The sequence below is a fragment of the Dethiosulfatibacter aminovorans DSM 17477 genome, from assembly GCF_900142005.1.
In the GTDB taxonomy this organism is placed as follows: domain Bacteria; phylum Bacillota; class Clostridia; order Tissierellales; family Dethiosulfatibacteraceae; genus Dethiosulfatibacter; species Dethiosulfatibacter aminovorans.
The window spans coordinates 1-52,866 of the sequence record NZ_FQZL01000027.1; the positions used below are offsets into that span (position 1 = coordinate 1).

The window sequence follows — 52,866 nt, forward strand, 5'->3', positions numbered from 1 at the left end:
ATGGGCAAGGGACTGAGAATAAACGACAAAACCCCTTACAGGACCATGGGACCTGTAACCCCCGAGGAATACGAATCAAGGGCTGAAAGATACGACAAGCAGCTGAAGGAGACAGTGGGATACGATCCAACAGGAAAGACAGTTGAAGAAAAGATAGCGGCAATGAGAGCATACAGGGAAGACCAGTACGAGAAGCTTACGGATGCAGTCTACAAAAGAAGAGGATGGACAGAGAACGGAGTGCCTACTCCGGAGAAGCTCAAGGAAATAGGCATGGACTTTCCGGGACTTCTTGATGTTGTGGAGAAGCATATATAAAGCAAAACTCTGTGACTGATTCTTATGGAGAATAGTTACAGAGTTTTTACACTAAAATAGTATCAATTTTTTAACTGACTCTTTTCGTTGAAGGATGTCTTGTATCCCAGATGGACTGTCAAAAAAGGAAGTAAGTGACACATTTTCGATGATTTTATGTTGTGCAGTATAGGGTAGAGCGTGTTGATGAGGTTTTTATATTCCCGTATAACGGTAAATCCTAAGATCCACTTTTCCGGAACCTGTAAACTCCACACCTTCCTCCTCAAGGAGGTGTCTTTGCAACAGTCCTCCCTTGTCGGCGGGCAGGGATATCTCTCCCTTTGAGTTTATGACCCTGTGCCATGGCAGGTCATGGCTTCTGCTCTTGGAATGCAGTATCCTTACGACCTGTCTTGCCCCTCTCGGATTTCCTGCCCATTCCGCGACCTGTCCGTAGGTCATAACCTTTCCTGGCGGTATGGATTTTATTATTTCAATTACATCTTCTGTAAAGGGTGTCATAATACCTCCTGAATATGATATTTTGATACAATAAATTCTTTATATGACTATGTGTATTATGATATCATATATACATAGCAAAAATGAACATTATGTTGTGGATTTTTCACCGGCACATATTGTTGACAGGGAGGTATGATTATGATCAAGATTTCCATAGATATAGAAGACGGCGACGGTGTTGATGTACTTGCATGCCATCTGGAAAAGGTTTGCAACTTCGACGGCAAGGTGGACATAGTCTGCATAGGTACTGACAAGGTTATACCGGATTGCCTTGGCCCGATTGTGGGAACCATGCTTTCGGATATGAATCTTCCTGACGGTGTTAATATTACAGGTACCCTTGAAGAGCCCATACACGCCCTCAATCTGGCCGACAGGGTTGGAGCGGAAATAGATTCCGATTCCTTCATAATCGCAGTGGATGCCACCAGGGGAGCAAAAATGGGACAGATACAGATAATGAACAAGCCCATCTATCCCGGGAGAGGAGTCCACAAGAACCTATCCTATATAGGCAATGTGTCAATAATAGGTACCACATGGGAAAACGACGAAGGGACGGATATTCACAAGCACAAGATCAGGCTTGGAGAGGTTTACAGCATGTCAAAGGTGATAGCTGAAGCTTTGCAAAAGGCTATGGTATCGAAATGAATACAGACAAGAACCACAATAATCCTGTTAGCAGCCAGGTGCATTGTGGTTCTTTTACAGCTAAGGCATAGCTGTTTATTGTTAAATAAACTTCACAAATATAATGCATAATTCATGATATCATTATTAGTATGATGAATGATTAATAGAAATGTACTTGAAGATATGGAGGTAACAATATTATGGAAAATGTGATTGTTGAAAGATTGAGGAATCTTCGCGGGAAAATGAAGGAAGAGAAGATTGATGTGTACATAGTGCCAAGTTCGGATCCCCATTTGAGTGAGTATTATGCCGACCGGTTCAAGTGCAGGGAATACATAACGGGATTTACAGGATCTGCAGGAACTGCAGTAGTAACCCAGGATGAGGCAGGGTTGTTCACAGACGGAAGATATTTTATACAGGCTGAAAAGGAGCTGGATGGAAGTGGAATAGACCTTTACAAGATGAAGGAACCGGGCGTTCCTACCCTCAACAAGTGGCTTGAAAGCAAACTTTCTGACGGAATGACCCTTGGATATGACGGCAGGCTTTTCAGCCACAACCAGCTGAAGGAGATGAAGGAAGATCTTAAATATAATAAGATAGACTATGTAGATGACAAGGATCTTGTTGACCGTATTTGGGATGTAAGGCCTGGGATGCCTGACTCCAGAGTATTCATACATGATATCAAGTATACAGGCATCGATACGGGAGAAAAGATTGGAAAAGTTAGGGAAGAGATGAAGTCAAAAAAGGCTGACGTATATTTGATGAATTCTCTCGGAAGCATAGCATGGCTTTTCAATATAAGAAGCCATGATGTTAAATACACTCCTGTTGCCTATGCCTATGGATTTATTGACGACAATGGAGCCAGGCTGTATATCGACAAGGACAAACTGGATGTAAACGACCTTGTATATCTGAGGGAACAGGGCGTGGATATTAGGGATTACGACAGGTATTTTGATGATTTGAAATTGGTTGAAAACAGCAGGATATACTATGATCCCGATATGTCAAATGGTCTAATGACAGCATCGCTTGATGATTCAAATACGTTGATTGATGGAAAAGATATAGTTTTCATGATGAAGGGATGTCTGAGTGATGCTGAGGAAAAAAATCTGAAGAGTTGTCAGATAAGAGACGGAGTTGCAATGGTTAGCTTCCTTTGCTGGTTTGACAAGGCAGTTGCGGAAGGCGGTCTTTATGAAGGAGAAGCGGCTGAGAAGCTTGAAGACTTCAGAGCCGACCAGGAGTTGTTTATAGAACCTAGCTTCGAGACTATTTCCGCATATGGAGAAAATGCTGCTCTTATGCACTACAGCGTAGATGAGAAAAATCCTGTAGAAATTGGCAATAGAGGACTATATCTTCTTGATTCCGGTGGTCAGTATTACGATGGCACGACTGATATAACAAGGACGGTTGCTGTCGGTGAACTTACAGATGAAGAAAGAAAGGATTTTACATTGGTATTGAAGAGTCATATTGCAATGGCCAAGGCGGTATTTCTTCAAGGAAGCACAGGGTCCAATCTTGATGCAATAGCAAGACAGCCCATATGGAATGAATACATGGACTACAAGTGCGGCACCGGCCATGGAGTGGCCTATGTGGGAAGTGTTCACGAGGGTCCTGTGAGACTCAGCATGAATCATCAGTCTGTTGTTATAAAGCCAGGCATGGTTGTCACCAACGAACCTGGCATCTACAAGGAAGGCAAACACGGCATTAGGCTGGAAAATACACTTCTCGTGAAGGAGAAGGCCACAAACGACATGGGAACCTTCCTTGATTTTGAGACGATTTCCTTCTGCCCATTAGACTTGAGATGCATTGAAAGGGACATGCTTACAGATGATGAGGTTAAATGGCTTAACGATTACCATAAAAAGGTATATGACCTGCTGTCTCTAAGTCTTGGTGAAGATGAGAGAGCATGGCTTGAAAATGCGACGATGCAAATTTAGCTAGCAGAACAACAAGAATCATTAGCATGATCAGATGATGGATATAATCCACAGAACCCCTGATTTAAGAGGATTCTGTGGATTTTTTGTTGACACTTTGCATTTCATTAATATAGAATTGACTTATAACACAGCAATGAAAATCAAAGTCGTATATATAATCAGGAAGGACTGAAAGTCATGAAAAAAACAATAACCGTAATAGACTATGCTTCATCCATTGAAGTTATATGCAATCAGATAAGGGAAATTTTTGAAGACAGATTCAGTATAAACAAGGTTCTTGCAGAGGAAGTTTATGGATATGGGGAAATCTCAGGAGACATGGTGCTGCTTCCCTCGGACGGCATATTGAATGTTGTGAAGAACAGGATTGATACTAAATCCGAGATAGCCATAATGAGCAGGACCATATCCCTTGAGGGATTCGATAAACTGAAGAAACTGGAGTCCGATGAGAGCATATATCTGGTGGACAATACATATGAAAGGGCTTGTGAGATTTGTACGGTGGTATACAAGCTTGGTCTTAAGGATTTTGACATGGTGCCTCTCGGAAGGGACAAGCTTGAAAAAACAGCTTCCGGACCAAATGATATTTTTGTATTCCTGGACAATTCAAGCAAAATCAAGGAAGGCCAGACTGTAAATATTGGTGAAGCTCTACTTGATATAAACACCATAATCGACATATCGGTAGGTATGGATGCGCTCAATCTTCTTATGGACAAGGATCTCAACAAGGTATACAGGGAAATGGTCACATCAAGAGCCGGTCTGGCGAGGATTCTCAACAGGGCCAACCGCTACGACAGTCAGATAAATGTTCTCTTTGACAACTCCGATGAAGGGATAATCGAATTTGACCTTGACAGGAGGGCCGTCCATTTCAATGATAAGGCAATTGAGATATTGGGGAAGAATGATGAAGCCATTGCCGACGTCCATGCCTGCGACCTAATCAAGAATATTTCCTTCAACTCGGTATATTTCAGCAGGAATACCATCATTGACGAAGTAATCAATATCAACGAAAAAGACCTTATAGTGTCCGTATATCCACTTGTGAATTCGGGAAAATTCTATGGATCATTGGCCATTGTCAAGGAATTTCAGGAAGTGGAGAAGAAGCAGCACAAGATAAGGAAAAAGTTAATAGGCAAGGGGCACAGGGCCAAGTACACCTTTGACGACATAATAGGAGACAGTCTCGAAATAAGGAAAACAAAGGAAATAGCCATGAGGATGGCAAAGTCGGATTCTTCCGTTCTGATTCAAGGAGAGACTGGAACCGGAAAGGAACTTTTTGCCCAAGCCATACACAATGAATCAAAAAGAGGCGACTATCAGTTTGTGGCTGTCAATTGCGGTGCTCTTCCTGAAAATATACTGGAAAGTGAACTTTTCGGATATGAGGAGGGCGCTTTCACGGGAGCAAGGAAGGGCGGCAAGGTGGGGCTTTTTGAGCTTGCCCACAGGGGAACCATATTCCTTGACGAGATAGGCGAGATGCCTAAAAGTCTTCAGATAAAGTTTCTTAGGGTTCTGCAGGAAAAGGAAATCATGAGGCTTGGCAGTGATTCAGTCATATCTGTGGATATAAGGGTTATTGCAGCTTCCAACAAGAAGCTTGAGGATTTGGTGAAATCCGGAGAATTCAGGGAGGATCTCTTCTATAGACTGAAGATATTACCTTTAAATCTCCCTTCCCTTAGAGAAAGAAGGGATGACATACTTGATATATTCGATCATTTCAAGGATGTATATGAAGGAAGATTCACAATGACCAAGGAAGCCGAAGCAGCTCTCCTCAAGTATGGATGGAGTGGCAACATACGTGAACTCAGGAATGTGGCGGAATACCTTGCAAGCATGGATATGAAGACAATAGAAAAGTCGGATCTTCCCTTTGCATATGATGAAGATGTTCCAGAAGAACCATTGAAAGATGGAAACAATATAGTCACCGAAAAAGTCGAGAAATCAGAAAATATTGAGGACTCTACTTCAGTTCATGATTCCTATGAACGAATAGAAGAAATTTTTGGGGTAAGGGAGCCTGCCAAGTACATTTTTGTGTTAAAATCCTTGTATGAAGCCAGAAAAAACAGAGAGAGGATTGGACGGAGAAGTATCTGCAGCAAGGCTCTTGAAGAAGATTTTTATATAAGTGAGAAGGAGGTAAGGAATATCCTTGTAGATCTCGATAAAAAGGCTTATATTGTAATCCAAAAAGGCAGGGGTGGCAGTATCTTGACTGAAGAAGGTGTGGAATTGGTCGAGGAACTTTTGGATTGAATGTTTTGGAGAAATAGAGAATGAATGGGACGAAAGGCGAAGGGCCCGTAATCCCCAATGCGCGCCCATTAGGCCCTAAAATCCCTTAATAATTCGATAAAATATTTAAAGAGCAGCCTTTAATAAAAATGGGCTGCCTTTTTTAATTTGGGCAACTAAAGTTTTACAATCTCTTTAAGCATTGTAACTGTAAGGGTTGCGCAAATTCTTCTTGATATATGTGTAACGGATAGGAATTGATTATTGGGGTGGTAGTGAAATTGGCACGGAACTTGCTTTAATATCATGCATAAGACATTAACGGGCTAAATTTGTATTAAGCCCATTCAATAAAATTAAGGAGAATGATATGAGTAAACCAATTGCAGAAACTTTAGCTGCCGCTAAACCGGAACTTAAGAAGCAAAGCGAACCTAAAATGAAGAAACTGTTCACAGGTAACGAGGCCCTTGCCAGAGGAGCATATGAGGCAGGAGTGACTTACGCATCGGCTTATCCCGGAACACCCAGTACTGAAATCCTTGAAAACACAGCTCTATACAAGGGAGCAATCCTTGCTGAGTGGGCACCCAACGAGAAGGTTGCTCTGGAAAATTCAATAGGAGCATCAATAGCAGGTGGAAGGACATTTGCATCGATGAAGCATGTTGGACTCAATGTTGCAGCGGATCCTCTCTTCACATTTTCGTATACGGGAGTAAACGGCGGCATGGTCATCATCACTGCAGACGAGCCAGGACACCATTCTTCACAGAACGAGCAGGACAACAGAAACTATGCGAAATTTGCAAAGATACCTATGGTTGAGCCTTCAGACAGTCAGGAATGCAAGGACATGATGAAGACAGCCATGGAAATCAGTGAGGAATACGACACTCCCGTACTTCTGAGGATGACTACAAGAGTATGCCACTCAAAGGGTATTGTAGAATGTTATGACAGGGAAGAAGTTCCTTTCAAGGATTATATAAAGCAGACAAACAAGTACGTTGCTGCTCCTGCAAACACAAACAGAAACAGGTTGAAGGTTGAAGAAAGGACAATCAGTCTTAAGGAATTTTCAGAGACTACACCACTTAACTTTACGGAGATGAATGATGCAAAAATAGGTGTTATATCTTCAGGTGGATCTTTCTACTATGCAAAGGAAGTATTCGGAACCGATGCTTCATATCTTAAGCTTGGATTCACATATCCACTTCCTGAAAAAATGATACAGGAATTTGCATCACAGGTTGAAACCATATATGTAATTGAAGAGAACGATCCTTACATCGAAGAGCATGTCAAGCTTCTTGGAATCGAATGCCACGGATACGATACATTCCCTGTAACAGGTGAAATGACTCCTGACGTAATCAGAAAGGCTGTTTTTGGTGAAATGCTTGAAGCGAACAAGTATGACAGGGAAAAGGTAGTTGGAAGACCTCCTACACTATGTGCGGGATGTCCCCACAGAGGATTCTTCTACGAGCTTGGCAAAAGGAAGGATACATATATTTCCGGCGACATAGGTTGTTATACACTTGGATACCTTGAACCTTACAATGCAATGGACAGTTGTATTGTAATGGGTGGATCAATGAGTATCGGACACGGTGCCCAGCAGGTATTCAACATGAAGGATACAAACAAGAAAAGGGTTGTATCGGTACTTGGGGACTCTACCTTCTTCCATACCGGAATCAACTCTCTCACAAACGTAATATACAACAAGGGTAACAGCATAAATGTAATCCTTGACAACAGGATCACAGGAATGACGGGACACCAGGAGAATCCTGGATCGGGATTCAAGCTTCAGGGAGAAGCGACAAACATAATTGAAGTTGAGCCTCTGGTAAAAGCTCTTGGATTCAAGAATGTAAGGACAATAAATCCCAACGACCTCAAGGAAGTAAAGGAAACTCTAGACTGGGCTTACTCTCTTGACGAAGCATCTGTAATAATCACAAGATATCCATGTGTTCTCAAGAAGTTCTCTGATGCTGACAAGCAGGAATTCGAGGGTCTTTTCCAGACAAAGTGTACAGTTGAAGAGGATAAGTGCATCGGATGTTCAAAATGCATGAAGACAGGCTGTCCGGCACTTTCCTTCGACAAGGTTGCTAAGAAGGCTTCAATAGACAGAACACAGTGTGTAGGATGTGACGTATGTGCACAGGTTTGCCCTGTAGATGCAATAATCAAGGAGGTAAAATAATGACTAACAGCGTATTATTGGTAGGAGTAGGCGGACAGGGAACCATCCTTGCCAGCAAATTGTTGACAACAGGCTTGATGGAATCAGGATATGATGTGAAGATGAGTGAAATCCACGGAATGAGCCAGAGAGGCGGATCTGTTTCCTCTCAGGTAAGATATGGAAAGAAGGTTGACTCTCCGGTTATTGAACACGGCGGAGCGGACATACTTGTATCTTTCGAAAAGATGGAAGCCCTTAGATGGATGGATTACCTGAAAAAAGGCGGAAAGGCAGTAGTGAATGATTACTCCATAGAATCGATGCCGATTAAAAACGGATCATGCGTATATCCTGAAGGAATCAACGAAGAGCTCGAAAAGGTGGCTGATGCAAAGATATTCAATGCTGCAAAAATGGCAGAAGCTCTTGGCAATCCCAAGGTCATGAATATAATCCTTCTTGGCGCCCTCGTCAACAATATGGGAATCACAGATGTTGACTGGGAGAAGGTCATTTCCGAGAATGTGAAGCCGCAGTTTGTAGACATCAATCTTGAAGCCTTCAAGATCGGAATGGAGATGTAAAGATTAAATTCATCCTTGATTAAAAACTGAATAGTCAATACTAAAGGCAACTGTTAAGATATGCAGAAATGATTTGAACCTCCCCTAAATTGTGACTACAAATTCAAATTATAACAGTTGCCTTTTTTTAAAACAGAGTTTAATTTAAAAGTTATAGTTGAGTTTATTCTAGAACCTTTATGTCTCGACGATTCAACGGGACATGAAAGGGATAGGATAAATACGAAACTCAACTTTTAAGTTTAAACTTTACATTAATTTGTCAAGGTTAGTTGAGTTTAATTCGAAACTTTTCTAGCCTTTACAGTAACTGTTAAGGCTACAATGGAATTATAGTAATATGCATGTATATAAAACAAAATATTATAAGGTGGCTTTGTTCAAAATCAAAGCTTACACAACACTAAGGAGCATAAGATGGTTATAAAAAATTTCGACCACCTCATCGAGCTGGTCAAGGATATCGATGGAGTAAAAAGGGTAGCAGTGGTATGCGCCCATGACGAGCATACGCTGGAAGCTGTGCAGAAGGCTGAAAATGAGGGGCTTGTTAAGTCCGTATTGATTGGTAAAGGTGCTGAAATAAAGGAAATATTGAAAAAGCTGAATTTTGCGAAGGAAGATTCTGAAATAATTGATATTGAGGGAGACCAGGAGTCATCATACAAGGCTGTTGAAATCATCAGGGAAGGTGGAGCTGATTTCATAATGAAGGGAAAGATACAGACAGGAGACCTGTTGAAAGCTGTTGTTGACAAGGAAAAAGGTCTCAGGACAGGAAGGGTCATGTCCCATATAGTTTTCAACGAGGTGCCAAACTATCACAAGCTTATAGCTATAACAGACGGTGGAATGATGATGTATCCCGACCTTGACAAGAAGAAGCAGATTCTTGAGAATGCAGTGGACGCCTTGATATCTCTTGGATACGACAAGCCGAAGGTTGCAGCCCTTGCAGCAGTTGAGAAGGTCAATCCAAAGATGCCTGAAACAGTCGATGCAGGAGCCCTTAAGGATATGTATATCAACGGACAAATTGAAAACTGCATAGTCGAGGGTCCCATATCCTACGATCTGACAATGAGCAGGGAATCTGCTGAAATAAAAGGATTTGACAGTCCCGTTACTGGAGATGCGGACATTATGCTTGTTCCTAATATAACAGTAGGGAACATTCTCGGCAAATCACTTATCTATTCTGCAGGAGCAAGGATGGCAGGCTTTATAGTCGGTGCAAAGGTGCCTATAGTACTTACTTCAAGAGGATCAACATCTGAAGAGAAATATCTGTCGCTGGTACTTTCGGCTGCTGCGGTTTAATAAATGACTTATAGGTAAAATAATTAAAATATACAGTTGATTAATGATATAATTATATGAGGAGTAATTTAATGAACAAAGGTGATTTTTTGTGGATTGGCGGCATTGCGTTGGTGGTATTGTTTATAGTATCACCGCAAACCAATCCGATATTTTTAAGTTTGACTTCGAGTCATCCTTATATGATGGCGTTTGCCAAATTTGGAATACTGGCTACAATGGGAGAGCTGCTTGCCCATAGAATAAGAAGTGGGAAATGGACCAAGCCTGTAGGAATGATGTACAAGGCAGTTGTGTGGGGATTCTTCGGGATATTGATAACTCTTGCATTCCAGTTGTTTACGGCCGGGGTTGTTTCAGCGCAGGCAAAAGGATACTTGCCGGGTGAGGGATCAGGACTGATGTTTGCTTTCTTTACATCATCTACAATGAACCTGTTCTTTGCACCTGTATTCATGGCTTGTCACAAGTGTACGGATTCATATATAAACCTGAGTGTAGGTGGAATTATTAAAAAACCAACACTTGACGATGTGCTGAAGGATGCGGACTGGAATTCATATGTGAATTTTGTGTTGTTGAAAACAGTGCCGTTCTTCTGGATACCTGCACATACAATAACGTTTTTGCTGCCGGGAGAGTACAGGATTGTGGCGGCAGCTTTCTTGTCCATAGCATTGGGAGCATTTCTTGCGCTGGCGAATAAAAAAAAGACGGTAGCCCTTGAACCGTGTTTAAGGGAAATATAATTACAAGGAGAAAATCATGTATAATATTTTAGCAATTAATCCGGGATCGACTTCGACAAAGATTGCACTCTATGAAGATGAAAAACTGATACAGGAAAAGAATATAACTCACTCAAACGAGGAAATTGAGAAATACGAGAAGATTACTGACCAGTATGAGATGAGATACAGCGAGATCATGAATTTCCTCAATGAAATCAATTACGATGTGAAGAATCTCTCCGCGGTTGTTGGAAGGGGTGGTCTTCTTCCTCCGGTGAAGTCGGGAGCATACAAGGTCAATGATGTCATGGTTGACGTTCTCAAGAACAGACCTGTTTTAGAGCACGCATCCAATCTTGCTGCAATCATCGCTTACGAAATGGCCGAAGAACTTGGAATACCTTCCTACATATATGATTCTGTTGCAGTGGACGAACTTGATGACATAGCGAGATATTCGGGAATGGTGGACATCAAGAGAAAGAGCCTTTCCCATGCCCTTAACATGAGAGCTACTGCAATCAGTACTGCAGAAGAAATCGGAAAACCTTACACGGAATCCAACATAATAGTTGCACACCTGGGCGGTGGAATGAGTGTTTCCATTCACAAAAACGGCAAGATGGTTGACATAGTGTCGGATGATGAAGGTCCATTCTCTCCGGAAAGGGCAGGAAGGGTTCCTTGCAAGGATCTGATTTCAATGTGCTATAAGTACGACCAGAAGACAATGAAGGCAAAGCTTAGAGGGAAAGGCGGCTTGATTTCATACCTTGGCACAAACGATGCCAGGGAAGTTGAGAAGATGATCGGAGAAGGCAACAAGGAAGCGGCGATCATATATGAAGCCATGGCATACCAGATAGCAAAGGGAATAGGCGAGCTTGCTACTGTTGTAAAGGGCAAGGTTGATGCAATTGCGATAACTGGTGGAATTGCATATTCCAAGATGATAACAGACTGGATAACGGAAAGAGTTGAATTCATAGCTCCCGTACATATCCATCCCGGCGAAAACGAGCTTGAATCTCTTGTTCTTGGAACAATAAGGGTTCTTGACGGCAAGGAAGAAGCCAGGGAATACAAGGAAGAAGTAAGGGTTTAGGTTGCAATTGATTAATACTCAAGAAAAGTATTATGTAAATATGAAATGGAAAAGGGTGCACCTCTTGTTGTAGATGGTGCTCCCTTGATTTATTATTCGACAATAGGTATCTGAATCTCGGTAATATAGAAGTTCGGGTCGCTTGAAATGTAGTGGTCTATTATTGTTCTTTCGACGGCAAAATCCCCAAGGGCCAGTTTTTTCTTCTTTGCATACTCGGTGAGACTGCCGTAGTGCTTATGTGCCTCGTGGTGGTCTCCCCTAATATATTTGGTGAGCCACGCTCCTGCTTCAAGCCAGTCCATGTTCCTGGTGTGGTTGTAGAATGGGTCGTCGGCCATGAGGAAGGCTGCGGAGAATTCCTCCGGTCCCCTTGTATCTACAATATCCATGTCAACTATGAATCCTACATCTCCTATGAATATGCTGGGTGGCAGCTTGTGGTCATTCTGCAGATTAACAAGGTTGAACTCCCAGTCCTGCTGTTCCTTCATTTCCTTTTTAAGCTTGAGAATCCTTCTCCTTTCCAGCTTTTGAACCGTGATCACACCTGAAGGGGGAAGGTTTCTGATGTATTCTATTGAAGCAATCCTTTTTTTGATTCTTTCCTCCAGAAGCTTAAGTTCGGCCATCTCCTCGTTGACCCTTTTAAGCTGGTCCTGGAGGATGGTTTCGTATTCGTTCATATTCCTGTTTTCCATATGCTTCTTGATTTCCTTGATGGATACTCCCATATGTCTGAAATAGTTGATGAGATGTATCTCCTCCACCTTGTCTATTGTATAGTATCTGTATCCGTTTTCGGAAATGCCGCTTGCCTTGAAGAGGCCTATGTCGTCGTAATACCTGAGATTCCTTGGTGAAACGCCGGCTATTTTCGAGAATTCCTTTACATTAAGCTGCAGACTCATTGGTTTCCTCCCTTGCAATTCGAACGGCTTGATTATATAAAAATGATTTCATGGATTGCATTGGCATTACAGTTGCTGTAAACATTATTGTATTACATATGGATGATTATGACAACAGGAACTGTATAAGGTTGCGGTGTCAAATGGGGTCAAATATAAAAAGCACCTGGAAAAATTTTCCAGATGCTTTTTGAACCCTTTTAGCACATTGCTTGCCTATACTTTCCCGGCCTCGGGGATGGAAGGCTTTTGCATTACCCCTAATGTTTATGCTCTCATGGATTGCTGCAGCGGCATATCAGTTTTCTATACAGACTTTGTGACTGAATTCATTCAGGAAAGATTTGATTATACCGTCGGTCTTGTTTTCGTCCAAGCTGTATCCGGTATAAATTGCATCCATAGTATGTATTCTGATTTCAGTTGTAGTATGGTTTCTTATTATTACAGATATGCTCAAGAGGTCGTTGTCCATAATCAGTATTTCTTCGTCATCGGAATCGTCGTCATAAAAAACAGAGATAGCCTTTTCTCTAACTGACAATGTACATGGTTTTGTTTCGAAAAAACCGGTTTTCAGTTTGAATTTACAGACCATAGATGCCTCCTTTTGTACAGCTGCTTTATATAGTATACAGGAATTTAGAAAAATAGGAATACTTCCGGAGAGGATGTCAATGACAAATCTTGTCACAAAACGTGACAAAACAATTGAGAACCATGCCTTCCAATAGTATAATGAATATAGGTGGTGATATAATGACTTTCTCTGAAAAACTTGATTGTTTGATGAATATTACGAAAACTACAAACAGCTCCCTTGCCTTGTATACATCCCTGGATCCTTCGTACATAAGCCGTCTTAGGAATGGTAAAAGAAAACCGGCGAAAAATGAAGACTATGTTGAAAAAATGGCGGTTTACTTTGAGAAGAATTGCAGGGAAAGGCACCAGATAGTAAGCATCATGGATGTCATGGGTGCGGACATGTCCTCTGTAAATGAAAATTTATCAATTTCCAAATATATTTACCAGTGGCTGTTGAGTGAAGAGGTTGATTACAAGAGTCAAAATGAAAGTGTTGAAGGTTTTTTGGGTGGCTTTTCAAAATTCAAAGCCAACATTCCCGACAATCTTAAATCGACAAAGAATATTGACCGCTATGAAGTAGATGTGTCGGAAAATTCCTATAAGGCATATTATGGATCTGTCGGAAAGCGGGATGCTGCAATAGCGTTCCTATCCCTGGTGATCAATAAAAAGAAGCCTGGGAACATCCTGTTTTACAGTGATGAAAGCATGGATTGGATGACTGATGATCCGAGGTTCACGAAAAAGTGGGCCATGTATATGATGCAGGCAATAAGCAAGGGCAACAAGATAAAAATTATCCATACCATAAGCAGGAACCTGGATGAAATGCTTTCTGCCATAGGAAAATGGATGCCTCTGTATATGACCGGGTCAATTGAACCCTACTATTATCCCAAAAAAAGAGATGGTGTATTTAAAAGGACACTTTTTGTGGCTGAAAACACAGCTGCGGTAACATCATCATCTGTTTTCAATGCTCAAAATGACACTGCGAGTTTTTTGTTTACGGACAAGAAAACTGTAGCGTCTTTTGAAAATGAGTTTGAAGACTATTTGAGGCTTTGCAAACCATTGATGAAGATATTCACCCAAAATCACAGATCGAATTATGAGTCTATTTTCAGAGAGTTTGAAATGGAACAAGCAAATACAATAATGAAGTCGGGATCCCTATCATTATCATCGATGTCGCCTGAGTTGATCAGAAATGTTCTGGAGAGAAGAATGGACGGTGGAAATGAAGAAATTGTCAGATTTTATCAGGGCAGGATTGAAAATATGAGAGCTTCATTGGAAAACCACAGGGTAATGGAAATATTGAATTTGCCGGATAAAGAAACAATAGAAAAAGGGGAATTGAGGATAGCGATTAATGAAAATGAGTCGGGGGAAGCCTACTTTTACACATGGGAAGAATTCCGGGAACATGTCCTCAATGTGATTTTTCTGCTTAAGAACTATAAAAATTACAAGGTTTGTTTATCCAAACAGGAAGAGAATGATGACAGTGCAATATATGTCAAGGAATATGTTGGAGCCATAATAATAAAGACATCGACTCCCAAGGTGTATTTTGCAATAAATGAAGACAATATGACCGGGGCAATATGGGATTACTTGATCAACAGGACAAGGGAAGTTAAACTGAAGGACAAAAATGGTGTTATTGAAAGACTTGAGGATTATATAAAATAGCGTGATATGGAATGTTAAAAAACGGACTGGGCAGTCCGTTTTTTAATGGCCGCATTCTCTTTATAGAGTGTTTTTCAGTTTTAGTATTTCCGGTGAAAACTTCTTGAGGAATTCGTTGGCTTCATTTGCAGCATCTTTAACTTCCTTTTCCATGGATTCCAGACCCTTGTAAAGGAGCCTGTTTGTAGGGCCTGATATTCCAAGGACTGCAATGATGTTTTTGTTCCGGTCAAAGAGCGGAGCTGAAATGCATGTGAGGCCGTAGGAGTATTCCTCCCTGTCGTAGGATATTCCTTCCCTAAGTATTTTTTTCATTTCTTTTAGAAATGTCTCGTATTTGGTTATTGTGAAGTGTGTATACTCGATCCTTTCCTCGTTTTCGAAATAGTCCTTGATTCTTTCGTCTGTCCATCTTGAAAGGAAGAGCTTTCCTGATGAAGAGCAGTGAAGTGGCGCCAGCGGTTCCAATACGGACATCAGAGCGAAGGAATCTCCCTCAACTGTTTTTATTGTCAGTATCTTGTCCTTGTACATGATGCTGAGGTTGACGTTTTCATTGACTTTGTTAACGAGGGTTTCCATGTAGGGTGTTACAAGGTTGATTAATGAAATGTTTTTTTCTATTTTTTTTGAGTATTCATAGAAGAGGTATCCCAGGGAATATTCCATGGTATCGGGATCAAGTTTGAGATAGTTGTATTTCTCAAGGGTTTTCATTATCCTGAAGGTGGTAACCTTTGCTAGACCCAGTTCCTTGGCAAGAGGAGATACTCCCAGAGGCTTTTTGGATTTATAAATCCTGTCCATTATCATTGCTGCTCTTTCAACCATTACGTTCAGATCTTCATTTTCGTTTGTGTTTGTATCCTTGTTTGGTTTCATTTCTTTGTCTTTTCCCATGTATATGCTCCGGCAAAATTAATTATTTGTGCAAAACGGTTAACGAGGCGAAGCCGCTTTCTTGTTATGATTATATATCCATTTTGATATAAATTCAATATAAAGAAAGTAATGGTATGCATTCTGATGAATTACGGAACGGCGTTCAAGAAAATGAATATTATCTAAAAGATGGTGCAATGGTATGGATGTGATCTTAAAGATCTAATATTACGGGCAAGGACCTGCCAATAGCAATGGATTTTGATAACTTGACTATAAAAATGAGAAAAATGAATGGGGATGCAGTCAAATTAGGCTTGACAGTGATAAAAAACAGATATATAATTGTCATATGGAACGGGGTTCCAAGAAGTGAATAAATAAATCGAAATGGTGAATATTTGGAAAGAGTTACGGAAAATAGATGGAGGACTAGCCGTCTTTCATTAAGGTTCTAAAGAGGTGAATGCAGTGAAGAACAAGTATATTGCACGGAAACACTGGAATTTTAAGGTTCCTCCCCTGAGCAAGACAAACGAGATGGCAAAGAGACATGATGATGTGATAGATCTAAGTATAGGCGATCCCGATTATCCTGCAGACAGGGAATGCATAAGACTGATGTACGAAGATGTAGTAGAGAACGGACATACAAGGTATACTGAATTTCTCGGTGACGAGGATTTGAGAAACAAAACCAGGGAATGGTATGAGGAAGATTACGGGTTCAGCTTTGAAAGCGACGAGATAATCATCACCAGCGGTGGTACCCACGCCATGTATCTGGTCATGGAGAGTATTCTTGATGAAGGCGATGAAGTTATAGCAATAGCCCCATATTATATCTACTACAAGCCGCAAATTGAGCTTCCGAAAGGAAAGCTTGTGGTCTACAATACAAGAAGTGAAGACAATTTCGATGTGGATGTTGATGAACTTGAGAAGCTAATAACCAGCAGGACCAAGGCTATCATTATCAATTCGCCCAACAATCCAAGCGGGAAGGTATACAGTGAGGAAAATATAAGGGGAATTATAGACCTTGCTGAAAAACACGATTTTCTTGTAATTGCAGATGATATTTACGCAGCTTTAAATTATACTGAAAATGTCAAGCCCATATGTGCCTATGAGGAAAAGCCGGAAAGGGTGGTGACGATATACAGTTATTCAAAGGACTTTTCAATGCCGGGTCTCAGGCTTGGACATATCATAGCAGACAGGGAGCTGGTGACGTGCATAAGGAATGTAAACGAATCGGTAAACTTCACCATAAGTTCCATGTCCCAAAGGCTTGGCATATATGCAATTGAAAGAAGACGGGAAATACAGAAGGGACTCTACGAAGAGTACAGAAAGAGAATATTCTACTGTTATGACAGAATCAAGAATATAGAAAACATGAGTTGTTCAAATCCTGAAGGAACATTTTATCTCTTTGTAAACATCAAGGATACAGGACTTACATCAATGGAGATCTGGGAAAGGATACTTGATGATGCACATGTACTGGTACTTCCCGGTTCTGGATTTGGCGAAGCAGGAGAGGGCTTTGTAAGAATTGCATGCACTGTAGGAATAGAAAAGCTCGGGGAAGCTTTCGACAGACTTGAAAAAATGGACATATTTGGCAAAACGGAAGAGCTTTTAGAGAAAACCATTTGATTTATAGAGGTATTGGGAACCGTACAACATCATAAAACTTATTTTAAGGAGGATTAATTTGAGTACTGTTGATTTATTGATTATCGGATTGTATCTTGTTGGAATGATTGCTATTGGATTCTTTGCCCGCGGACAGATTGAAACCATGGATGATTTCATCCTTGGAGGAAGAAGATTCAGCAGTTTTGCACTCATTGGAACCATTATGGCTACAATGGTAGGTTCTGGAATGACTATGGGAGCAGTTGGCAATGCATATAAATACGGAGCTACGGGAACTGTGTTCTGGATGTATGCAGGATTTGCACTGGGTCTGATTTTCTTCGGACTCTTAGCAGGAAAAATAAGGGAAACAGGAAAGAGGACAATGGCCGAGGTTATTTCGGAGAAATTTGGCAACAGTTCCAGATTGGTAGCATCAATAGTAATAATATTGTATGCAATATCAATAGTAGCTATAAACATAGCCGGTCTCAGGAATATAATCATATATGTATTCGGAGAAGGCTTGACAATATCACTGCCTGTGGCTACAGCAATTGCAGCAATAATATCAATAGGCTATACATCAATAGGCGGATTCTTTGCAGTTGTTTACACTGACGTAGTCCAGCTGATTATTATGATAATCGGTATCTTTATTCTTGGACCGATAATCGGACTTACACAGACAGGCGGATTTGCACCTATTGCGACAGCTTTTGCAGATGCTGGAATGTCCATGACCAATCCGTTTGTGGGTGGAGTAAGCGCTGGGTCCGTTGGATTCTTCCTTGCATACTTCCTTGCTGTTCCCGGAGACCCGACCATGCCCCAGAGAGCTTTGGCTGCCAAAGACTATAAGACTGCAAGGTCATCCTTCCTCGTTACAGGAGCGATGGGATTCTATTTCGGAATAGTCCTGCTTCTGCTAGGTGGTGTGATGTTTGTACTTCATCCGGGACTGGAAAACGCAGAAGCGGCACTTCCAATATTTGTACTGAATCATTATCCTCCGGTATTGAGAGGAATAACCATAGCAGGAATAATTGCGGCAATCATGTCATCCTTTGACTCCTTCCTCATTCTTGCAACTACTCATCTCATGTATGACATGGGGCATGCCTTGAAGCAGGATGTAAATGAAGAGAGGTTGAACAAGGCGATGCCTGTGGCAACTGTTGTAATTGGTTTGATAGGTCTGATAATAGCGCTTTACATACAGTCCCTCTTTGCATATCTGTACATGGTGTTCTCGATTGTAGGAGCTGCACTTGTGCCGGCTCTTCTGGCAGCGTTGTTCTTCAGTGAAAAAACATCTAAGACTGCTGTGGTTCTTAGCATATTGACCGGAACAATAGTGCCGGCGGGACTATACCTGACTGTAGGATACAATGTATTCCTGGGAGATCCTGTATTCCTCGGACTCATAGCATCTGTTGCAGTACTGGTAGTAGGTTCCATGGCACTGAAAGACAAACCTGAAGAGAGAGCGGCATCTGAAGCAAAATAAACAACCCGTACTGAAAGCTCCATTGGAGTTTTCTGTAAAATAAATAACTTCTTAAGTTTAAATGCAAAACAGCCGATTTCTAGCTTTCGGCTGTTTTGCATTTGAAAAATAGGGACCATGAATATTGGGAATAGAAAAAGCAGCCGAAATTGCTCGACTGCTTTTATTAATTATTATGATTGTTTTTTAGATGCTTTTACAAAATCCCTGAACAGAGGGTGGCTGTTTGTAGGTCTTGATTTGAACTCGGGATGGAACTGTGCAGCTACATACCATGGGTGGTCTTCAACCTCTACTATTTCGACAAGTCTCTCGTCAGGTGAAAGTCCGGTTATCTTCATTCCTTTTGATTGTACTATGTCCCTGAATTCATTGTTGAACTCATATCTGTGTCTGTGTCTTTCGTATATAAGATCTTCCCCGTAGGCTTCCCTTGCCTTTGAACCTTCTGCAAGCTTGCATGGATAGATTCCAAGTCTCATTGTTCCGCCCTTGTTTTCAATGTCTTTCTGGTCAGGCATAAGGTGAATAAGAGGGTGTTTTGTTTCTTCGTCGAACTCTGATGAGTTTGCATCATCGTAGTTCAGAACATACTTGGCAAAGTCAACGACTGCCATCTGCATACCGAGACATATTCCCAGGAAAGGAGTCTTTGTTTCTCTTGCATACCTTGAAGCAAGGACTTTTCCTTCTATTCCTCTGTCGCCGAATCCTCCAGGTACCAGCACTCCGTCAAGTCCTTCAAGTTTTTCATTATAGTTGTCAAGAGTTATGTCTTCAGAATGTATCCACTTGATTTCAACATTTGTACCGTTTGCGATTCCCGCGTGATTTAGTGCTTCGGCAACTGAAAGGTATGCATCCCTGAGTTCCACATATTTGCCTACAAGTCCGATTGTTGTTTTGCCTTTGCATTGTTTCATCTTGTCTATCATTGCATTCCATTTGCTAAGATCCGGAGTGCAGTCCTTCAGGCCAAGGTCCTTGCATGCAAGAGAGGCAAGGCCTTCCCTTTCAAGGAGAAGAGGCACCTCGTACAAATTGTCAGCATCAAGGTTTTCTATTACATCATCCTCGTCTACATTGCAGAAGAGGGCTATTTTCTTTTTAAGACCATCGTTCAATGGCTTTTCAGCCCTGCACACAAGAACATCAGGCTGTATACCTATGCTTCTAAGTTCCTTTACTGAGTGCTGGGTAGGTTTTGTTTTAAGTTCACCTGCCTTGGCAAGATAAGGTACAAGTGTTACGTGGATATACATTACATTTTCTTTGCCTACATCGTACTTGATCTGTCTGATAGCTTCAAGGAAGGGATTACTCTCGATGTCTCCTACAGTTCCGCCTATTTCAGTAATTACTACATCTACATCCTGCTCTTTTCCAACAGTTATGACCTTGTTCTTGATTTCATTGGTGATATGAGGTATAACCTGTACAGTGCCTCCCAGATAGTCTCCTCTTCTTTCCTTGTTTATTACTGTGCTGTAAACCTTTCCTGTAGTGATGTTGTTGTATTTTGTCAAATTTACATCTGTGAATCTCTCGTAGTGTCCCAGGTCAAGGTCTGTTTCCGCACCGTCATCAGTTACGAAGACTTCACCGTGCTGGTATGGACTCATTGTTCCGGGGTCCACGTTTATGTAGGGATCAAATTTTTGTATTGTAACCTTGAACCCTCTTGCTATTAGAAGCTGACCAAGTGAAGCTGCAGTAATTCCCTTGCCCAACGATGAAACAACACCGCCTGTAATAAAGATGTATTTAGCCATATAAATCCTCCTGATTAGTTTATAGATCATAACTTTAATTGAGTTGATTCTTAAATTATTTGATATATAAATGCTTCAATTGTATATCAAATAATTTAAGAATCAGCGCGTAACTTGTTGTGAGCTAAAACTTCATTAATTTTATATCACGACACTAGTTTTATAGTATAGATCTTAATTATTATTGAAATATTGAAAATATTGCCTTGAACTTTTAGTAAAATGAAATAAAAAAAATAAGGACCTAAAAAAGGGGTTTTTTTTTAAGTCCTCATAACTCTATATTATGACGTTTATATTATGCAAATTTTATTGCTGGAATCCGTAAACATTTCAATATTTCTGTTTTGACTTTGATATTATATACAAACAACATTGATTCGTCAAGGGGGTATTTTAAGATTACTTCAATTTTTTTATTGATGCCATATTGACATTGTCAAGATGCCTCTTTACAGCTTCCACAGCTTTGGTGCTGTCCTTGTCCTTTATCGCCTGGATAATGATTTCGTGCTCTTCATAGATTTTTTCAATTGATTTTTCCTCAAATAGCGATATCCTTACGGTTTCATTTATGAAAGAGTCTATAAGATAGGAAACGCTCTGGTATAAATTTAGGATCAGAGTATTGTTGGAGATCCTGGTAAGTTCAAAATGAAATTCCTTGTCGTATTTTGCCTTGTCTTCCAGTGTCTCAGACATCATCATTCTCTTGTGTATAAGTTCCAGCTTTTCGATATCTTCTGCTGTGGCATTCTTGGCGGCTTGGTCGACAGTGAAGGTTTCAAGAAGAAATCTTACCTGAAGAATTTCCTCAGGCCTTCCGTTGCTCAGCTTGAAAGTAAGTGACAGGGGCTTGAAGAAGCTGTCGACTATGTTGCTGGAAATGAAGTTGCCCTGACCATGGATTCTTTCAATTACGCCGATTACTTCCAGTGCCTTAAGCGCCTCTCTCAGGGCGGGGCGTCCCACCTTAAGCATTTCTGTGAGCTCTCTCTCGGGTGGGAGCTTGTCGCCTATTTTCAGTTCCCCCGACATTATCATATTTTGGATTTGTTCTATTATAACCTGTGAAACTTTTTTGTTTTCTACTGATTGAAACATAGATTCAACTCCTCTGTGTTGATATTTTGCTAAATTATATCTAGATTTGTAATGGAAGGAGAATTTAAAATAATTCCTCCCTGTTCACTCGGCACAACAATTTTGGATATATAAGGATAATTGTTGAACCTCGAATTCACGACCTCGGAATTATTTCAAATTCTCTGATTATGACTATATTGCTAAACGAATCTGCTCCATTTAGATATTAATCTTAATAATAAGGACAAATTTTTATAAGTGAAACATACTTTCAACATTTGACTTAATTCTAACATTATAGTATACTTAAATCAAGAGGTAAGACCACGAAACCACAAATGGAGGAATAAACCATATGAAAATTGTAGTACTTGTTAAAGAGGTTCCCGACATGACAAGGGTAAAGTTCGACAGGGAAAAGGGTATTGTAGACAGGTCTTCTGCAGAAGCTGAGATCAACCCTTTTGACATGAATGCCCTTCAGGCTGCCGTTGACTTGAAGAAGCAATTCGGTGCGGAAGTTACAGTCCTCACAATGGGGCCGCCAAAGGCTGTGAAGTCTCTCAAGGACGCATATGCAAGGGGAGCAGACAGGGGAGTGCTGTTGACTGACAGGAAGTTCGGCGGTGCCGACACCTGTGCAACATCTTATACGCTTGCAGCGGGAATAAGGAAAATTGAAGACTATGATTTGATTATCTGCGGAGAAAAATCAGTTGACGGTGATACGGCCCAGGTGGGAGCCGAAGTTGCTGAATTCCTTTATCTTCCACACTCATACAATGTTGAAAGCATAGACGGAGTGACGGAGGACAGCATTACCGTAACTACAGAAAAGATTTGCGGATACAACCAGAAAAGAAGAATGAAGCTGCCTGCCCTTATCAGCGTAACCAAAAACATCAACCATCCGCAATTGCCGACAGTTGACAGAAAGCTTGAATCCCTTGACGTTGAAATGGAAAGCTTTGGACTTGCAGACCTGTGCGAATTCATGACAGAAGAGGATGCCGGATTTAAGGGGTCTCCTACAAAGGTTGTCAAGATTGAAGTACCCAAGGAAGAAACCAGGGAAAGCAGAATATTCAGGGATAATAAGGTGGATTTTTTCAAAGCGGTTGACAGTGAATTCAAGAAATTCAACATCGTATAGGAGGGTGTCATGGAAGAGTACAAAGGCATACTGGTAATAGGCGAGCAAAATGGAAATGAGATACACAAGGTGAGTTATGAGCTTCTCGGAAAGGGTAGGGAGCTTGCGGACAAGGCTGAGATAGGGTTGGAAGTGCTGATTCTTGGCAACAACATGGAAGTAGATGAACTTTGCCACAGAGGGGCTGAGAAAGTCTACTACATGGAGGACGAATGTCTGGAAAAGCCTGAGGAGTATCTGTACAAGTTGAATATTGTGAAATTCATCGAAGAGCGCAAGCCTGAAATAGTCCTGATAGGCGCTACAAACTTCGGAAGGTCTCTGGCACCGAGAATTGCAGGAGCTCTCAAGACGGGTCTTACTGCAGACTGTACGGAACTGTTGATCAACGAAGAGAACAAGCTGGTACAGGTAAGACCTGCATTCAGCGACAATATACTTGCCCATATCAAGTCTGTGAATTATCCGCAGATGGCTACCATAAGATATAAGGAATTTCCCGAAGCTTTAAAGGATGAAACCAGGGTAGTGAGCATAGAAAGGATCAAGCCCCATTATACTGCAAACAACAGAATTGAAATCCTCGACATGTTCAGGGACGATGATTTTGATATAACTGAAGCTGAAGTTGTAGTTGCTGTAGGCAGAGGGTTGAAGGATAAGAAGGACATGAGCTTGATAGAGAATCTTGCAGATGTTCTAGGCGGTGTTGTTGGAGTATCAAGAGCGCTTGTTGATGCAGGCCTTGCAGACAGTTCTCATCAGGTAGGATACAGCGGAAATCGTGTAAAGCCAAAAGTTTATATAGCATGCGGAATTTCAGGAGCACCTCAGCATGTAGCCGGAATGAAGGAATCTGACCTCGTAATAGCAGTGAACAACGATCCTTCTGCACCAATATTCAATATTGCGGACATAGGCTATGTAGGTGACATGTATGAAATAATACCTGAAATGATTAGAAGATATGAAAAGAGGCTGGAGGAAATAGTATGATGAGTCAAATAGTAGAAAAACTTGAAAATATTGTTGGAAGAGACTGGATCATTACTGACATAGATCAAAAGCTTGGATATCTTTACGATGAGGTGGAGAAGACGCTGAGACCCAAGGCAGATGAAAATTCAATAGTGGTTAAGCCTGCAAATACTGAAGAGGTCTCAGAGATAATCAGTACTGCCAATGACAATGGAATCAATGTGGTTGTAAGGGGAGGCGGTACCGGTCTCTGCGGTGGAGCCATACCTGTAAAGGAAAGCATTGTGATTTCCATGGAAAGATTTAACAAGGTAGTTGAAGTGGACCTGAACAACATGACGGTGACCCTTGAAGCGGGAGTTACACTGTTTGACCTCATTGAAGAACTTGACAAATATGATGGAATCGGATTCCCGGTCCACCCCGGTGATGAAGGGGCGCAGATAGGTGGAATGGCCGTTACAAATGCAGGTGGAGCAAGGGCTGTAAGGCACGGGATAATGAGGAACCATATCAAGGGACTTGAAGTTGTACTTCCAAATGGAAACATATTGAATCTTGGAGGAAAGCTCCTCAAGGACAATGCGGGATACAACCTTATGCATCTCATCATAGGAAGTGAAGGTACTCTTGCCGTAATCACAAAGGTCATACTAAAGATTTATCCCGAAGACAAGCATGTAGCGACAATAGCGGCAGCTTTTGAAACAATAGACAATGCGTCAAATGCTGTTCTTGAAATACTTAGAAGCGGAGTTTCGCCGCTGGCGGTTGAATATCAGGACAAGCATATCAATCTTGAAACTGCAGAACACCTGGGTCTCAACTGGCCCCTTGAAACAGGCAATGCAGACCTTATGATAATAATATCGGAAAAGGAAGAGGACATGCTCTACAGTTCTACAAGGAAGATCAATGACATTTGCAGGAAGAATGGATGTACGGAAGCGGTATTTGCAGGAAAGAAACAGGAACAAGCCGATCTTCTTGCAATAAGAAGCGGAGGTTATGAGGTTATCAAGGATATAATCGCAGACTCCTTCGACATGTGCGTACCTCCGGCAAGCATGCCTGCCTTCTTTGAAGATCTGGGAAGGATCATGAAGGAATACAATACTACAACGAACATCACCGCGCACATTGCAGATGGAAATGTTCACAACGATACAGTGCTGGTTGACGGCAAAATACCCGAATATGCAGAAGAAATCAAACTGAAGATGTACGAGGCCTGCTTCAAGTACGGCGGTACAATAACAGGAGAACACGGCATCGGGAAAATAAGGGTGGAAGACCTGAAGCTCCAGAAGAAGGAAGAGGAACTGGAAATAATGAAAGGGATTAAGGCAGTATTCGATCCCAATAGCATATTGAATGACGGGACTGTAGTATAGATACATAGATAGGATCAACTTATGACAATTAAATAATGCTTGATTGCATATACAAATACACAACGCAAAACAGACTGCCGACAAGGGCAGTCTGTTTTGTGTCCAGTGTATACAATTTGAAGGTTTTATGATATGCCAAACAGGTTGGCCATTAATACTATTATCGGTAATGCTATTATTGTCTTCTCCAGGAAGATAATAACCAGATCCTTGAATTTTACAGGTATCTTCGATGTCAGCATGATTGTTCCCACCTCTGTCATGTAGATGATTTGAACAAGAGACAAAACACCTACTACGAACTTGGTCTTCATGGAAGTGATTCCTGTCAGCAGTATTGCAGGGATGAACATATCTGCAAATCCCACTATTGTTGCAGGTGCTGCTTCGAATGCCTCAGGAAGACCGAGTAGTTGAAGATAGTATCCGAAAGGCATGGAAACCCAGTCGAATACGGGAGTGTATGTAGCTACTATGAGAGCTAGTGTACCCCATGCCATTACCAAAGGAGTCAGTGAGAATATTATTCCCATGAACATCTCAAAACCTCTGTAAACTGTGTCACCAAAACTGTCAGCAGAATCGGCCTTCTGAACTGCAAGTCTGAGAGCCCATTCCGATTTTTTCATCCCTTCGGGTTCTTCCTCATTTATTTGCTTGCCTACTGCTTCGTAATATTCGTCAGGGAACTTGCTGAGGGGCCATACTCTAGCCATTACTACCACGCTCAATACTCCGGCAACCATTAGCGTCAGATAGAATTGTGGGAATACAACATCGAGTCCGAGCATTGCGGCTATTACCAGACAGAAAGGAAGTGATACTGCCGAGAAGCAGGTTGCTATGACTGCTGCTTCTCTTCCCGTATAGTAGCCATTTTCATATTGGAAGCTTGTTAGCACGACGCCAACATTGCAGTTTCCTATCCAAGAAGCCACCAGGTCTATTGCGGATCTGCCCGGAAGTTTAAACAAGGGTTGTACGAAACCTCTCAACAGAGTGCCTGTGAAATCCATTGCACCATAGTCCATCAACAGTGGAATGAGGAATGATGCCGCAAAGAACCAGGCTACCAGTGTTGACACCAATGACATCATTGTGCCTCCTGTATCGATGGAATATATTATTTCTCCTCCCAGTTCATTTAAAACCATGAATGAAAGAACTGCTCCGATTATCCTAAACAAGAGATAGAAGTTACTTGTGACAAAGAGCTTGTTCAAAAGACTGTTTTTCATTATCCATCTTGGACTAAAAAGCTTTGCTATGGTTGAAAATACAGCCGATATGATTATGACCGATGTTATGAATGTAGGAGCAAAAGCCTTTGTCAGTCCTGCCAGCCATTCCGATAAAATACCTATTGGAGTTGTGAAGGCTCCTTCGGAAGGTATGGGACACAGGAACAGTATGACCCCTATCAGGGAAGGGATTAGAAATTTTGCTATATTGCTTCCCGTCAGTTTGAAACGTGTAATATCATTATTCATAAATTCTTTGTTCTCCATAAATATATACTCCTTATTAATATTATAATCGATTTGAGTTTGGATTTCAGCATGAATCCGGTTTATAAATTTCCCTCCTTTCCTAGCTTGACAAACCGATTATTTTTTCACAAAAAATATCCATTTTTTCTATTCTGTCGAAGGCTTCCTTAAGCTTGTCCATATTTACCGTGCATGCGATTCTAAGATATCCCTCACCGCAGTAGCCGAAGGCATTCCCTGGGATTCCCAATACGTGTGCTTCATTAAGAATCAGTTCGCTGGCTTCTGCCGATGTCATTCCCATTTCCTTTATGTTTACAAAAAGGTAGAATGTACCCTTTGGAGGAAGAACGGACAGTTTTGGAATGCTGTTGATCCTCTCTGCAGCATAGAATGCCCTTTTTCTGTATTCCTCAATCATGGGCGGCTGTACTGTTTTTCTGTTTCTCAGTGCGTAGATTGCACCTCTCTGCGATATTGAAGGTGCAGTGAATACAACATTCTCGTTTATTTGTTGTATCACGCTTATTATATTGTCCGGAGCGATTATGTTTCCCACTCGCCAGCCAGTCATTGTGAAATCCTTGGAGAAGCTGTTTATTGTTATTGTCCTTTCTCTCATACCATCCAATGTAACCATGGGGATGAACGGTTCCTGATAGCTGAAGCTTCCGTATATATCATCTGCAATTATCAAGAGATCATGTTTCTTAGCTATTGCTGCAATGTTTTCCATGGTTTCCCTTGTGAAGCATGTTCCTGAAGGATTGTTCGGGGTGTTTATGACCAAGGCTTTTGTCCTTTCTGTGATCAATTCTTCCAGTCTATTTACATTTATTTGGAAATCCTCATCTTCAAAGGTATCAAGGATTACAGGAATACCTCTCGCCAGTTCCACCTGCTGGGGATATGGCGTGAAGAAGGGAGCGTGCATGATGACCTCATCACCGTCATCCAGGATGGCTTCCATTACAAGGTACATTGCTATGCATCCGCTGGCTGTTACCATTATTTCCTTATCCTCAACTTTGACCTGGTATTCTTCATTGTAGTACTTTATTATTTCATCTCTCAGTTCAGGATCGCCTCGAAAGTCCGTATATTTTGTATGTCCGGCACGTGCGTCTCTGAAAGCGTTTTCTATGATGATGTCGTGAGTCGTCAAATCGGGGTCTCCAAGGCTCAGGTCTATGACATCGTCATATTGTTTTGCCAGTTCATCCACTTTTCCCATGGGAGTGGACTTGTCTTTCCAGTATCTTTTCGATACATATTTTGATTGCATTTGATCATCTCCATTTAAAATATATGTAATTTCAATTCGAGGTCTTACCACAAATCCATTATAGCATATCTGGAATGGCATTTCAAATAAAATTTGGAATATTATTCCAAAAATAACGAAAGGTAAGATTCAAACAATTCTGACTCTATTATTTTCGGTGGTTGCAGCCTCCATAAGTATGCCTAGGTGTAAAAAGAATTTATATTTTTGTTTGGCTAAAGTATTTTATATTTCAGCACGATATATACCATATATAAAAAAATACAATTCGGTATTAAATCATAAATGCAAATAAGACCACACAGAAAGAAGGGTTTGTGTTATGCGAATTTACAACAACCTGATGTCAATGAGTGCTTGTGGATTTATGAATAGAGCCATGAACAGGAAGATGGATTCTTTGGAGAAACTTTCTTCGGGTCGCAGCATCAACTCTGCAGCGGATAATGCAGCAGGACTCGCCATATCCGAAAAGATAAGAGCACAGATAAACGGACTTGGAAGAGCGGAGAAAAATGCCCAGGATGGGATATCCATGCTGCAGACTGCGGAGGGAGCTCTTGAAGAGACCTCTGAAATTCTTCAAAGAATGAGGACTCTTTCAATACAGTCATTCAATGATGCCTTGTCGCAAGATGACAGGGTGAAAATCCAGTTGGAAGTTGACGAACTTGCATCTGAAATTACCAGGATCTCCAATGCTGTCGAATTCAACGGGAAGAAGCTTCTTAACGGAGGCCTGACTTCTGATACCCAAAATGGCAGTGACATTAATCTTCAGATAGGTTCTGGAGCAGAGCAGATCATGTCTTTTGGAATTAAGGCATTGGATGCACATTCCCTGGGGGTAGACAGAAGGTTGGCTGAAGTCACTGTTGAAAAGGGTGATGGGGATGTTGTTGGGGCGGAAGTTGTCGGAAATAGTGGTGTGGTGGTTGACGGAAATGTTGTGAGTGTGACGACGGAGGTTTTAGAGGCGGGCGGAGCTCAGAAGAATGGGGTTAAGATTTATAGCTTTTATCCAAGTAGTATGGAGAATATTTATATTAATGATGAATTGGTTTTTATGACTAAAGTAAGAAACTTGAGTTCTGTATCAACGTATTACAATCCTCAGGCTCCTGGATTAGGACAGCAACTGGCTGACGCATTTCAGAATGCTACTTATCTGGTAGATGAATATACTACAGCTGACTTGAAGGACAAATATTTAATATCATGGGATGCGGATCATCTGGTTATTGATACCATAGAAACAGGATCAAGTTCCGAAATTAATTTTGACGGGTCTCCAAGTGATACTTTAGCAATGCTTGGTTTTGATACAACCACCGTTTTCGGTACTGACGAATCCTACACAGCCACCTTCAGCGACGGTATCAGGGAGGATTCCATTGTTACTGTGGCAGCCGATGCAACAAGCGCAATAGGAACCGGAGATTTTGCTGGAATCGGGGTTTCTTTGGATGGAAGCATTGGCAATGGAACCAGTACCATAACCCTGGATATTGAATCCGGTACAGCGGCAATCATAGATGATGACGGAACTGTAAATGATGCTGTCGCAAATGGAGGCATTGATGTATCTACCGGAAGTTCAGCCAGGGTTGCCATTGCTACAATTGATGAAGCGATAGATACGGTTTCCGGAGAAAAGTCGAAGATTGGTGCAATGCACAACAGGCTGGAACATGTAGTCAACAACCTCCTGACTGCATCTGAGAATCTGACATCTTCAGAATCCAGGATCAGGGATGCGGACATGGCGAAAGAGATGATGGAATTTACTAAAATGGAAATTCTTGTAAATGTCACACAGGCAATAATGTCCCAGGCCAATAAAAATCAAGAGGAAGTACTCAGTCTGTTAAGATGATTTTTATTTAGCAAGTTTCTTAACCACATAACACCAACGTTTCAAGGGGTATGCACATTTAATTTCCTTGCACCGTAAAAAAGCTTGAATCCATCCTAGATGTATTCAAGCTTTTCTATATTGAACTTCTTGAATTCCTCGTTTATTGCGGAGGTTGATTTGAGAAGTTCCTTTTCTATCATTTCCATTCCCTTTGACTTCAGTCTGCTTGCAGGTCCCGAAATGCTTATGGCAGCCAGTATCTTGCCGCTTGCACTGAAGATTCCGGAGGATATGCAGAACAAGCCATATTCGTACTCCTCCCTGTCGTAGGAAAGGTTGTTTCTTATTATGTCAGGCTTTTCCCTGTTGAAGCCATCCAGATCGGTTATTGTGTTTTCCGTCATGCGGGTGGGTTTCAATGTTCTGTAGTATTCCTCTATATAATCATGGGACTGGTGAGCCAGGAACAGTTTGCCCATTGAGGAACAGTAAAGGGGCGTGGTGAGGCTCAAGCTTGATACAAGAAGTGAATTTTCTCCTGACAGCTTGTGGAGTATAAGTGCTTCCTTGTTGTTCAATATACCCAGGTTTATTGTTTCTCCTGAGATTTTCTCAAGTATTTCCATTTCCTTGACTGCAAAATCCTTTATCTTGAGACTGCTTTTCACCTTGTCTCCATAGGGGATGAACATGAGCCCCAGGGAATAGGTGTTGAAGACTTCATCCTTGGCAACCAGATTGTATTCCTGAAGTGTTGTAAGTATCCTGAAGGTCGTGGAACTTGCCAGTTCCATATGTTCTGCAATTTCCGTAACTGTGGGTGGCCTCTTGGATTCGTAGAGGTACTGGATGATTTTAACGGTTCGTTCCGTCATAGTGATTTTATTGTATTTTTGTTTTTCTTCCATAGATTTCTCCATTATAGAATTTACGTCTGTTTTTCTTCCGGATTGCGTCCGATTTCTTAATTGGATGCAACCTAATAATATTATAAGTAAAAATATATCAGATTACAACTATGTGGTGGAAGATGATATAATATACTTGTAATTACCCGATTCATATATGGGTATCAACAAAATGACAACAATAGCAAATTGAATGAATAGAGGTCTCGTTTCAATGAAAAAACTGTTATTACTGATAATATTGATTATTAATCTGCTGACGGTATCCGCATATTCTGTTGAATTCAAGGATGTTGAAGGGATGGAGTGCGAGGAAGCAGTCGAATTCCTTTCTGCCTACGGTGTGGTCAACGGATATTCAGATGGCGTATTCGGTCCTGAAGAATATGTGACAAGGGGACAGATGTCAAAGATCCTGTCTATAATTCTTGGATACGGCGATTATCCCGATGATTTCAAGAGCAGCTTTTCAGACATGGACGACCATTGGGCCAATGCATATGTCGAAGTTGCAGCGGGGCTTGAGATAATAAAGGGTTATGAAGACGGAACATTCAGACCTGATGAGCCGGTGTCCTATCCTGAAGCTGTAACCATGATATTGAGGTCGTTGGGATATACTGATGAAAGTTTGACAGGAGACTGGCCCTATGATTATATGGTGAAAGCCGGCAGTCTTGGTATTTTAAAAGGCATGGAAATGAGCAGCGATTACGCCAGCAGATGCGACATAGCATCCATAATATATGAATCATTGTTCCTGGATATGGGAAGAGTTGAGGGGGATACCAGCCTTTGGAAATCAAGCGGGATTAAACTGTTGTCTGGCTTGGGACATATGGAAGAGATGCAGATTATGGAGGAACAGCTGGAAGAACCATCGGTCTTTCCGGAAATTTCCGGCTATCTGTATTACACAGGTGAAGTTTACTACAACAATGATGATGAGATAGTATATTTCATCAACAGAAATACAGAAAAGTTTTCCGGTACAGTCCTTGAGGCGGAGGGTCATAATATTATTGTTGAAAACCTTGATGGAATCAATGAAACCTTTGACATTAGGGGGGCTGAAACAATATACAACAATGCTGTAGGAAGAACTGAATCCTTTTTTGGAGCAGATGTGGATGTAATCTACAGGAAGATTGGTAGTGGTGTTGTTGTAGATGCGGTGATTGGAAGGGAAATAACCGATGTCTTTCTGGCACCTTACCCATATGAAGAAGGGAATGATTACAATGGACTGGCTCTTCCTTTGACAAATGACAACCCGGATCCCGAAAAGATCATCATCAATGGGGCAGTTGAGTTTCTGAAGGAAATAATGCCTGAAGACCTGGTCTATGCATATGAAACTGATGAAAGAGGCGACAAGTCGGTTCTGGAACTTTTTGTTGTGAGAAACAGGGTTGAAGGTGACATGACCTATGCAAAGGGAAATACGGCAGAAGGATTCAGCGTTATCGACAAGGTAAGATACGACCACAGCGATGTGTATATGCCATCTGAAGAATTCGGGTCCGGATACCATGTGGAGGCCATCCTTGATGAAAAAGGGGATATAGTAAAGCACAAGTTCATTTCGGAACTTAATAATGATGAAAAATACGGTTTTGTTCTTGAAACTATTGAAGGCGATTCTTTCTTGCTTCCGGCAATCAGAATATTTGATGGGGACGGACATGAGACTGTATTGAATGTCGATGTTGACAACAGCTTGGTTGCCGAAAATGGTGGATTCAACAATATAAAATATGAAGTAAATCTTGAAGCGGGAGATCCCATCGTATACACCCTTGAGAATATAGACACAGTTGATGAATTGAGGAAACTGGATTATGAACAGTATTCGGGACTTTACAGAAACTATGACATGCTCCTTCTTCAGGCGGAAGCTTTTCTCGATGGCAATACACTTCTTCTTTTCAAGGATGACGGCAGATGGTCCAGGCTTACAGCGGACAGGCTGGAAGGATACCTGAGGGGTCGGATAATAAGAAGTGAAGGCGAACGCTATGTTGAAATAATGGTCGTCGAAGACGGAATCAAGACAAAATATCCGGATTCCCTTAATGGAGTCATCGAAAGCATTGAAGATGAATACAATGGCTTCAGTGAGGCAATCTACAGTTTTGAAATAAACATCGGAGGAGAAATTGAAAACATATACAGCAGTTCAGACAGGAAGAATCTTGTGGACATCCATGATTTCAAGGGGAAACTGATTCAGTTAATGCTGGTTCAGGACAAGGTCGTTTCCTACGGTACCCTGATACCTGAAATTGATTTTTCAGGACCCGTCAGGTTTTATGATGAAAATCTCATGAAGGTGGGTGGGAGCTTCTATGAGCTTGTGGATGATGCCACAGTATACGAAGCTGAAAAAATAAATGATTCCTATATAATAACAGGAACAATTGAGCTTTCCGGTATTGGAGAAACAAATCTGGTGAGGCTTTATGACCTTGAAGGTGATAACGACGGGATAATCGATACCATGATTATCCTTAAAGAATAGACACATGTTCTAATCCGTAACTTTAATGTAACAATAGTTGCGGATTTTTGATATATAATTATAGTTGGAAAGCATTAAGTAAAATCAAAAATAGAAAGGGATGTGATTATATGAAGAAGATACTCCTGTTTACATTGATTTTAACATTTTTATTTGTTGGTTCCGCCTACGGCCAGGAATTTCCCGACGTGGAAGGTACCAAATATGAAGAGGCAGTGGAATTTTTGTCTGCCTACGGCGTAGTCAATGGATTTCCCGATGGAACTTTCAAGCCTGACGATCCGGTTACGAGGGCTCAGATTTCCAAAATGATTACAATAGTACTTGGATTTGAAGAATTTACGGAAAACATGGAAAGCACCTTTACTGACATGGACGGTCACTGGGCGGAGAGATATGTCGAGGTTGCCCATGCCTTTGATATTGTTCAGGGATACTTGGACGGAACCTTCGGGCCGGACAATGAAATCACATATACAGAAGTAATAACCATGATAGTGAGAAGTCTTGGTTATACGGACCAGAGCTTGCCGGGTGCGTGGCCTTATGACTACCTGGTTAAGGCCGGGGATCTTGGCATAGTTGACGGCATACCTTTGGCAGGAGACCAGGCTACAAGGGGAGACATTGCCCTAATGACATACAATGCACTGTTTTCCGAGAAGGGGACTGTAAACACCAGCAACAATCAATGGGAAACAAGCGGAGAATTGCTTCTATCCAATATAGGGTATGGAGAAGAACAGAAGATTTCTGAATCTGATATTGAAAAGGCTGTTCTATATCCAAAACTTAAAGAATATGAGTATTACAGAGGGAATCTTTTTTATAACTCCGACGATGAAATAGTTTACTTTCAGAATGTCGGGACAAAAGAAGACGAAGGGAAAGTCACCAGCGTTTCAAGTAATACCATAATCATTGAAGATGAATATGGAAACAGAAAACCATATGATACAAAAGATGCTGAAATAATACTTAATGGAGTTGAGGGCAGAAGAATATCCCTGATCAATTCTCAGGTTCGCATCATATACTATGAATCGGATGAAAATAAAATTGAAGCGATTATAGGCAGGAAGCTGACTAAAATTCTGCTGGCGGATTCTTCATTTTATGGACAAACTGTATTCAATGGCATTTATCTTCCTTTGGATGGCGGAATAGTTAATGACAATAGTATTTATGTTCATGGGGATGTGGATTCTATCTATGACATTCGTCCGAATGATGTGATTTATGCATATGAAACCGACGAGTCCGGATATAGAAAGACATACCTCGAGCTTGAAGTTGTCAGAAACAGGATAGAAGGCGCCATGACTGAAACCACTCAAAACAGTTCCAATGGTCTCAGTAAAATCGACGGAGTGCAATACAGCCACAGCGACAGTTACATTCCGATAGATGGATTTGGACCAGGATACTATGTTGCTGCATATCTTGACAAAAACGGAGAAGTCGTAAAGTACAATATAATAAGGGATCTTCAGCAGCCGGAGGATTACGGGCTGGTAATCGAAACAACAGACAGCAATCAGCTTGAGTTGCCCAAAATCAGATTGATTGACAATTCGGGAGCTGAAAAGACTTACCATGTAAATCTCGAAAACGACTTGATAGTCGAGTCAGGCGGATTCAACGACTTGACTTACAGCATAAACCTGTCTGAAGGTGATGTGATAAAATTCAACCTTGAAAATGCGGACAAGATCAAGAAAATGGACAAGGTTCAGCTTGTTGCATACGATGGAATATATGACAACTCTGAAAGGATGCTGACAGACATTGAAGCAGGCATTAACGACAGCACCCTGATATATACAAAGGATGAGGATGACTGGATCAAGATAAGTCTGGAAAGCCTGGATGAATTCATAAAAGGTGATGTTTCAACAAATGAAGATGGAGACTATGTTGAGCTTCTCATAGTTGAAAACGGGATTATTACCAATTATCCGGATACGGTTTACAGCGTTCCTGACGATATAACAAAGATTTTAAATCTTGACGGGGAAGAAGTGTACAGAATATACGGATATGTGGAAGGCAAGGAGGCCTATATTTACAGTGGCCCTTCATATATGGAATCGTTGACGGGATTGGAGGACTATATGGGACAGCTTCTTGAGTTTGAGCTGATACAAGACAAGATAAAATCATTCAGTGTCCCAAATCCTGAACTGACTTTTTCCGAACTTACAAACAAGTATGGCGGCAAGATACTCAAGGCTGAAGGAACATTCTATGAATATGCGGATGATGTGAAAGTATATATCGCAGAGGAAAATGAAGAAGGATACAATATCACAGGCATTGCTGATGTTGATGGAATGGAAATAGGTGATCAAATACAGCTGTATGATGTACATGGCGATTTTGACGGGATAATGGATATAATCATTTTGATTAAAAAATGACACTGTAATATTTCTGTAATATAACCTGCTTGATAAAGTGATATTATAGTAAATGTAAAATGCGCATAAGCGTAATTATAAAAAAATTCTAGGAGGAACAAAGACATGAAAAAGATTCTTTCATTAGTACTAGTGATTGCATTAGTACTAGGATCATTCAGCTTCGCATTCGCTGCTACACCATCTGATGTTGTAGACACTGATTATGAAGAAGCTGTTGAAACACTTATCGCTTTGGGTGTTGTTAACGGATACCCAGACGGAACTTACAAGCCTGCAAAGGTTGTAACTAGAGCGGAAATGGCAAAACTTCTTATGGTTGAGCTTGGATATGCTGACCTTGCAGGCGGAACTGCAAACTTCAGCGACACAGCTGGACACTGGGCAGAAGGATACATAGCTCTGGCAGCAGGACTTAATATCGTAAACGGATACCCAGACGGAACTTTCAAGGCTGACAACACTGTAACATTTGACGAGGCCCTTACTATGGTAGTTAGAGGAGCTGGATACTCTGACGAGTCTCTTACAGGTACTTGGCCAACAAACTACAAAATCAAGGCTATCAATCTTGATCTTCTTGATGACGTAGCTATGAAGGCAGCTGGTGCTGACAGAGGCGCTGTAGCTCAAATCCTTTACAATGCTCTTGACCTTGTATACGGAGAAGTAAACAATGATGGAGACTTCGAAAAGAATGTTGACGATAAGAAAATCATAGACAAGATCGGTGAGAAAGTAAACGATTATGAAATGACATATGATGACATCTATGATGCAGACGATGCTCTTGATACAGTAATCGACTTGACTCCATACCTTTACCACACAGTTGACTACTATGAGAACGCTGACGGTGATGTAGCTTATGTTTCTGATATTGAAACTAACGAGTTCGTAGGTGATCTTGACAATGTAAATGATGTGGATGACGAGATAACAGTTGAAGATGCTGACGACGAAGAAGAGACTTTTGATGTATCTTCAAGCACTCCTCTTTTCTACAATGGTGAGAAAGCTGAAGATATAGATGTTCTTGACCTTATGGACGACGGAAGCTGTATGGTAAAAGTGATTTACGACGATGATGATGTTGTTCAAGGTGTTGTAGCTTGGGAATTTGAAATTGTTCAAATCGCAACTGAGTACTCTTCAAGAAGACCTGCTGTCCTTAACGGTTTAGGAACTGAAAGTATTCTACTTCCAGCTGACCTTGATGATGATGATGATGTAGTTCTTGATGCAGATAATCTTACAATCGTTGGAGATGCTGACGAACTTAAGGACATAGAGAAAGACGATCTTGTATACGTATACGCTTCTGACAAGAAAGCTGGTACAGACGAAGACCTAGAAGATCATCCTGCAGTTCTTAAGCTTGAAGTTGTAAGAGACGTTGTTGAAGGTGTTGAGCTTCAGGAAGTTGAAGACGAAGACGAAGCTGTATTCGACGGAGACGACTACGATGCATCTGACTTCGGTGATGTAGACTTTGATACTTTCGAGCTTGGATTAGAATATGACTTGACTCTTGACAAGGACGGAGACGTTTATGCTATGGAAGAAGCAGACGATGAAGAAACTGTTGAAGGATATGCAGTATACGTATCAGAAGCTGACGGTGATGTAGATGAAGATGACTTCACAGGAGATCTTTCTGTAGACACTGAGCCAAGAGTTAAGGTGTTCACTGACGGCGGAGACGTAGTAATCTACGACATTGACACTGATGATCTAGCAGATGATTCTGACGACTTTACTAAAGATGCTACAGTAACAATGGGAAGCATCAGCCTGTTCTTCGACGAATCTGAAGGTGAAATCATTGTTAACGGACTTGACAAGAGAGATCTTGTTGAAATCGAGCTTAACAGCGACGGCGAAATTACTGATGTAACTTTGGTTGGTATAGCGTACGGTGGAACTGACTTTGACGAAGACGACATGCTGCTTGACGATATCGATGTTATAGACAATACACTGGTATTCGATATCCAGGAATCTGACGAAGATGACTGGGCAATAGTAGACGCTGACGAATTGGTTGACGGCATCGAAGGTGAGTATGACTACGACGAAGATGACTTCGAAGTAGATGTAATGACAGTTACTGACGGAATGGACGCTGGAGACATCTATGCAGCAGTTATCAAGGTTGTAGACTACTATGACGGAGATGACACAGTTGACAAAGTAAGAGCATTGGTTGACGGTGAAGAAGTGACTTACCTTGCTGAAGACGGAGTTGATCTTGATGCTACAGTTGATACAATAGTAATCCTTGAATTCGACGGAGACAGAGTAGAGTCTTACGAGACAACTACAAGCACTGCAATCGAAGTTGCTTCTATAGACAGCATCAGAGTAAGAGCTGAAGGTGGAGATCTTTACACAATGGATGACGACGTAGTAGTTGTTGTTATTGATGAAGGTGACTTCATAGCTGGTGAACTTTCTGACGTACTAGAGGGAGACTTTGTTGACCTTATCCAAAACGATGATGGAGATGTTGTGGTTATAGTTCTTGACCTTGACGCTCAGTAATCGATATTGAATTGACAAATTAAATTGCAGCCCGTTGGGCTGCAATTTTTTTATGTTATTGGGGATAAAAAGCTTAGAAAATACATTGCTGTTCCTAGTTTATGCCTTTTATTTGTGATATAATTATAAGGATTTGAAAAACAATATTTACTTTACACAAGGGGTGCTTTATGGCTAAAAAGAAAAAAGATAATATCAGGAGAAAAACCAAGGAAAAGGCTGATTTGGGATGGTACTATTTGATACCTTTGATTTTCATAGTAGCGATCGTTCCGCTTATAACATATTGCAAGGTCATGGAAATTGAAGGGGCGGAAATGCTTACATGGAAAGGCGGGAATACAAACATTGATTTCTTCAGCTACTACAAGTCGTTATGGTTTGTAGCTGCTTCATATGTTTCTTTGGGTTTGATTTTTGTTTTAACGCTTACAGGACAATACAAGTTAAAGAAATCGAAGTATTATATACCACTGGGCATATATCTTTTTTTTGTGATATTGTCATTTGTTATGTCTGATTACGACATAGTTGCATGGAGGGGTTTTGTTGACCTTTATCAGGGTGTATGGGTTTTAATAGGATACGGACTGGTCGTTTTTCTGGCTATGAATTATATACAGAATGAAAAACATGTAAAAACACTTGTAGGATCATATATCTTTGTTGGGTTGGTTACTTCATTTATTGGATTGGGACAGTATTTTGGACACGATATATTCCAGACAGAGTTCGGCAAATATCTGATACTTCCCGAGAATCTTCATCCACTTGTTGAAAGTCTGAAGTTCAATTTTGGAGAAAAAACAATATATGCCACATTATACAATACTAATTTTGTTGGAAGCTTTGCAGTTATTCTGATGTGTCTGGCAGCAGCGCTTTTCATGTATTCAAAAGGAGTAGTGCAGGTTGTTTTGTCAGGCATATTCCTTGCTCTAATGTCCTTTGTATGGATAGGGTCTAACTCCCGTGCAGGATGGCTTGGTTTTGCTGTTGGAATAATATTCATAATTTTGCTTTTCAGAAAGAGTTTCAAGAGAAATGTTGTGAAGATTGTCAGTCTTGCTGTCTTGGGTATGGTCGTATTGGTTGCATTTAATTTAGTTACTGACGGCAGGATAGTCAAGGAAATCAAGTCAGTAAACTTGTTTGACGAGCTGTCAAGGCTTGAAGACAAGGCTTCAAGCCAGGTGCGGATTGAAGATATCAGGTTGGGGAAAAATACTGCAAAGATAACGACTGAAGGTGAGGACCTTAAGATAATCGTCAAAGGCAGCGACATGGTATTTGAAGACGGTGACGGTAATCCGCTGGAGGCTTCCCTGAATGATAATGTTATTACATTTTCCGATGAAGCTTATTCATCCTTTAGAGTATACTTAAATGATGTCGGCGGGAAATATACCTTAAAGATGTATGGTAAGAAGTTTGACTTGTATCTTATAGAAGAAGGGTTCAGGATATTGGGATCAGGAGGAGTACTTGGAGTCTATTCGGAACCTGAACGTTTGGAATTCATGGATGGATATGAGGAATTTGCATCCTCCAGAGGCTACATATGGTCAAGAAGCGTTCCCATGATGAAAGAGACCATACTGATCGGCCACGGTCCGGATACTTTTGCAATGGAATTTCCTCAAAAGGATTATGTAGGGAAGCTCTATGCATTCAACAAAGTATCAACTATTGTGGACAAGCCCCACAACATGTATCTGCAGATAGGCATCAATACCGGAGTCATATCCTTGCTTGCCTTATTGTCATTGTTCTTCATGTATTTCATTGACAGCATGAGGCTTTATTGGAAAAGGGACATAGTCACATTTCTTGATCATATAGGAATTGGCTGTGTAACCGGGATGATTGCCTATCTTGGGGCAGGTTTCTTCAACGACCAGGTTATTTCCGTGGCACCCATTTTCTACGTCATGGTGGGGCTGGGTATTGCTGTGAACAGGCTTGTAAGGAAGCAGTCGGCGGAATCTCAGGAATAGAAGAAGGCAGTGCATAATTCGTATATTATGGGATATATATTTATTGATGTTGTTTTTTTATAAGGGAGAGGCGGATATGACAAAGAAAAGGAATACCAAGAATAACAATAAAAAAAATATTGATGTCAAGTCGGTAAAGAAGGATTTGGAATGGTATTATCTTATTCCTCTTATGCTTATTGTAGCAGTCATTCCGCTGATTGTATTTGCTGATAATATAAAACTTGATGATGTTGAGAAACTTTATTGGAAAGGCGGGGAGACCAATGTAGACTTTTTCAGCTATTACAAGTCGATATTTTTTGCTGCAACAGTGTTTGTTTCGGTTATACTACTGGTGTTACTGAGGTTATCCGGAGAATTCAGGTTTAAGAAATCAAAATATTATATTCCTGTGGGTATATATTTACTGTTTGTACTTGTTTCATATCTTATGTCAGACTATGATGTTGTGGCAAAAAGGGGATTCGTAGAGCAGTTTCAAGGCGTCTGGGTAATGGTTGCCTATGGTCTTGTAATTCTTGCCGCTTTAAACTTAGTTCAAAATGAAAGTCATGTAAAGATTATGACTGGTTCATATATCCTTCTGGGGCTTGCTGTGGGGGTTATTGGACTGGGGCAGTATCTTGGACTTGATTTTTTCAAAACGGATTTTGGCAAATATCTTATTTTGCCGGAAAACCTACATAATATAGGTGAAACTCTTAATTTCAAGTTCAAGGATAGGGAAATATATGCAACAATGTACAATACCAATTTTGTTGGAAGCTTTGCAGATATCATGATGTGCCTGTCCATTGCGTTGTTTGTATATGTCAGAGGATCAAAAAAGACTGTTTGGGCAGCCATATTTTTTGTTCTGATGGAAATCATATGGATAGGGTCCAATTCAAGAGCCGGATTGGTCGGTTTTTTGCTTGGAGCTGTTTTTATTGCAGTATTTTATAGAAAAAGGATTAAACGACTGGCAATGATATTGGTTGCTGGAATCATTGTAATGACAGGCCTTAATGTATATTCGCATGGAGATGTATTCAGTGAATTCCTTTCTATGAGTCTGTCCAGGGAATCCGAGAGGCTAGATGATAAATCTGAAGAGAATGTAAGAATTGAAGACTTGAAGTTCGAAGACAACTCTCTTTGTATTGTTACTGAGAATGAAACATTGATGCTGACTTTGGGCGAGGAGGTTTTGTCCTTCTATGATGGAGATGGAGAGCAACTGGGAGTAACAGAAGACAACGGTGTATTAAGCTTTGTTGACGAGGCGTACTCGGAATACGAAATAAAGGTTGATGGAGAGAAGGGGAGACTTCTTGTTAGCTTCCATGATCAGGAAATCACCTTGTACATAACTGGAAAGAATGGATTCAAGATGAGGAGCTCGGGTGGTGTGATCGGAACAACGGAATATCCGGACCGACTAGAATTCATGGACGGATATGAAAGATTTGCCACATCGAGAGGCTACATATGGTCGAGAAGCATTCCCATGCTCAAGGACACTCTTTTAATAGGGCATGGACCGGATACCTATGCCATGGAGTTTCCGCAGAAGGACTATGTAGGGAAGATGAATGCCTACAAGAATGCAACCATTATTGTGGATAAGCCGCACAACATGTTCATACAGATAGGGGTAAATACGGGAGTTGTTTCCATGCTGGCTCTGGTTGCTGTGTTTTTCATGTATTTTATGGACAGCATGAAGCTTTACTGGAGAAGGGACATGTCCACATTTCTTGACTGTCTGGGAGTAGGCTGCGTCACCGGAATGATTGCATATCTTGGAGCAGGTATGTTCAACGACCAGATTATATCCGTAGCTCCGGTATTTTATGTATTGGTGGGACTTGGAATTGCAATTAACGATATTTTAAAAAAGAAGGCATTGGAGGAATAGATGGAAGAAAGAAAGAGCATTGAGACGGTGTATTTCATTCCAATAATACTGTTGCTGGCAATTGTGCCTCTAATAGTTGTAGGCAAGAGAATCGAGATCGACGGACTTGAACTGTTGAACTGGAGAGGCGGGTCTTCCCATATCGATTTCTTCAGCTATTACAAGGCTTTGGCTTTCATTATTGTAGTTTATTCATCATTTGCACTTCTGTTTGTACAGAGGATTTTCGGAAGGATAAAATTCAAGGCGTCATGGATATACATACCCTTGCTCATATATGTTTTGATGGTTATAATATCCACCTATTTCTCCGAATATCTGGTGGTTTCATGGAGAGGCTTCATGGAGCAGTTCCAGGGAGTTTGGGTACTTGCAGGATATGCCATAGCTGTTGTCCTGGCCTACAATATGGTGAGCACTGAACACGATATAAGCATAATTTTGCTTTCACTGGTTTTTTCAGGGATAATCATATTCATCATAGGATTCACCCAGTACTTCGGCTATTCGATCCTTGAACTGCCCTTCATGGCAAAGATAATACTTCCCCTGTCCGAACAGACTACGGGCATGATCCTGAATTTCAGGAATAAGATCAATACCATATCTGCAACCATGTACAATCAGAATTTTGTAGGAAGCTATGCAGCGCTGCTGTTTCCCTTGACATTGACCATGTATCTGTTCCAGGACAACAGAAAGAAGAGCTTCCTGGTTGGAATCCTTTCCTGCATGATGTTTTTCATTCTGATCGGAAGCAAGTCAAGGGCCGGTTATGTGGGTACAATGTTTATGATTGTAATAATGTTCATAGTATCCGGGAAGGTGCTGGCTAAAAATGTAAAAAAAATCATTCCACTGATTGCATCATTTGTTGTTGTCATCCTGCTGACAAACCATTTCAGCAACGGATCTGTTTTCACCGAGTTCGACAGGCTTGATCCAAGCGTTGAAATGGAGGTCATCAGTTCCCGTGTCAGATTTGAAGACATCAGATTCGACGGAAACAACGTGGATATAGTAACCGAGAATGAAGCCTTTAAAATCAGGTATGCAGACGAGGGAATCAGCTTTCTGGATGACAATGACCAAAAGCTTACCCCCATAGTCGATGAAATGGAACTGACCTTTGAAGAGAAGAAATACGAAGGATACAGGGTTGAATTTTTTGAAGGAAAGGATTATTTCAAGGTATTTGCATACAACAAGGAAATGATATATTTCATAACAGATGAAGGGCTCAAGATGTATGATATCGGAGGCACCCTTAATGTCAGTGAATATCCAAGACAGTTCAAACCGTTGGTTGGAAGGGAGTACCTCTTCTCAGGAAGGGGATTCATCTGGATGGACAGCATTCCACTTCTTCAAGGAGCGATCGTGTACGGATACGGTCCGGGAATGTATCCAATAGCATTTCCCCAGCAGGATTATGCAGGAAAGCTCAACATGGGAGTTGCCAGAATTGTAGTTGACAAGCCCCATGACATGTATCTGCAGATAGGCATTGAGAACGGAATACTGGCCTTGATTGCTTTGCTTGTACTTTTTGCAGGATATTTCTTCAGCAGCCTGAAGCTATACTGGAAGGCGAAATTTCTTCACTTCAGGGAGTTTGCAGGCCTGGGTATCTTTCTTGGAATAACGGGATATCTTGTAGCAGGCATTTTCAACGACCAGATCATTTCAGTGGCACCAATATTCTACATACTCCTTGGTGCAGGTTTTAGCCTTAATGAAATAGTGAGGTATGAAAACAACAAGATTGAGATACAAAAGGGGCTCGATGAGATAAATCACTACTGCAGCATCAATGATGGGGACATAAATGATTTTGAGATTAATTGAATAGTATGGATGAGGTGATGAATGCCCTGGTTTCTAAGAGAGCTGGGGCTTTTTATATGATAGAGCATAGGAGGTTAAAGGATTATGAGTATTAAGACAATTTTGAGGAACTTTGCTTATGTCCACTTTGTATTGATTATTGTTGTTTTATGCGGAGCGGTCAATGCAACAGAAGCCATGGCAGATGATACAAAACCTGAATTGATTGGTTTGTCAATCGAGAATGACATCATTTATCTGGATGAGTATATGAAGGCTTATATAACAACAAATACTTTTACAGATAAGATAGGCATTAGTTATGATAATGTATCTGATGATATTTTTGAAACCTGGACCGACGACTACGGGATATCAGGGGACACAAAGATATGGGAAGTGGAAATAAAGATGGAATATGACGGGAAGCAGAAAATTGTTTTCTGGGCAGGAGACGGTGAGGGATGGGATTCCGCAAAGGAAACCTATATAGATGTTGAGGAGGAAAGACCTGTTTCTGATATTCCTCAAAATGTCAGGGCCGACGCAACGGAATATTCGGTTACCGTTAGATGGGATGTGGTGGACAGCGCAACCAGTTATTATGTAATCCTGAATGGAAACAGGAAAAAAACGGATAGGAACGTGTACATATTCAAGGATCTTGAGCCGGACACCGAATACACCTATGCTGTCAGGTCCAATAATTCAAGCGGTTCAAGCGAATACAGCCCCATAGGAACCATCAGGACTGTAGACTCGTTGGGACCTGATGTCCCGCAGAATGTGAGTGCCAGGTGGGTAGCCGATAGAATCACAATCAGATGGGATGAGGTTGAAGATGCAGATGACTATACAGTAAGCTTTGATGGTGAAACTTACAATACTGAAGATACATCATACGTTTTTGAAGATATTACAGAAGACAGGGACTATGAATATGCCGTATGCGCCAATAATGGACTTGGGTCAAGCAGGTACAGCAAAACAAAGACTATTGACAAAGATGACATTTCCAGTCCGGATTTTCCTGAAGACATCCGAATAAGCGTCAGGGACGGCAGTATCACCATAAGATGGTCGGAGGTTTACGGGGCTGATGACTATACAGTAATCCTAAATGACGATGAATTCGATACAGACAGATGCGTGCATATCTTAAAGGATCTCAAGGAAGGAAAGGAATACGAATATGGAGTCAGGGCCAACAACCTGGGAGGGGCCGGTGAATTCAGCCCCTTGGAGAAGTTTAAAATAGATGATGATGGAGAATTCATGGAAACCAAGTATCTGGAACTCAGTGATTGGGCATTGGAACATGTGAAGAATATCGATGAAAACGGCATGATTACTGATGAACTTCTCGATGAACTCCTTGAAGAGCCTGAAGATGTCTTGTCAAGAGCGGAATTCTGCGAGATGCTTGTCCAACTTTATGAGTCTTATGCCGAAGAAAATAATACAGCAGTAGAATATGATCCTTCAAAGGTAAAAGATTTCATTGATTTGGATGATCTGGATGTGAGAACCAAAGACAGCATACTCAAGGCCAATGCCCTGGGAATTGTCAACGGAATGTCTGACACGGAATTTGATCCCAGTACTGCAATAACAAGGGAAATGATGGCGGTAATGCTCAGGAATACCAGCAGGGCAATGTACGGTGAGGGTCCGGAAACGAGTATCGGTGACTGGGTGATGGATTTTGAAGATATCAATCTCATATCAAATTGGGCAGTCGACAGTGTCAGGTTCACAAATGCACTGGGAATACTTGAGGGGGACGGGAAGGATTTTCTTCCCAAATATAAGGCGAACCACGAGATGGGACTCACGCTGCTGGACAGGTCATTCACTACATTCCTGGACTTATATTCCCAATAGGTGCTAAAACTTCTTAACACTGCAATGTTTCATCTCACATCTGTTGATTCCATCGACATAATTGTGGACAGATCCTGTCTCGAAAGAAACATTGTGGATAATTTCAGCAACATCATCAATTGAAAAATCCGAATCAATCAGCTTGAACAGCTGGTTGATTTTTTTTGCAGCATCCTTTACTGCCATGTCAAAAAGATCTACATAGGATTCAGTGGATTTTATTGTCTTATAGCAGGGATGGACCCATTCCCCGTGCTTTAGGTTCAGATAGTCATCCTTGTCATCGAATTCCTTCTGTATAAGCGCTTTAGTGATGGCATGGGGATGGCCTGCAATCCTTTCAAGGACTCCCAAGAGTTTCTTCTTTATGCCGCTTCTGTCGGGAAAGATGGAGAATAGGTCCATGAAGTCGTCTATGCAGATTGAAACGGCATTTTCCGGAAGATTTTCTCCTGTGAGCTCTTCTATGAGGCTTTCATAAAGTTGCTGTATTATTTCAGTATTTTGGGGATCCGGTGTGAAGGTTTCCCTGTAGGGGAAGTAGACGGACCTTATTTTTCCAAGTCTTTTGGAATTTAGAGCATCAAGGATCATTTCATACTCCTTGTGGAGATGGGCGTGAATTTCCGTAGCCTTGTCTCCCTTTGTGTAGACTCCCGAATAATAGAAAATGAAAGGATGTGATATGGAATCCAGAGAAAGATGGCAGACGAATCCCATTGCATATGAGATTGCTTTTTCCTTTGATGTTTTGTCGTCGATCGAGTCGATATGCTTTAACATATTATATATCAGTCTGTCTGTCTCACTTTTGTGAATCAATCCGCCGTATTTGCCATAGCCCCTGTTCTTTCTCCAGGGGGCGGCGCCGTGATATAGGAAAAAGTCCGGTCCCTGGGTTCCAAGGTCGAAAAGGGTCCTATTCTTCAATATTATATTTTTTATTTCTGCATCTATCTGTTCTAGGGCTAATTCGCCGCAGTAGTAGTGGTTCAGTATATCGGACATTCTTTCCTCCAATTTCTCAAGGATTTTAATGGGCTTACATAATGTTGCCTGGCTTATCCTTGAATTGATATATTTTATTATACTACACATTGACAAATATTGTAATCAGGAGTATCATTGAATTGAACATATGAACAATTGTTCATGTGTTAGTGAAAAACATGGTTTTATTTGCTGTAATTATACAGTAACTTAGGTACAGAAAACGGAGGATAAGATGAATAACAAGGATATACAGATATGCGATACGTTTTGCAGACATGAAGAAGCGGTTGATAAGGCAAGGAACAACATGCTTGAAGAAGAGAAGGTATATGAACTGGCAGATCTTTTCAAGGTGTTTGGAGACAGTACAAGGATAAAGATACTGAGAGCCTTGTCCGTCAATGAAATGTGCGTATGTGACATAGCATCCCTACTCTGCGTCAGTCAGTCGGCGGTGTCCCATCAGTTGAGGACACTCAAGAATGCAAGGCTGGTGAAGTTCAGGAGGGAAGGGAAGGTTGTATATTATTCCCTTGACGATGAACATGTACTGAGCATATTCACCCAGGGTCTTGAACACATAGACCACAGGTAGATTATTGTAGATTGTAAGGAGATTATTATGGTTGATAAGAAAGTCAAATATAAAAAAGGTATGAAGGCTGCAGTATCACCTGCTAAGGCTGTTAAAACTGTAGTTAGAGTGGATGCAAAAAAGACGGATGACCCGTGCTGTGATGATGATTACAACAAAAAGACATTTGAGGAGCATCATTCCTGTGGATGCGGACATTGCAGTATAGATTTTACAGAGGAATTGAACCCAGAGGAAGTAGTTGAAGAGAACCTTCTGGATACTGAGGAGTCGTTGAATGTCAAGATAACGAGGATAGGGGTAGGAGCCCTTGCATTCGTGGCTGGATTGGTATTCAGGGACAGGGTATTTGCAGTATATCTGTACTTGACGGCGTATTTCATATTAGGCTATGAAGTTATCATGAAGGCTTTTGCAAACATAAGAAGAGGGGATCTCCTTGATGAGAATTTTCTCATGGTGGTCGCTTCTGCCGGAGCAATAATTATAGGGGAATATCCGGAAGCGGCTGGTGTAATGCTTTTTTATAGTATAGGAGAATACCTCCAGGACATGGCTGTAGACAATTCAAGGAAGTCTATAAAGGCGCTCCTTAATATCAAGCCTGACTATGCAAACCTGGAACATGGCAGTCATCTGGATATTGTAAAGCCAAACAGGGTTAAAATTGGCGATATAATTGTTGTAAAGCCCGGTGAAAAGGTTCCTCTTGACGGAGTTGTCGTAGAAGGGCAGTCGTCACTTGATACATCGGCACTTACGGGAGAATCCATGCCTCAGGATGTGGCGGCTGATGATGAAATCCTGGCAGGTGCTGTCAATATAAGCGGAATTTTAAGAGTAAGGGTATCAAAGACTTTCGGTGAGTCAACTGCATTGAAAATTCTTAAGATGGTTCAGGAAGCATCAAACAGGAAGGCAAGGATGGAAAACTTCATCACAAAATTCGCCAAGTACTATACCCCTGCAGTGGTTGGAGCGGCAGCGGTCATTGCAGTTGTTCCATCACTTGCTATGTACGGGGCAATAACCAGGGACTGGATTTACAGGGGACTTATATTCCTTGTAGTATCTTGTCCGTGCGCACTTGTGCTTTCAATACCACTGGCATATTTCGGAGGTATAGGAGCGGCTTCGAAGAGAGGTATACTTGTAAAGGGAGGGAACTACCTGGAAGCGCTGGTCAACGCGGATAGGGTCATTTTCGACAAGACAGGCACACTGACAGAGGGCAGGTTCACGGTGACAAAAATAAGAACCGAGAACGGATCAACTGAAGAAGAACTTGTCTACTACGGAGCATACGGTGAATACTATTCAAACCATCCTATTGCGGAATCGATAAAAAAGAAATATGGAAAGAATATAGACAAGAATGCCATATCGGCCCACGAAGAACTCTCGGGTTTTGGAATCAAAGCTGTTGTCAACGATAGACAGGTCCTTGTGGGAAATGAAAAGCTTATGGTGGAATCGGGAATAGATATTGACATTAATGAAGAAAACGGTACATCCGTTCATATCGCAGTAGACAATGAATACAGGGGATGCATAGAGGTTGAAGACAATATAAAGGAAAGCAGCTACAATGTTGTTGACGGTCTGAAGAAGAAGGGCATTAAGGAAGTCATAATGCTTACGGGAGACAATGAAAAGACGGCAGGAAGGATTGCCGGCAAGCTTAAGCTGGACAGATATCATGCAGGGCTTCTACCTGGCGACAAACTTGACATATTAAGGAAATACCTTAACAAAACAACAAGTACAATAGCTGTCGGAGACGGCATAAACGATGCCCCACTTCTTGCGGGAGCGGATGTAGGCTTTGCAATGGGTGCTCTTGGCTCCGATGCGGCTGTGGAGGCTGCCGACATAGTTCTCATGACGGACGAGCCCTTCAAGATAGTGGAAAGCATCGGGATTGCAAGGAAGACAAGGACCATTGTATGGCAGAACATAGTATTTGCCCTTGGAATAAAAGGTCTGGTAATGGTTTTAAGTACTTTCGGCCTTGCGCAGATGTATCAGGCTATATTTGCAGATGTTGGCGTTGCTATCATTGCAGTGATGAATTCGACAAGGATAATGAAAAATTAAAATGCTCCATATTTATTGGAGTATTATAAAGAAAAATAATGATAAAAGTTTCGTAACTTATGTTACGGAACTTTTTCTTTTGCGGTGTTATCATGAGTACAGACAAACGAAGAGACAAACTCAAGTAGAAAAACAATCTACTGCAATATAGATATGGCAAGAAAGAATCAAGCAAAGAAAAAAACAGCGAGGTGCAAAATGAACAACAAATATTTCGACATCAAGGACACGTTATACGATATAACCGAAAAACATGAAGAAGCAAAGGATCTGCTGATATCGACAGGAATAGACAGCATAGGAGACGAGAAGAAAAGACGTACAATAGGGAAGTCAATTACCCTTGAAACGGCCCTCAAGATGAAAAAAATCAATGTTGATACCTTTTCAAGGCAGCTGGCAGGCTTGATAGAGGCGAGGGAAAACCGCATAGAGGAGCTTCCGGACAAGAAAGAAGCGGATGATGCGGACATAAGAATAGAAGGGATACTGCCATGTCCTGTAAGAGTTCCCCTTATGGAATCATTCCAGGAATGGATGGATGAACATGAGGAAGAGACCGATTTGAAAATAGCATATGAACTCAAGGCTGCATCCATGGGAGTTGACTGGCTTAAGGATTCCCTGGAAAAAAGCAATTCTGCAGATGTATTGGCGGACATATTTATTTCAGCAGGATTCGATCTTTTCTTCGACAAGGATCTCATAGGGAAATACAAGTCCGAGAATGTATTCGAGGACATAACTGGCATGGACCACTACAACAGGGACTTCGAGAACGACTATATGAGCCTCAAGGATCCTGACGGGGAGTACTCCATGATAGGAGTCGTCCCTGCAGTATTCCTTGTGAATACGGAAGAGTTGAAGGGGAGAAAGATGCCCGCATCCTGGGATGACATCCTCAGGGAGGAATTCGAAAATACAGTAAGCCTTCCCATAGGTGATTTCGACCTCTTCAATGCGATACTCCTGAATATCCAGAACAGATACGGAGACGAGGGAGTCAGAAAGTTAGGAAAGAGCCTGCTGCAGAGCATGCATCCGTCTGAAATGGTCAAGTCCTATGTGAAGAAATCAGCAAAGCCCGTAGTGACCATCATGCCCTACTTTTTCACAAAGATGACAAAGAGAGGCGGTCCCATGAAGGCCGTATGGCCAACAGACGGAGCTATCATCAGTCCGATATTTATGCTCACCAAGAAGGAAAGAAGGGAGAAGCTCAAGCCCATAGTTGACTTTTTCACGTCAAAGGCTGTGGGGGAAATACTTTCCCACAACGGCAGATTCCCAAGCGTAAGCCCCGAGGTTGACAATATGATATCGAGTGAACAGAAATACATGTGGTACGGGTGGGACAACATCAAGAAAAACGACATTGGAAGGCTCATCAAGAGATGCGAGAATCTCTTCCATGAAGCGGTACAGGAGGTATAGGATGAATCTTATTACAATATCGGGTCCTCCCTCATCGGGGAAGACATCGGTTATTCTGAAGACAATACAGGCACTTCATCAGAGGGACCTGAAGGTTGGAGTGGTGAAGTTTGACTGTCTCTACACCGACGACGACATACTATATGAAAAGGCGGGAGTTCCAGTGAAGAAGGGGCTGTCAGGATCCCTTTGTCCTGACCATTACTTCGTAAGCAATATTGAAGAGGTTGTCCAGTGGGGCATAAGCCAGGAGGTTGATTTACTCATAACGGAAAGTGCCGGACTCTGCAACAGGTGTTCGCCCTATATAAGGGACATAAAGGCAGTATGTGTAATAGATAATTTAAGCGGCATCAACACTCCGAAGAAGATAGGTCCCATGCTGAAGTCGGCAGACATAGTTGTAATCACGAAGGGAGACATAGTATCCCAGGCCGAAAGGGAAGTCTTTGCATCCAAGGTCCATTCGGTGAATTCAAAGGCAATTACAATGCATATAAACGGTCTTACGGGACAGGGAGCATTCGAGCTCAGCACTCTGTTGTATGATGAAAATGAAAATATAGAAACCGTCAAAGGAAAGGAACTGAGGTTCTCCATGCCGTCTGCACTGTGCTCCTATTGTCTTGGAGAGAAGAGGATTGGCGAGGACTATCAGATGGGCAATGTGAGGAAGATGGACCTGGGAGGAAGCAATGAATAAGACCATGAATATAGAAAAGATGAAAATAGGAGAAATTGCAAAGGAATATCCCTTTGCCCTGTCCTTTTTCGAAAGCAACAAGCTGGACATCGAGGGGCACGAGGAAGAGACCTTCGAGGAATATCTCAATGGCTTTTCCGAAGAGGACATTGAGGAATGGGCAATAGACATTGAAAAGATAAGGATGGACTTTGTTGAATACATATCTGAAATGCTTGAATTCCTGGGACTTGAGAAAGATGACACAGTTGAATCCCTGTCCATACTGGCTGGAAGGAACAAAAGCGGAGAGGAAGAGGACTTTGGCTCCCTCACCATAAGAAAGAGCGAAATTATATCCATAGTGGGACCGACAGGGTCAGGTAAGAGTCGACTGCTGGCAGATATAGAATGGACTGCGAACAAGGATACTCCAACTGGAAGGACGATTCTAATCAATGGAGAACTTCCCGACAGGAAATGGAGATTCTCATCTTCAAACAAACTGGTGGCCCAGCTGTCCCAGAACATGAACTTCGTAATGGACCTAACAGTAAGGGAATTCATAGAGCTCCACGCCGAGAGCAGGATGGTTGAAAACCAGGAGCTTGTGGTGGAGAGGATAATAGAGGCTGCAAACAACCTGGCCGGGGAGAAGTTCAGTCTGGATACACCGATCACCTCATTAAGCGGTGGACAGTCAAGGGCTTTAATGATTGCCGACACTGCAATTCTCAGCACTTCACCAATTGTGCTCATAGATGAGATAGAAAACGCGGGAATTGACAGAAAGAAGGCTCTCAACCTCCTCGTTGGAGAGGCGAAGATAGTGCTCATGGCTACCCACGACCCCAGCCTTGCCCTCATGGCTGACAAGAGGATAGTCATAAAGAACGGCGGTATCCACAAGGTCATGGAGACCGACGACAAGGAAAAGGAAATGCTCAGCGAGCTTGAAAAGATAGACAGGATTGTAAACAGGTTGAGAGCCGATCTGAGAGCAGGCAAGTCGATGGAAAACACTATAAATATTATAAATAAATTAAAATAAGGAAGTTTTAATCAAAAACAAGTTTCGTATTTATTCATTCAACAGATGATGTACAGTAGAACCATCTATACTTCATCTCTCTC

General features: G+C 41.4%; 38 protein-coding genes. 28 read left to right on the top strand and 10 right to left on the bottom strand.

The genetic code is table 11. The annotated features are described in order from the left end of the window. Nucleotides 1-318: aldehyde ferredoxin oxidoreductase C-terminal domain-containing protein (locus BUB05_RS14365; protein WP_073050316.1), on the top strand; the 318-nt coding region annotated here is incomplete at its 5' end. A 195-nt stretch (nucleotides 319-513) separates the two neighbouring features. Here the strand turns inward: BUB05_RS14365 and BUB05_RS14370 are convergent. Further along, entirely contained in the window at nucleotides 514-822 is a 309-nt protein-coding gene (locus tag BUB05_RS14370) for an MGMT family protein (protein WP_073050317.1), read from the bottom strand. Between the two features lie 141 nt (nucleotides 823-963). On the opposite strand from BUB05_RS14370, the gene yyaC reads away from it, so the two are divergent. The 8 genes from yyaC (at nucleotide 964) to buk (ending at nucleotide 11,669) form a co-directional block, all read left to right on the top strand. Next, nucleotides 964-1,482, top strand: coding sequence for a spore protease YyaC (yyaC, locus tag BUB05_RS14375; RefSeq protein ID WP_073050318.1), 519 nt, complete (start codon nucleotides 964-966; stop codon nucleotides 1,480-1,482). A 182-nt stretch (nucleotides 1,483-1,664) separates the two neighbouring features. After that, complete coding sequence (locus tag BUB05_RS14380; protein WP_073050319.1) at nucleotides 1,665-3,446, top strand: aminopeptidase P family protein; 1,782 nt, start codon at nucleotides 1,665-1,667, stop codon at nucleotides 3,444-3,446. Between the two features lie 180 nt (nucleotides 3,447-3,626). Beyond that, the gene (locus BUB05_RS14385; RefSeq protein WP_073050320.1) at nucleotides 3,627-5,744 is read left to right on the top strand and encodes a sigma-54 interaction domain-containing protein; all 2,118 of its coding nucleotides are present in this window, start codon (nucleotides 3,627-3,629) and stop codon (nucleotides 5,742-5,744) included. Between the two features lie 418 nt (nucleotides 5,745-6,162). Further along, nucleotides 6,163-7,947 (top strand): indolepyruvate ferredoxin oxidoreductase subunit alpha, encoded by a 1,785-nt coding sequence (gene iorA / locus BUB05_RS14390; RefSeq protein WP_073050351.1) that lies wholly within the window; start codon nucleotides 6,163-6,165, stop codon nucleotides 7,945-7,947. Then, nucleotides 7,947-8,513: an indolepyruvate oxidoreductase subunit beta gene (locus tag BUB05_RS14395; protein WP_073050321.1), complete on the top strand. Its 567-nt coding sequence runs from the start codon at nucleotides 7,947-7,949 to the stop codon at nucleotides 8,511-8,513. Before iorA ends, BUB05_RS14395 begins: the two co-directional genes overlap by 1 nt. A gap of 417 nt (nucleotides 8,514-8,930) precedes the next feature. Then, nucleotides 8,931-9,833 (top strand): bifunctional enoyl-CoA hydratase/phosphate acetyltransferase, encoded by a 903-nt coding sequence (locus BUB05_RS14400; protein ID WP_073050322.1) that lies wholly within the window; start codon nucleotides 8,931-8,933, stop codon nucleotides 9,831-9,833. A 71-nt stretch (nucleotides 9,834-9,904) separates the two neighbouring features. Continuing rightward, nucleotides 9,905-10,582 carry a hypothetical protein gene (locus BUB05_RS14405; RefSeq protein ID WP_073050323.1) on the top strand — a complete coding sequence of 226 codons (678 nt, stop codon included), beginning with the start codon at nucleotides 9,905-9,907 and terminating at the stop codon, nucleotides 10,580-10,582. A 13-nt stretch (nucleotides 10,583-10,595) separates the two neighbouring features. Then, nucleotides 10,596-11,669, top strand: coding sequence for a butyrate kinase (gene buk, locus BUB05_RS14410; RefSeq protein ID WP_094762975.1), 1,074 nt, complete (start codon nucleotides 10,596-10,598; stop codon nucleotides 11,667-11,669). Nucleotides 11,670-11,761: 92 nt separating this feature from the next. On the opposite strand, the gene BUB05_RS14415 is transcribed toward buk, so the two are convergent. After that, entirely contained in the window at nucleotides 11,762-12,580 is an 819-nt protein-coding gene (locus BUB05_RS14415) for a MerR family transcriptional regulator (protein WP_073050325.1), read from the bottom strand. Between the two features lie 298 nt (nucleotides 12,581-12,878). Beyond that, on the bottom strand, nucleotides 12,879-13,178 hold the full coding sequence (locus BUB05_RS14420) for a hypothetical protein (RefSeq protein WP_073050326.1): 300 nt from the start codon (nucleotides 13,176-13,178) through the stop codon (nucleotides 12,879-12,881). Between the two features lie 161 nt (nucleotides 13,179-13,339). Here BUB05_RS14420 and BUB05_RS14425 point away from each other — a divergent pair, with 161 nt between their 5' ends. After that, nucleotides 13,340-14,869 (top strand): hypothetical protein, encoded by a 1,530-nt coding sequence (locus BUB05_RS14425; protein WP_073050327.1) that lies wholly within the window; start codon nucleotides 13,340-13,342, stop codon nucleotides 14,867-14,869. Between the two features lie 60 nt (nucleotides 14,870-14,929). Here BUB05_RS14425 and BUB05_RS14430 read toward each other — a convergent pair whose 3' ends face one another. Further along, complete coding sequence (locus BUB05_RS14430) at nucleotides 14,930-15,769, bottom strand: IclR family transcriptional regulator (protein WP_073050328.1); 840 nt, start codon at nucleotides 15,767-15,769, stop codon at nucleotides 14,930-14,932. A 453-nt stretch (nucleotides 15,770-16,222) separates the two neighbouring features. Here BUB05_RS14430 and BUB05_RS14435 point away from each other — a divergent pair, with 453 nt between their 5' ends. Both BUB05_RS14435 and BUB05_RS14440 read left to right on the top strand, forming a co-directional pair. Further along, on the top strand, nucleotides 16,223-17,416 hold the full coding sequence (locus BUB05_RS14435) for an aminotransferase class I/II-fold pyridoxal phosphate-dependent enzyme (RefSeq protein ID WP_073050352.1): 1,194 nt from the start codon (nucleotides 16,223-16,225) through the stop codon (nucleotides 17,414-17,416). A 58-nt stretch (nucleotides 17,417-17,474) separates the two neighbouring features. Beyond that, entirely contained in the window at nucleotides 17,475-18,908 is a 1,434-nt protein-coding gene (locus BUB05_RS14440) for a sodium:solute symporter family protein (protein ID WP_073050329.1), read from the top strand. Between the two features lie 173 nt (nucleotides 18,909-19,081). Here BUB05_RS14440 and BUB05_RS14445 read toward each other — a convergent pair whose 3' ends face one another. Continuing rightward, complete coding sequence (locus tag BUB05_RS14445; protein ID WP_073050330.1) at nucleotides 19,082-20,680, bottom strand: CTP synthase; 1,599 nt, start codon at nucleotides 20,678-20,680, stop codon at nucleotides 19,082-19,084. Between the two features lie 402 nt (nucleotides 20,681-21,082). Further along, nucleotides 21,083-21,784, bottom strand: coding sequence for a FadR/GntR family transcriptional regulator (locus BUB05_RS14450; protein ID WP_073050331.1), 702 nt, complete (start codon nucleotides 21,782-21,784; stop codon nucleotides 21,083-21,085). A 337-nt stretch (nucleotides 21,785-22,121) separates the two neighbouring features. Between BUB05_RS14450 and BUB05_RS14455 the strand changes: the two genes are divergently transcribed. The 3 genes from BUB05_RS14455 to BUB05_RS14465 are packed head-to-tail and all read left to right on the top strand — an operon-like array spanning nucleotide 22,122 to nucleotide 25,291. Beyond that, on the top strand, nucleotides 22,122-22,919 hold the full coding sequence (locus tag BUB05_RS14455) for an electron transfer flavoprotein subunit beta/FixA family protein (RefSeq protein WP_073050332.1): 798 nt from the start codon (nucleotides 22,122-22,124) through the stop codon (nucleotides 22,917-22,919). 9 nt (nucleotides 22,920-22,928) lie between these two features. After that, the gene (locus tag BUB05_RS14460) at nucleotides 22,929-23,915 is read left to right on the top strand and encodes an electron transfer flavoprotein subunit alpha/FixB family protein (protein WP_073050333.1); all 987 of its coding nucleotides are present in this window, start codon (nucleotides 22,929-22,931) and stop codon (nucleotides 23,913-23,915) included. Next, a complete protein-coding gene (locus tag BUB05_RS14465; RefSeq protein ID WP_073050334.1) occupies nucleotides 23,912-25,291 on the top strand; it encodes an FAD-binding oxidoreductase in 1,380 nt (459 codons plus the stop codon). The genes BUB05_RS14460 and BUB05_RS14465 overlap by 4 nt, the downstream gene beginning before the upstream one ends. A 125-nt stretch (nucleotides 25,292-25,416) precedes the next feature. Here BUB05_RS14465 and BUB05_RS14470 read toward each other — a convergent pair whose 3' ends face one another. Both BUB05_RS14470 and BUB05_RS14475 read right to left on the bottom strand, forming a co-directional pair. Next, complete coding sequence (locus BUB05_RS14470; RefSeq protein WP_094762977.1) at nucleotides 25,417-26,799, bottom strand: YjiH family protein; 1,383 nt, start codon at nucleotides 26,797-26,799, stop codon at nucleotides 25,417-25,419. Nucleotides 26,800-26,881: 82 nt separating this feature from the next. After that, complete coding sequence (locus BUB05_RS14475) at nucleotides 26,882-28,066, bottom strand: pyridoxal phosphate-dependent aminotransferase (RefSeq protein WP_073050335.1); 1,185 nt, start codon at nucleotides 28,064-28,066, stop codon at nucleotides 26,882-26,884. Nucleotides 28,067-28,388: 322 nt separating this feature from the next. On the opposite strand from BUB05_RS14475, the gene BUB05_RS14480 reads away from it, so the two are divergent. Continuing rightward, entirely contained in the window at nucleotides 28,389-29,942 is a 1,554-nt protein-coding gene (locus tag BUB05_RS14480) for a flagellin N-terminal helical domain-containing protein (RefSeq protein ID WP_073050336.1), read from the top strand. A gap of 95 nt (nucleotides 29,943-30,037) precedes the next feature. Here BUB05_RS14480 and BUB05_RS14485 read toward each other — a convergent pair whose 3' ends face one another. Next, entirely contained in the window at nucleotides 30,038-30,832 is a 795-nt protein-coding gene (locus tag BUB05_RS14485) for an IclR family transcriptional regulator (protein ID WP_073050337.1), read from the bottom strand. A 214-nt stretch (nucleotides 30,833-31,046) separates the two neighbouring features. On the opposite strand from BUB05_RS14485, the gene BUB05_RS14490 reads away from it, so the two are divergent. From BUB05_RS14490 to BUB05_RS14520, 7 genes are all read left to right on the top strand, one after another. Beyond that, nucleotides 31,047-33,353, top strand: a complete 2,307-nt coding sequence (locus BUB05_RS14490) for an S-layer homology domain-containing protein (protein ID WP_073050338.1) — start codon at nucleotides 31,047-31,049, stop codon at nucleotides 33,351-33,353. A gap of 110 nt (nucleotides 33,354-33,463) precedes the next feature. After that, complete coding sequence (locus BUB05_RS14495; RefSeq protein WP_073050339.1) at nucleotides 33,464-35,773, top strand: S-layer homology domain-containing protein; 2,310 nt, start codon at nucleotides 33,464-33,466, stop codon at nucleotides 35,771-35,773. A gap of 105 nt (nucleotides 35,774-35,878) precedes the next feature. Next, nucleotides 35,879-38,317 (top strand): S-layer homology domain-containing protein, encoded by a 2,439-nt coding sequence (locus BUB05_RS14500; protein WP_073050340.1) that lies wholly within the window; start codon nucleotides 35,879-35,881, stop codon nucleotides 38,315-38,317. A gap of 170 nt (nucleotides 38,318-38,487) precedes the next feature. Beyond that, on the top strand, nucleotides 38,488-40,314 hold the full coding sequence (locus BUB05_RS14505; RefSeq protein WP_073050341.1) for an O-antigen ligase family protein: 1,827 nt from the start codon (nucleotides 38,488-38,490) through the stop codon (nucleotides 40,312-40,314). Between the two features lie 76 nt (nucleotides 40,315-40,390). Then, a complete protein-coding gene (locus BUB05_RS14510; RefSeq protein WP_073050342.1) occupies nucleotides 40,391-42,217 on the top strand; it encodes an O-antigen ligase family protein in 1,827 nt (608 codons plus the stop codon). Next, nucleotides 42,218-44,065: an O-antigen ligase family protein gene (locus BUB05_RS14515; protein WP_073050343.1), complete on the top strand. Its 1,848-nt coding sequence runs from the start codon at nucleotides 42,218-42,220 to the stop codon at nucleotides 44,063-44,065. Between the two features lie 84 nt (nucleotides 44,066-44,149). Continuing rightward, nucleotides 44,150-45,928, top strand: coding sequence for a fibronectin type III domain-containing protein (locus BUB05_RS14520; RefSeq protein ID WP_073050344.1), 1,779 nt, complete (start codon nucleotides 44,150-44,152; stop codon nucleotides 45,926-45,928). Between the two features lie 3 nt (nucleotides 45,929-45,931). Here BUB05_RS14520 and BUB05_RS14525 read toward each other — a convergent pair whose 3' ends face one another. Next, the gene (locus BUB05_RS14525; RefSeq protein ID WP_073050345.1) at nucleotides 45,932-46,936 is read right to left on the bottom strand and encodes a zinc dependent phospholipase C family protein; all 1,005 of its coding nucleotides are present in this window, start codon (nucleotides 46,934-46,936) and stop codon (nucleotides 45,932-45,934) included. Nucleotides 46,937-47,153: 217 nt separating this feature from the next. Between BUB05_RS14525 and BUB05_RS14530 the strand changes: the two genes are divergently transcribed. From BUB05_RS14530 to BUB05_RS14550, 5 genes are all read left to right on the top strand, one after another. Continuing rightward, nucleotides 47,154-47,516, top strand: a complete 363-nt coding sequence (locus BUB05_RS14530; RefSeq protein WP_073050346.1) for an ArsR/SmtB family transcription factor — start codon at nucleotides 47,154-47,156, stop codon at nucleotides 47,514-47,516. Between the two features lie 27 nt (nucleotides 47,517-47,543). Continuing rightward, nucleotides 47,544-49,613 carry a heavy metal translocating P-type ATPase gene (locus tag BUB05_RS14535; protein ID WP_073050347.1) on the top strand — a complete coding sequence of 690 codons (2,070 nt, stop codon included), beginning with the start codon at nucleotides 47,544-47,546 and terminating at the stop codon, nucleotides 49,611-49,613. 198 nt (nucleotides 49,614-49,811) lie between these two features. After that, complete coding sequence (locus BUB05_RS14540) at nucleotides 49,812-51,050, top strand: ABC transporter substrate-binding protein (RefSeq protein ID WP_073050348.1); 1,239 nt, start codon at nucleotides 49,812-49,814, stop codon at nucleotides 51,048-51,050. A gap of 1 nt (nucleotide 51,051) precedes the next feature. Beyond that, nucleotides 51,052-51,753 (top strand): GTP-binding protein, encoded by a 702-nt coding sequence (locus tag BUB05_RS14545; RefSeq protein WP_073050349.1) that lies wholly within the window; start codon nucleotides 51,052-51,054, stop codon nucleotides 51,751-51,753. After that, nucleotides 51,746-52,783: an ATP-binding cassette domain-containing protein gene (locus BUB05_RS14550; RefSeq protein ID WP_073050350.1), complete on the top strand. Its 1,038-nt coding sequence runs from the start codon at nucleotides 51,746-51,748 to the stop codon at nucleotides 52,781-52,783. Before BUB05_RS14545 ends, BUB05_RS14550 begins: the two co-directional genes overlap by 8 nt. Nucleotides 52,784-52,866 lie beyond the last annotated feature (83 nt).

Bases quoted from the DNA above. Each gene is read 5' to 3' on its own strand.
- BUB05_RS14370 (WP_073050317.1), bottom strand. From the start codon at position 822: ATGACACCCTTTACAGAAGATGTAATTGAAATAATAAAATCCATACCG.
- yyaC (WP_073050318.1), top strand. From the start codon at position 964: ATGATCAAGATTTCCATAGATATAGAAGACGGCGACGGTGTTGATGTA.
- BUB05_RS14380 (WP_073050319.1), top strand. From the start codon at position 1,665: ATGGAAAATGTGATTGTTGAAAGATTGAGGAATCTTCGCGGGAAAATG.
- BUB05_RS14385 (WP_073050320.1), top strand. From the start codon at position 3,627: ATGAAAAAAACAATAACCGTAATAGACTATGCTTCATCCATTGAAGTT.
- iorA (WP_073050351.1), top strand. From the start codon at position 6,163: ATGAAGAAACTGTTCACAGGTAACGAGGCCCTTGCCAGAGGAGCATAT.
- BUB05_RS14395 (WP_073050321.1), top strand. From the start codon at position 7,947: ATGACTAACAGCGTATTATTGGTAGGAGTAGGCGGACAGGGAACCATC.
- BUB05_RS14400 (WP_073050322.1), top strand. From the start codon at position 8,931: ATGGTTATAAAAAATTTCGACCACCTCATCGAGCTGGTCAAGGATATC.
- BUB05_RS14405 (WP_073050323.1), top strand. From the start codon at position 9,905: ATGAACAAAGGTGATTTTTTGTGGATTGGCGGCATTGCGTTGGTGGTA.
- BUB05_RS14415 (WP_073050325.1), bottom strand. From the start codon at position 12,580: ATGAGTCTGCAGCTTAATGTAAAGGAATTCTCGAAAATAGCCGGCGTT.
- BUB05_RS14420 (WP_073050326.1), bottom strand. From the start codon at position 13,178: ATGGTCTGTAAATTCAAACTGAAAACCGGTTTTTTCGAAACAAAACCA.
- BUB05_RS14425 (WP_073050327.1), top strand. From the start codon at position 13,340: ATGACTTTCTCTGAAAAACTTGATTGTTTGATGAATATTACGAAAACT.
- BUB05_RS14430 (WP_073050328.1), bottom strand. From the start codon at position 15,769: ATGGGAAAAGACAAAGAAATGAAACCAAACAAGGATACAAACACAAAC.
- BUB05_RS14445 (WP_073050330.1), bottom strand. From the start codon at position 20,680: ATGGCTAAATACATCTTTATTACAGGCGGTGTTGTTTCATCGTTGGGC.
- BUB05_RS14450 (WP_073050331.1), bottom strand. From the start codon at position 21,784: ATGTTTCAATCAGTAGAAAACAAAAAAGTTTCACAGGTTATAATAGAA.
- BUB05_RS14455 (WP_073050332.1), top strand. From the start codon at position 22,122: ATGAAAATTGTAGTACTTGTTAAAGAGGTTCCCGACATGACAAGGGTA.
- BUB05_RS14460 (WP_073050333.1), top strand. From the start codon at position 22,929: ATGGAAGAGTACAAAGGCATACTGGTAATAGGCGAGCAAAATGGAAAT.
- BUB05_RS14465 (WP_073050334.1), top strand. From the start codon at position 23,912: ATGATGAGTCAAATAGTAGAAAAACTTGAAAATATTGTTGGAAGAGAC.
- BUB05_RS14470 (WP_094762977.1), bottom strand. From the start codon at position 26,799: ATGGAGAACAAAGAATTTATGAATAATGATATTACACGTTTCAAACTG.
- BUB05_RS14475 (WP_073050335.1), bottom strand. From the start codon at position 28,066: ATGCAATCAAAATATGTATCGAAAAGATACTGGAAAGACAAGTCCACT.
- BUB05_RS14480 (WP_073050336.1), top strand. From the start codon at position 28,389: ATGCGAATTTACAACAACCTGATGTCAATGAGTGCTTGTGGATTTATG.
- BUB05_RS14485 (WP_073050337.1), bottom strand. From the start codon at position 30,832: ATGGAAGAAAAACAAAAATACAATAAAATCACTATGACGGAACGAACC.
- BUB05_RS14490 (WP_073050338.1), top strand. From the start codon at position 31,047: ATGAAAAAACTGTTATTACTGATAATATTGATTATTAATCTGCTGACG.
- BUB05_RS14495 (WP_073050339.1), top strand. From the start codon at position 33,464: ATGAAGAAGATACTCCTGTTTACATTGATTTTAACATTTTTATTTGTT.
- BUB05_RS14500 (WP_073050340.1), top strand. From the start codon at position 35,879: ATGAAAAAGATTCTTTCATTAGTACTAGTGATTGCATTAGTACTAGGA.
- BUB05_RS14505 (WP_073050341.1), top strand. From the start codon at position 38,488: ATGGCTAAAAAGAAAAAAGATAATATCAGGAGAAAAACCAAGGAAAAG.
- BUB05_RS14510 (WP_073050342.1), top strand. From the start codon at position 40,391: ATGACAAAGAAAAGGAATACCAAGAATAACAATAAAAAAAATATTGAT.
- BUB05_RS14515 (WP_073050343.1), top strand. From the start codon at position 42,218: ATGGAAGAAAGAAAGAGCATTGAGACGGTGTATTTCATTCCAATAATA.
- BUB05_RS14520 (WP_073050344.1), top strand. From the start codon at position 44,150: ATGAGTATTAAGACAATTTTGAGGAACTTTGCTTATGTCCACTTTGTA.
- BUB05_RS14525 (WP_073050345.1), bottom strand. From the start codon at position 46,936: ATGTCCGATATACTGAACCACTACTACTGCGGCGAATTAGCCCTAGAA.
- BUB05_RS14530 (WP_073050346.1), top strand. From the start codon at position 47,154: ATGAATAACAAGGATATACAGATATGCGATACGTTTTGCAGACATGAA.
- BUB05_RS14535 (WP_073050347.1), top strand. From the start codon at position 47,544: ATGGTTGATAAGAAAGTCAAATATAAAAAAGGTATGAAGGCTGCAGTA.
- BUB05_RS14540 (WP_073050348.1), top strand. From the start codon at position 49,812: ATGAACAACAAATATTTCGACATCAAGGACACGTTATACGATATAACC.
- BUB05_RS14545 (WP_073050349.1), top strand. From the start codon at position 51,052: ATGAATCTTATTACAATATCGGGTCCTCCCTCATCGGGGAAGACATCG.
- BUB05_RS14550 (WP_073050350.1), top strand. From the start codon at position 51,746: ATGAATAAGACCATGAATATAGAAAAGATGAAAATAGGAGAAATTGCA.